Source organism: Selenomonas bovis DSM 23594 (assembly GCF_000381005.1).
Classification (GTDB): Bacteria; Bacillota; Negativicutes; order Selenomonadales; family Selenomonadaceae; genus Selenomonas_C; species Selenomonas_C bovis.
Genome location: NZ_KB908394.1, coordinates 1 through 56,666, shown reverse-complemented (window position 1 = coordinate 56,666; position 56,666 = coordinate 1). Strand labels below are relative to the sequence as shown.

Here is a 56,666-nt window from a genome sequence, read left to right as displayed (position 1 = left end):
AGCAGAAAATCGCGGCGCATCATCTCGAGATGAAGCTCGTCGATGTGGAGTATACGTTCGATGTGAATAAAATTGTCTTTTACTTCACGGCAGACGGGCGCGTGGACTTCCGCGAGCTCGTCAAGGACCTCGCGTCTGTGTTCCGCACGCGCATCGAGCTGCGGCAGATCGGCGTGCGTGACGAGGCGAAGCTCATGGGCGGCATCGGCTGCTGCGGCCGACCGCTCTGCTGCGCGACGTTCCTCGGAGACTTCGAGCCGGTGTCCATCCGCATGGCGAAGGAGCAGAATCTCTCGCTGAATCCGACGAAGATCTCGGGAATCTGCGGCAGGCTCATGTGCTGCCTCAAGTACGAGAGCAACTGCTACTGCGGCGGTCACTGCCCCAAGAAGGCAGTGGTGCAGGAGCCGCAGCAGGGGAGCATCGTAGCGACCATCGAGGGCGATGGCAAGGTCATCTCGACGAACGGACAGCGACGCTCGGCAACGATCCTCTTGCTGAATGGCCGTACGATCGTGGCGGCCTGGGAGGATGTCGTGGAGAAAGATCCGGAGGAGGCGGCCGCTGCGGCAGCGGCGCAGCCTGCGCACGGGGAGAAGGAAGACGGCCAGCCGACGGAGAAGCGCGGGCCACGCCGCCCGCGCCATTCGCGCGAGCACACGGGCGCGCAGGAGCATGCGCGCGGCGAGGGTGAGTCCGGTGAGCGCAAGAGCGGCCGCAGGCGGCGCAGCCGCCGTCCGCACGAGACGCGGGACGGTCAGCCGCGCAGCGCGAGACCCCGGGAGGGCCAGCCGCGCGGCGAACGCGGCGAGAGTGAGCACCGCAGCCGTCGCCGCCGTCCGCGCGACCGCCAGCCGCATGCCGCGCAGGACGGGGAGGAAAAGAAGGAATGAGGACGCCCAGCCTGAAGGAACACGAGCGGCTGGACGATTTGATGAGGAGCGGGCGGCACATCATCCAGAATACGCAGGAGTTCTGCTTTTCCCTGGATGCTGTGCTGCTCGCTCATTTTCCTGCGTTTTCGCCGCGCGCGCGCGTGCTCGAGCTCGGCACGGGCACGGGCGTGATTCCGCTACTCATCGCGGATGCGGTGCGCAGCGTTGACGCCGTGGAGCTCTCGCCCGTCATGGCGGACATCGCCGCGCGCAACGTCTGGATGAATGAGCTTGAGGAGAAGATCCGCGTACGGCAGGGGGACTACCGCGCAATCCGCTCGCTCTACGCCGCGGAGTCGTTCGACTGGGTGCTCGCGAATCCTCCCTACCGCCCTGTGTGCCAGGGGGAGATCAGCCGCCTCCAGGGCATCGCGCGCGCGCGTCATGAAATCACGGCGACGCTTGCGGATGTCGTCGCTGCCGCGCGGTACGCGCTGCGCTACGGCGGCCATTTCGCCCTCGTGCATCTGCCGGAGCGCCTCGGCGAGATCCTCGTCGCGCTGCACGCGCACCAGATGGAGGCGAAGCGGCTGCGCTTCGTACAGCCGAAGGCGGCGAAGGCGCCGAACATGGTGCTCATCGAGGCCGTCGTAGGCGCCGCGCCCGGCGGGCTGCGCGTCGCGCCGCCGCTTATCGTCCATGCGGCAGACGGCAGCTACACAGAGGAGATCCTGGATATCTACGGCAGGGAGGGACAGGCAGAATGACGGCAGCAACAGACATTGCAGCGAAAACGGAGGGGCAGCAGGGGACGCTCTACCTCTGCGCGACGCCCATCGGCAATCTCGAGGACATGACGTTGCGCGCGCTGCGCGTGCTCCGCGAGGCGGAGCTCATCGCGGCGGAGGATACGCGCCACACGCGCCAGCTCCTCACGCATTTCGATATCCATACGCGGCTCACGAGCTACCACGAGCACAACAAGGAGACGAAGGGGCCGGAGCTCATCGCCTGGCTCGCCGCGGGGCATGACCTCGTCTGCGTGAGCGACGCGGGGTTGCCGGGCATCTGTGATCCCGGCAGCCATCTCGCGCAGCTCGCGATTGCGGCGGGCATCCGCGTCTCGCCGCTCCCAGGCGCGAACGCGGGCCTTTCGGCGCTCATCTGCTCTGGGCTCGATACGACGCGCTTCACGTTCGTCGGCTTCCTGCCGAAGACGGCGAAGAGGCAGCGCGAGGTGCTCGAGGAGGTGCGGTCGCGGCGCGATACGCTGATCTTCTACGAGGCGCCGCACCATCTGCGCGCGACGCTCGCCGCGCTCGCGGCGGTGCTCGGAGAGGAGCGGCAGGCGGCGCTCGGGCGCGAGCTCACGAAGCGCTTCGAGGAGTTCGTGCGCGGCAGCCTCGGGCAGCTTTGCGCGCGCTACGCGGCGGAACAGCCGCGCGGCGAGTACGTCATCGTCGTCGCGGGCGCGGCGGAGGAGGCGGGCGAGACGGCAGCGGCGCAGCAGATGGCGCCCACAGAGCTCTACGCGCACTATCTCGCGCAGGGGTTGCCGAAGAAGGAGGCCATGCGCCAGACGGCGAAGGATCTCGGCATCAGCAGGCGGGAGGTCTATCAGCGCGTGCTCGCCGAGGAGCGGTGAGCAGGATGTGCCGGATTGGTGCGGAATATGGAGCGCTTTCCGCAGCGGAAATAGGAAGCAGGGAGCAGACGCCAAGTGCGCTGCTCCTTTTTTTCATGCGACAAATGGTATATAATAAAGACCATATATGCGCCCGTTTCATTTGCGGACGCCAAGGGAGGAACATATATGCACGAGAAGAAACCATTCTATATCACGACGCCGATCTATTATCCGAGCGCGAAGCTCCACATCGGCCACGCCTACTGCACGACGATTGCCGATGCCATCGCGCGGTTCCACCGCCTCGAGGGGGACGATGTCTTCTTCCTCACGGGCTCTGATGAGCACGGGCTCAAGATCCAGCAGAAGGCCGAGGAGGCGGGCGTGACGCCCATCGAGTACACGGACAAGATCGTCGCGGGCTTCCAGAACCTCTGGAAACGCCTCTCCATCAGCAACGATGATTTCATCCGCACGACGCAGAAGCGCCACGAGCGCGTCGTTCAGGAGATTTTCCGCCGCATCTACGCGAAGGGCGACATCTATAAGGGCGAGTACAAGGGACTCTACTGCACGCCCTGCGAGAGCTACTGGACGGAACACCAGCTCGACGAGAATGGCTGCTGCCCGGACTGCCATCGCCCGGTGCAGGAGGTCGCGGAGGAAGCGTATTTCTTCAAGATGAGCAAATACCAGGATCGCGTGCTCCAGTACATCGAGGAGCATCCTGATTTCATCCAGCCTGTGTCGCGCCGCAACGAGATGATCAATTTCATCAAGCAGGGGCTCGACGACCTCTGCATCAGCCGCACGTCGTTCAACTGGGGCATCCCCGTGCCCATCGACCCGAAGCACGTCATCTACGTCTGGTTCGACGCGCTCACGAACTATCTCACGCCGATCGGCTACCTCGACAACCCGGAGATGTTCCAGAAATACTGGCCGGCAGACCTCCACCTCGTCGGCAAGGAGATCGTGCGCTTCCATACGATCATCTGGCCGTGCATCCTCATGGCGCTCGATCTGCCGCTGCCGAAGAAGGTCTACGGCCACGGCTGGCTCATCGTCGACGGTGACAAGATGAGCAAGTCGAAGGGCAACGTCGTCGATCCCATCGGCCTCATCGACGAGTTCGGCGCCGATGCCATCCGCTATTTCCTGCTGCGCGAGATCAACCTCGGGCAGGACGGCAACTTCTCGCGCGACGCGCTCATCGGACGCATCAACAGCGACCTCGCGAACGATCTCGGCAATCTGCTGCACCGCACGCTCTCGATGACGCTGAAATTCCAGGGCGGCGTAGTCAAGGCACCTGCGGGCGAGAGCGATGTCGACCGCTCGCTCAAGGAAGACGCGCGCGAGACGGTGGCGTTCTTCGAGAAGAACATGGAGGACATGCAGCTCTCGCTGACCATCAAGAAGGTCTGGGCGTTCATCAGCCGCGCGAACAAGTACATCGACGAGACGGCGCCGTGGGCGCTCGCGAAGGATCCCGCGAAGGAGCAGGAGCTCGCGAACGTGCTCTACAATCTCACAGAGGCGCTGCGCGTCATCAGCGTGCTCATCTCGCCGTTCATGCCGACGACGGCCGTGCGCATCTGGCAGCAGCTCGGTCTCGCGCAGGACTTCGCGAGCGTCCGCACGGAGGACATCGAGCAGTGGGGCGGCGTGCCCGCGGGGCTCCATGTCGGCACGCCGGAGCAGCTCTTCCCGCGCATCGAGGTGGAAAAGGAAGAAGCTGCGCCGCAGTCCGCAGCCGCAAAGCAGGAGAAGAAAGAGAAAAAGGACAAGAAAGACAAGCAGGCGCAGGAGGCGCTGCCTGAGGGCATCATCTCCATCGACACGTTCGGCAAGGTGCAGCTGCGCGTCGCGGAGGTCAAGGCGGCCGAGCCCGTGCCAAAGGCGGACAAGCTGCTGAAGCTCACGCTCTCCCTCGGCGAGGGCGTGCCGGAGCGTCAGGTCGTCTCGGGCATCGCGCCCTGGTACGCGCCCGCGGACCTCGTCGGCAAGCACGTCGTGCTCGTCGCGAATCTCAAGCCCGCAAAGCTGCGCGGCGTGCGCTCGGAGGGCATGATCCTCGCGGCCGGCGACGGCAAGGATCTCAAGATTCTCGAGGTCGATATGCCGGCCGGCACGGAGGTCCGCTGATGGCGGAGGAGGCGGCCATCGCGCTCGTCGACACGCACACGCACCTCAACGACGAGAAGTTCGCTGCGGACGTCGAGGAGACCATCGCGCGCGCCCGCGCGGCAGGCGTCACGCGCCTCATCAACATGGGCGATACGCTGGAGAGCTCTGAGCGCGCCGTGACGCTCGCGGCCTCCCACGCGGGGCTTTACGCGGGCGTCGGCATCCATCCGGAGGAAGCCTACGAGATGACGGCGGCGGACGACGCGCGGCTCGCGGCGTGGGCCGCGCGCCCCGAGGTCGTCTGCATCGGCGAGATCGGCCTCGACTACTACTGGGTGAAGGACGAGGCGCAGCGCGCGTTGCAGCGGCGCATCTTCATCCGGCAGCTCGACCTCGCGCGCCAGCTGCACCTGCCCGTCTGCATCCACGACCGCGAGGCGCACGGTGACACGCTCGCCATCCTGAAACGCGAGGGGCGCGGCATCCCCGCTGTCCTTCACTGCTACTCGGGCAGCCGCGAGATGGCGTGCGAGTTCCTGCGTCTGGGGCTCTACCTCGGCGTCGACGGGCCGCTCACATTCAAGAACGCGGCGAAGCTCCCTGAGATCGTGCGCGCGATGCCGCTCGATCGCCTGCTCGTCGAGACGGACGCGCCCTACATGGCGCCCGTCCCCATGCGCGGCAAGCGCAACGAGCCGGCCTTCGTGCGCTACGTCGCGGAAAAGGTCGCGGCGCTGCGCGGCCTGACGCTCGCGGAGGTAGCGGCAGCCACGACGCGGAACGCGGAGACGCTCTACGGATTGGGAAAAACTCACTGATATATGGGGCATTTGCCCACCAATGATTTGCCCAGAGCGGGCACGGCAGCAGATGATTGCCGTGCCCGCTATTTTTTTGCGTTCGTGTGTTACGTCACTTAGGGAAGCACTGATCAAATGAGGTGCTCCGGATTTGCGTGGATGCGCTGTATCTCACTAGGAGATAAACCGAAAGCGTAGCGGGTTATGCCGAGGATTTGTCGACAATGGGAGGAGAGTGCAGATGCGTGAAGACGGAGTGCTGAATTAATCAATGGTTCCTTAAATGCAGGAAGGAAAAACATGAGTAATTTATATCAATTTGGTTGTCGAGCATTGAAAAAAAGAAAGGAAAGCTTTACAATGATACATATTATAATAAAAATATAATTAATATGTGGAGATGATACTTATTTTATAATGGGAGGATTTGCTGTCACGCTATGTGAAAGCATCCTTTCGCACGACAACTCTGGCAACCGTGGCAGGCAACATTGGGCAGACCATGCAGAGACTTTCTTCACTTGCAATTCTGTGGTTTGGCGCACACCTGGTCATGGATGGAGAGATAAGGAAAGGGGGCTGGATCAACATGATGCCAAAAAGATGAAGGAGGAAACGGTGAAAATCCGGGCACTCCTGGTAGCACTCCTGGTGGCCATGGTTGGCCGCTGGGCTCCGGTTGGATCGATTGGCTGCCTGATTCCTGGTGGACGATTGATCCCTTGGTGATTGAATTTTCCAAGGGGACGAAGTCTGGAACGAATAGCCATACTCATTTTGATTTCGATGGAGATGGCTTTGCAGAATATACGGAGTGGATCAGCGACACGCAGGGATTGCTTGTCTGGGATAGAAATCAAAATGGGGTCATGCTGATGAATGCAAAGATTCTCCACTTACGAGGTCTTTTTCCGGAACGCTTCACTCGTTATTAATCAACGCTTCTTTAGGGAAGCGCTGGTTAATTCAGCACTCTGCCTTTTTACTAACGTGTCCCCTGAGGAGAAGGTATGTTCTCATCTACCCAAAAGTAAGTGGTAAAATCCTCCAATTAATCAGTGATTTTTTAAAGTGGTTGCATATTATCAAAACAAGTGGAGTATCTATTCCCGTTTCCCATTTTTTAGCTTATTTTTACCTATTGAGTGGGAGCTAAAGGCTAGACGCATTGACAGAGAGGTGATTTCCTGCTATACTTGACTCGTTCTTCAAGCTGCGGAAGGGGGAATTGAATGAGTAGAAAAGAACATCTCGTCATCAAAAAGAAGACCCAGAAAATCGTTCTGTGCTTCCTGCTCGTAGCCACGATGGTATTGAGCACGGGTTTCACGCAGAACAACATCCATACCGTGACCATCTCGGTGGATGGCAAGATCATGGAAACCCGCACGACGCATACGTCACCGGACGTCATCCTCGCCCGTGCCGGCGTCAAGTTAGACAGCAAGGATGAATACACACTCAAAAAGACCGATAATCATACGCAAATCATCGTACATCGGGCTGTCCCCGTCAGCATCACCTATGAGGGACAGCAGAAAACCATCATGACCAGCAAGCCCACAGTGGGGGACATGCTCCTGGAGGAAGGATATCATCTCGAGGATATCGTCGCGAATCCGGGAATGGACACGAAAATTCAGGAAAATCTTCATATCAACGTAGACAAGACTGCGGCGAAGAAAGCAGAAGAGGCCGCGTTGCAGCAAGGAGAACAGGAAGCCAGTTTCGAGGCGATGTCGCGCGGAGCGCACAGGTACGCAAACGCGATCACGATGGAGGCGACCGCCTACCTGCCGTCGGACGGCGATGGCAGCGGCATCACGGCCTCCGGCCTCATGGCGGGCTACGGGATCGCAGCCGTCGATCCGAATGTCATTCCGCTCGGCACGCGGCTCTACATCCCCGGCTACGGGGAGGCCATCGCCGCTGATACGGGCGGCGCCATCTACGGCGACCGCATCGACCTCTGCATGGAGTCGTACAGCGAGGCCATGGCGTTCGGTCGGCGCGACGTGACCGTCTATGTACTGAACTGAGAACGAAATCCTACCGGAGGAGAAAAGTCTTTTCTGGTAGGATTATTCTTTTACATGCGCTCCTCGCGATGGGAGAGGCGCAGAACAAACGTCCTTTGGGAGGAGCGCTGAAAAGAAGGCTCGCAGGGAGAAGCGGCAGGCGCGGTGTGCCTGCCGCTTTTCGTGTATTGTTTTTTCCTGATACACTGCTATAATGAAATGAAGTGTATCAATAAAAACGAGGAGGATTTGGGATGAAACGGATGGAGCGGATTTTTGCCTATGTGGAGGCGGAGTCGGCGAAATTTACGAAGGAAACGTTGCATGAGCGCGGCGGACTCGATGCGCAGGAGATCGCGGACGTGCTCGGCATCCTGCGCAACAATGTCTCGAAGGAGCTCAACGCGCTGTTCCGTGAGGATCGCATCGTGAAGTTCGGCGGGCGGCCCGTGCGCTACTTTGAGCGGGCGGCACTCGAGAAGCTGCTCGGCGCGCCTCTGCCTGCGGGGCCGCTCGCCTATGAGAGCGTCGCGGCATGCGAGAAGGAACTCACGGCGCAGCAGCAGCCGGAGAATCCCTTTGACGCGCTCATCGGCGCGCACCGCAGTCTCAAGCGGCAGGTCGAGCAGGCAAAGGCCGCGATCCTCTACCCGCCGGACGGACTGCATACGCTCATCGTCGGACAGACGGGCGTCGGCAAGACGCTCTTCGCGCACCTCATGTTCGCCTACGGCAAGGCGATGGAGCGCTTCGCGCCGGACGCGCCGTTCGTGACGTTCAACTGCGCCGATTACTACAACAACCCGCAGCTCCTGCTCTCCCATGTCTTCGGCCATATCAAGGGAGCTTTCACGGGCGCTGACCAGGCGAAGGCGGGACTCGTCGAGCAGGCGGACGGCGGCGTCCTCTTCCTCGACGAGATTCACCGCCTGCCGCCTGAGGGGCAGGAGATGATCTTCTACTTCATGGACACGGGGACGTTCAGCCGCCTCGGCGAGACGACGCGCGACCGCCATGCCAAAGTGCTCATCATCGGCGCGACGACGGAGGACCCGAACTCAGCGCTCACGAAGACCTTTGTGCGGCGCATCCCGAACATCATCACGATCCCCTCGCTCGCATCGCGAACGCTCGGTGAGAAGCTCGACATCGTCAAGCTCCTCTTCACCGATGAGGCGCAGCGCGTGAAAAAGCCCATCCGCATCAGTGTAGAGGCCGTCAAGAGCCTGCTCGGCAGCATCGGCGCGGGCAATGTCGGTCAGATCAAGAGCAACATCAAGCTGCTCTGCGCGCAGGCGTTCCTCAACGGCATCGACAACCCGGACTACATCGAGGTCGATTTCAAGATGCTGCCGCAGACCATCAAGAACGGCCTGCTGACGCTCTCGGCGAACCGCCAGGCGCTCGCGGAGCTCACGCAGTACCTCGCCGAGCCGCTCGTTGTCGAGCCGCCGGGCAGGCGGCGCGCGCGTGCGGAGGAGGAAGAGTCCGACAAGAAGTCTTTTAACCTCTACCGCGTCGTCGAGGACAAGGTCGAACTCCTGAAGGGCGAAGGCATCAGCGATGACCTCATCAAGCAGATCGTCGCGACGGACGTCAACGTCTATATCAAGTCGCTCTACGACAAGCGCGCGAGCATCAACCTCTCGACGCGCGAGCGCCTGCTCAAGATCGTCGATGAGCCGCTCGTCGACTTCTCCGAGCAGATCGCGCTCTACGTGAGCAAGCGCCTCAACCGCAGCTACCGCGACCGCTTCCTCTACGCGTTCAGCCTGCATCTCTCTGCCTTCCTCAAGCGGCTCAAGGACAAGGAGCCTGTGCCCTACTCCGAAATCGCGGGCGCGATCGAGCGCGACTCCCTGCACTACCAGGTCGCGCTCGAGATCAAAGCGCGCATCGAAAAGCATTACCGCGTGACCGTGCCGCCGACGGAGGTCGAGTACATCGCGCTCCTGCTCGAGTCCGCGGAGGATGAGGATCTCGAGGAGAAAATCACGATCCTCGTCGCCATGCACGGCGCTACGACGGCGAGCTCGATGGTCGAGGTCGCGCAAAAGCTCTTCAACACACAGGACACGAATCTCATCCCCATCGACATGCCGCTCGAGAAGAACCCGCAGGAGCTCGCGCAGAAGGTCATCACGATGCTGCGCGGCATGAACTGCCGCACGGGCGTGCTGATCCTCGCCGATATGGGCTCGCTCGTGAGCCTCGGCGCGCAGATCTCTGAGACACTCGGCATCCCCGTGCGCACCATCGATATGGTATCGACGCCGCTCATCCTCGAGGCCATGCGCAAGGCGGATATCGTCGGCATGGATCTCGACAGCATCTACGAGTCGCTCAGAAGCTTCCGCGGCTATGAGGCCGTGGACTTTGCGGAGCACCGCGCGGCGGACGGGCGGCAGGAGGCCATCGTGACCATCTGCTCGACAGGCAAGGGCGCGGCGCTCAAGCTCAAATCGCTCGTCGAGGAGGTGCTGAAGAGTGCGGGAAAACCACTGGCCGTCCTGCCCGTCGGTCTCACGCATCTCGAGGAGCATCTGCAGGAGCTCCAGGGAGAGTACGCCATCCGCGCCGCCATCGGCATGAAGAAGCCGGCGCTGCCCATCCCGTTCATTCCGCTCGAGGAGTTCATCGACGGTGCGGGCGAGCAGCGGCTGCTCAGCCTCGTGCGCGTGCAGGAACCACGCGAGGAGAGGGGCAGCGCGGACGAGCGCGAGCAGAAGAGCGTCGTCGTGCGTCGTCTCTGCGAGGAGTCCCTCGAGAAATTCCTCACCTACCTCAATCCCGCGAAGGTCATGGACAGCCTTATGGAGTTCGACCGCGTCCTCGAGGCGGAGCTCGGGAAGCACTTCTCCAACCCCGTGCGCATCCGCATCATCGTCCACTGCGGCTGCGCGCTCGAGCGCATCGTCACACGCAGCCCGTTGCACTTCGATAAGAACAAGCAAGAGATTGATACACAAAAGCTTTCTGCGATACAAAAAGCCGTCAAGATATTCGAGAAAACGCTGAAACTCAGGTTTGACGCGGATGAGCTCTGTTTTATGGCGGAAATGATTTGAAATAATTCCTAAAAGGAAAGATGAGAAAATACACTAAGGCGCAGAGTAAACGCTTTAGTGTATTTTTCGTTGCGGGGTCGCGTGCAAATGAGAAAAATCAGTATTAATTTTCCACCACAGTGTATCAATTTCAAAAGAAAGAGTATTGAAAATCTGAAAACTTGCAGGAAACATGGTGATATTTTGGGAGCGTTCGCCTTTTTTGTGGATGATACACAAAGTTGGCACGTCGTATGCAATATAAACGGGTGTATTTATGAATTCTGGAATCCCAAGGGAGGGAACCACATGTTTGGTATTATCGTTGGTACGCATGGGCGTTTCGCGGAGGAGCTTGTGAAGTCCTGCGAGATGATCTGCGGCGAACAGAAGAACGTCCGGGCGGTTACGCTCGTTCCGGGCGAGGGCCCTGATGATGTCGTGAAGAAGTACGAGGCAGCGATCGCCGAGCTCAACTGCGAGGGCGGCGTCCTGTTCCTCAACGACCTCTTCGGCGGCAGCCCGTACAACGCTGCCTGCCGTCTCGTCATGACGAACGAGGACTACGGCATCGTGACGGGTGTCAATCTGCCAATGCTCATCGAGATGGCGAGCGCGCAGCTCGTCGATGACGGATCGGACATCCAGGCGCTCATGGAGAAGGCTGTGGCCGCTGGCAAGAACGGAACGCAGACGTTCCATTCCAGCCAGATCGCAGAAGACGAGGAGGATGATTTATAATGAAAATCGTATTAGCACGTATCGACGACCGTCTCATCCATGGACAGGTCGTCACGGTCTGGTCCAAGGTCACGAACTGCCAGCGCATCATCGTCTGCGATGATGAGGTCGCAAACGACACGATCCGCGCGACGCTCCTCAAGCAGGTCGCGCCCGCGGGCATGAAGAGCCATGTCGTCACGCTCGACAAGGCCATCCGCGTCTACAACAACCCGAAGTACGAAAATGACCGTTGCCTGCTGCTCTTCACGAACCCGTCGAGCGTGCTCTATCTCGTTGAGCACGGCGTCGACATCAAGAGCGTCAACATCGGCGGCATGAGCTTCCACGAGGGCAAGACGCAGGTCACGAGCGCCGTCTCCGTTGACGACAAGGACATCGATGCGTTCAAGAAGCTCGATGAGAAGGGCATTGAGCTTGAGATTCGCAAGGTGGACACGGATAAGAAGCTTATGATGATGGATGTGCTGAGCAAGCTCTGATTCATTTCATCATACATGGGGCCGCTCTGTTTTGCGAACGGCTTCACAGGGGGATTTATCCAAATTTTTCAAAATGGAGGGACACATTATGGAACTCAGTACAATTCAAGTGTTGCTCATCTTTATCTTCGGCACTATCGCCGGTATGGGCTCGTGCCTCGATGAGCTGCAGACGCACCGTCCGCTCATTGCCTGCACTGTGACCGGACTGATTCTCGGAGATATGACGACTGGTATCATCATCGGCGGCACTTTGGAACTCATGGCTCTCGGCTGGATGAACATCGGCGCGGCCATCGCGCCGGATGCGGCACTCGCCTCCGTCGTTTCGACGATTCTTGTCATCGCGGGCCATCAGGACGTGGCAACCGGTATCGGCATCGCGATGCCGCTCGCAGCCGCAGGTCAGGTTCTCGCTATCTTCTGCAAAACGATTTCCGTCGTCTTCCAGCATCGCGCTGACCACTATGCAGAGAAGGGCAGCCTCCGCGGCATCGACTTCTGCCACTATGGCGCTCTGATTCTGCAGGGCCTCCGCGTCGGCATTCCGGCCGTGATTGTCGCTGCTTCCGTCGGTACGGGCGCTGTGCAGGCCATGCTCGATGCCATTCCGCCGGTCATCACGGGTGGCCTCCAGGTCGCCGGCGGCTTCATCGTCGTCGTTGGTTATGCGATGGTCATCAACATGATGGGCGCGAAGTACCTCATGCCGTTCTTCTTCCTCGGCTTCGTCGTCGCGGCGTTCACGACGTTCAACCTCGTTGCGCTCGGCGTCATCGGCCTCGTTCTCGCGATTGTCTATCTGCAGCTCAATCCGAAGTATGCGCAGGTGGCTGCCGCTCCGGCTGCTGCTGCCGCTCCCTCGGATGCCGATGACGATCTCGACGACGAACTCGACTGATTGGTGAGGAGGAGTACAATCATGGAAAAGAAGATTACCAGCAATGATTTTTTCTGGACGTTCATCCGTTCCAATTTCCTTCAGGCATCGTGGAACATGGAGCGCATGCAGGCACTCGGCTATTGCTTCGGCATGGTGCCGATCCTGCGCCGCCTCTATACGGGCGAGGAACTCAAACAGGCCATCAAGCGTCATCTCGAGTTCTATAACACGCAGCCGTTCGTCACGGCGCCGATCATCGGCATCACGGCGGCCCTCGAGGAGAAGAAGGCCAACGGCGCGGATATCCCTGACGGCGTCATCAACGGCATCAAAGTCGGCATGATGGGTCCGCTCGCCGGCGTCGGCGACCCGATCTTCTGGGGCACGCTGCGTCCGATCACGGCGGCGCTCGGCGCTTCCTTCGCGCTCTCCGGCTCCATCCTCGGCCCGATTCTCTTCTTCGTCCTCTTCAATGCCGTTCGCCTCTGGGTGCGCTGGTACGGTATCAAGTACGGCTACTCCAAGGGCACGGACATCGTGCAGGATGTCGCCGGCAACAAGCTCCAGAAGCTCACGGAGGGCGCTTCCATCCTAGGCCTCTTCGTCATGGGCGCGCTCGTCAACAAATGGACGAGCGTCAACATCCCGGTCGTCGTCTCGAGTATCACGAACGCTAAGGGCGAAGTCGTCGTCACGACGGTGCAGTCGATCCTCGATCAGCTCATGCCGGGCCTCGTGCCGCTGCTCATGACGTTCGCGTGCATGGCGCTGCTCAAGCGGAAAGTCAACGCGATCTGGATCATCTTCGGTCTCTTCGCCCTCGGCATCATCTGCTTTGCCCTCGGCATCATGAATGTGAAGTAATCCTACCATTTGAACCATACGCTGAAACCTCGGGGAAGAGGGGCTGCGATTCCGGCAGCCCCTTTTCTCTGCGTCGATAAAATGGCGGAAACAGCTTTACATTTTACCTTCGATTCACTAAAATAGAGAAGGTAATAAGCACGCAGAGATAGAAGATAGTTCCGCAGTACAGGAGAGATGTAGAAATGATCAAAAAAGCGATTGCCATCATGACGTCCGGCGGCGACAGCCCGGGCATGAACGCGGCGGCGCGTGCCGTCGTGCGCACGGCGCTCTATGAGGGCGTGCAGGTCTACGGTATCAAGGACGGCTATGACGGCATGCTCAAGGACGATATCGTCGAGCTCACGAGCCGCAGCGTCAGCGACATCATCCAGCGCGGCGGCACGTTCCTCGGGACGGCGCGCTGCCCGGAGTTCAAGACGCCGGAGGGGCGCCGCAAAGGCTATGAGAACCTCAAGAAGCGCGGCGTCGAAGGCCTCGTGATCATCGGCGGCGACGGCAGCCTCACGGGCGGCTCGTTGCTCTCGAAGGAGACGGGTATCCCCATCGTCGGCCTGCCCGGCACGATCGACAACGATGTCTGGGGCACGGACTATACGATCGGCTGCGACACGGCGGCGAACACGATCGTCGATGCGCTCAACAAGCTGCGCGATACGGCATCGGCGCACCGCCGCATCATGATCGTTGAGGTCATGGGTCATAAGTCCGGCTGGCTCGCCATGGAGTCCGGCATCGCGGGCGGCGCGGAGTACGTGCTCGTGCCGGAGGTCAAGTACGACCTCGATCAGATGTGCGAGGATATCAAGGCACAGTACGCGGCCGGCAAGCGCTACAGCATCATCGTGATCGCTGAGGGCGCGGGCGACGGCATGGGCCTCGGCAAGATCGTCGAGGAGAAGACAGGCATCGACACGCGCGTCTCCGTGCTCGGCCATATCCAGCGCGGCGGCTCGCCGACGGTCGAGGATCGCATGAAGGCCTCGATGCTCGGCGAGAAGGCGGCGCTCGCGCTGATCTCCGGCGCGTCGGACGTCGTGTTCGGCTTCGAGCAGGGCAAGGTCGTCTCGATCAATCTCTTTGACTCCGTCAATAACAAGAAAACACTCGATCCCGAGCTCGTGCGCCTCGCGCGCGTGCTCGCGTAAGATCTCCACGTACAAGGCTGTATGGAACGCGCTTGCTTCCATGCAGCCTTTTTTTATGTAAATCCCCAAGAACGCAAGCCGCAGGCGCAGCGCGATTGGCTGGAAATCCTCTATCCCTCTTTTCGTGCGGCATGGTTGTGGCAAATAGCGGTTTAACAAAAAGGCAAGAAGGATTTTCCCTATCTTTTACTTGACAGTGAAGGCATGATATAGGATAATACGCCTAGTATTTCTCAGTAAGTAGGAGCTTCATATGAGCAAGACGAGTGAATTCCGCAAATATATAGATCGGTCAGCGCATCTTTGGCTGAGTGTGGCGGCCTTTTTCGTGTGTATGTTATCCTATGTGCCGCTGGCCGCAGCCCAGGGGGCGCATGTCGCGGCGATGGGACAGCAGACGATGGAGCGCTTTCTCTGCGATCTGCCGTATGTGGTTTCTCTGCCGGTGACGCTGCTGCTGGCGGCCATTCTGGCGGTCTGTGCAGTGCGCGGCAAAGGGCAGCGTCCGCTCGTTTACTATGTGGTCGTTTTCCTCCTGGTGTTCATGCTCTGGATGGTGAGCAGCTCGCAGCTGCTTGCGGCAAAGCTGGCCGGGACTGTTGCGCTGTACCGCGTGGCGAATTTCTTCCTCTACCTGGTGCCCGCGGCGGCCAATCTCGTCGTGCTCGGAGCGCTTGAGGAGAAATATCGAACCGGGCAGCGCGTGGTCGTTTTTGCCTATGTCGTTTTCGCTGTGCTGGCGACCGGCGCGGATCTCTTTGGCGTTTCTGGCGTATCGCTGCGCCAGCAGATGTATTACGCGCTGCTGCTGGTTCTTGAGGCCTATGTCGCGTATCTGATCTATCGCTCCGCGCGTATGGGCAATCGCTACAGCCGCGCGATGGTGCTGCCGCTCATCGCGATGGTGACGCTGGGCGCGTTTGACGGCGTCAATGCCCATCTGCACCTGACGCCGCTGCCGACGTACATCATGCCGCTGAGTGTATATAGCTTCCTGTATTTCATCCTGCAGATGATCCGCGATCAGCTCGTGCGGTCGCAGTTCTTGGAGAGCCGCACGCTGGAGCTCGGCTACCATGCGGCGCTACTGCAGGAGCGGGCGGAGCGGGATCCGCTCACGCAGTGCCGCAATCGCGGGAGCTTCGAGCGGGATCTGCCGTCTGTGATCTGGACGGCGCGGAGCGCGGGGACGCCGCTTTCCCTGTTGCTCTTCGATATCGATCATTTCAAACAATTCAATGATACGTTCGGCCACGCGGCTGGGGATATGATCCTGCGCGGATTTGCGCGTACGGTGCGCGCTGAACTCGACAAGCAGAAGTCGTTTTATCGCTGGGGCGGTGAGGAGTTCGTCGTCCTGCTGCCGGGCTGCGATCTCGATGCGGCTGCCGTGATCGGCAATCGCCTGCGGCGCACGGTGGCCGCGTTCCTCCAGTATGAGAAGCATCCTGTGACGGTGAGCGTGGGCGTGAGTGTCTGCCATGGCGGCGATGATACGGCACAGGCGCTGTTTGAGCGTGCGGACAGCGCGCTCTACGCCGCCAAGGCGGCGGGGCGCAACTGCCTCCGGGTGGAGTCGCCGCAGGCGGCAATCGGTGAGGAGGCGCTCGGATGATGTGCTGGAAAAAGATTTTGTGCCTGTCGCTCTGGCTGCAGATTTGCTTCCTTCTCTTTGCACTGACGGCGTCGGCGGCGCATCTCTCAGGAGAATGGCAGTACCGCGAGGCGCGGCGGGACACGTCAGAGCTGCAGATGGTGCAGTCTGCGGCGCAGGGCGCGCGTGATTGGAAGTCCTTTGCGTTTCCTGCGTCGCCGCCGTTCGCGGAGGGGACGCGGAAGCTCTACGAAACGACGCAGGTTCTGCCGGGCGGCGATGAGGACACGCTGCTCTTTTTCACAACGGGTGAGAAGGTGCGCGTGTTCCTCGATGAGAAGCTCGTCTATACATACGATGAGACAGCGCTGACCTCTGCCGGCGGTGGGCGAATGTGGCATCTCGTGCATCTGCCGCAGGTTGCGCATCCCTATGCGCTTACGCTGGCACTCTCGAGCGGGGATCCGCATACACTCGGTGTCTATTGGTCGTTTTCTCTGGGGACGGAACAGCGGGAGACGGAGCGGATCTTCCTCTCCGACATGACGCTGATTCTCACGCTGCCCGTGGCAGTCTGCATGCTGTGTATCACGGCTCTGTTCTATTGGCGGGAGCATAGGGACAGGCGCCTCTACCGCATGCTGCTCACGTTCCTTGGGAATTTCATCCTCTGGGGCATTGCGGCGCTCAATACGAAGTATTTCCTCACCGATGCCGTCCTGTTCTGGTGGTATGTGCTGACGATCGCGGCGTATTTCCTGCCGATCACGGCGTATGCCATCGTCTATGAGGTCCTGAAAGGCCGGGAACGGCGTGTGGTCGGCTGGTTCATCCGTGCCTTCTTCCTCCTGTTCACGGCTGCGCTGCTGCTGGAGCTTTCCGGCATGCACGGGCTCACGCGACTCTTCCTGTTCGAGTTTGTCCTCATGGCGCTTTTCGGGCCGTTCATTTTCTGGTGGTGCGCGAGGGCTGCGCGGCAGGGGGATGATTACTGCCGTTCCCTGCTCGTGCCCATCATACTGTTCACGCTGCTCGGCATCCTCGATGGTGTCAATACATATCTGCATTTCCTGCCGGGGGATATGTTTCTCTGCCCATTCGGCATCTACGGCATCGCAGTGTTCCTGCTCGCCGTCCTGAAACGGATGACCCGCAGGGAGGAGGCGCTCGGCGAGCGGGCATCGCGGCTGCGCTCCGCCATCGTGACAGCGCGCGACCGCGAGACGCATGATCCGCTCACACACGCCTTGAGCCGCGCGGCCTTCAGGCCGTTGCTCGAGCGCTATCTCGTACGCGCCGAGCAGAAGCAGCAGGCGTTCTCCCTCATCATGTTCGATGTCGATCATTTCAAGCAGGTCAATGATACGTATGGGCACGAGGCGGGCGACTCTGTGCTCGTCAGGCTCACGCAGGCCGTGCGGGCGAATCTCGCGTCGCGGTATCCGCTCCTGCGCTGGGGCGGTGAGGAGTTCTTCGTGTTCTGCCCTGAGATGACGCTTGCGGAGGCGGCGGCGCTCGCGGAGATCCTGCGCAGTGCCGCGCGGTCGGTGCGCGTCAAGGAGCAGGTGGTCACGGCGAGCTTCGGCGTCGCCAGCTATCACGGCGCGTCCGATACGGCCGATGCGCTCTGCGCGCGCGTCGATGCCGCGCTCTACGCGGCGAAGCAGGGCGGCCGCGACCGCGTGGTATGCGAGGCGCAGGACGCGTGAGATGTGCGCGGCGCGTGAGGCTCGGTGGCAGAGCCGCGGCGTGCGTTGCTGCGTTCTCATGCGCCTGCGGCTGCGGGCCGTCGATTCGCAGCGGTATTTGGCATAGCGCCCTTGATCCGCACAGTCGTTGCTATTGCACTGTTGGCCGCCGCGATCGGACGGCAGTTCCAGCGGCAGAGAAAAGCCGCCTTCCCGTGTGGGAGGGCGGCTTTTCCTATGGGGTGGCTTTGCGGTGCGGCTCCGTTATTTCAGCTTCACGAGCTCATAGGCACGCGTGCCCATGCCGATTTTCTCGGCGTGCTCGAGGGTCTCTTTCCAATGCACGTTGGGGTTGGAGTCGAGGAAGTGGTCGTGGTGGCACTCCCAGTCCTGCTTCGCGAGGTTGTCGGCGAGCTGGCTGTTCGGCAACGGCGTCGCCTGGAGGCAGGCGTCGGCGCAGGCCTGGTCGAGCGCGACGGGGTCGAACGAGGCGAACATGCCGATGTCCGGCAGGATGGCGGCGTCGTTCTCGCCGTGGCAGTCGCAGTTCGGCGAGATATCGCGCGCGATGTTGATGTGGAAGCAGGGACGGTCCTGGCAGACTGCCTGCGCGTATTCCGCCATCTTGCGGTCGAGGAGGTCGCCGGCATCCCACTGCTCGTTGCGGATCGCGTCGAAGCCGCAGGCGCCGATGCAGCGGCCGCAGCCCTTGCAGAGGTCCTTGTGGATGTGCGCCTTGTTGTTTTCATAGGTGATGGCATCGGAGCCGCATTCCTTCGCGCACTTGCGGCAGCCGCGGCAGAGCTCCTCATCGACGATGCACTTGCCCGAGGAGTGCTGCTCCATCTTGCCCGCGCGGCTGCCGCAGCCCATGCCGATGTTCTTGAGCGCGCCGCCGAAGCCTGTCGCCTCATGCCCCTTGAAATGGGCGAGGCTGATGAAGACGTCGGCGTCCATGACGGCGCGGCCGATTTTCGCTTCCTTGATGTACTCGCCGTTCTTCACAGGGACCGCGACGTCATCCGTGCCCTTGAGCCCGTCGCCGATGATGATCTGGCAGCCCGTTGTGATCGTGTTGAAGCCGTTGAGGTTCGCGCAGTCCATGTGCTCGAGCGCGTGCTTGCGGCTGCCGGGGTAGAGCGTGTTGCAGTCCGTGAGGAACGGGCGGCCCCCCTGCGCCTTCACGAGATCGGCGACGGTCTTCGCGTACTGCGGGCGCAGGTAGGCGAGGTTGCCGAGCTCGCCGAAATGCATCTTGATGGCGACGAATTTGTTCTCCATGTCGATGTCCTTGATGCCCGCGGCCAGGCAGAGGCGTTTCAGCTTCTCCTGGATGCTCGTGCCGACGGGGCAGCGGAAATCCGTGAAGTAGACTTTCGATTTGCTCATTTGTTTCTCCTCCTGAGTTGATGATAGCCGTTTCCTTCATTATATCAATTCTCGCTGGAAAACGGGAGGAAATATTTCGCCGGGGGAATCGCTGGCGCGGCGGCTGCTGGCCGTGCGTGTCGCTGAAGTAAGGACAATATAATGAACAGTCTTTTACAGAAAGACAATTTATCTGAAAATCCTTGGATTTGCCAGGAATGGAAGATACCGTCCTCTTCATACGCACAAAAGATTGAAAAATACTTGAAAAAACAGATACCGTATTGTATACTAAGGCGTGTTATGTTTACGGAATGTTTCGGAAGGAGTTGTTTCCTTTGCTGAAGGGAATCATCAAGAAGTATCAGGAGACGGCGCTCATCCAGCTTATCATCGTGGGGCTGGTGCTCGGCATCCTCGTCGCGGTTTTTGCGCCGCAGGCGGTGCCGGCGGTCGCCATCCTCGGCGATCTCTTTGTGCGCGCGCTCAAGGGCGTGGCGCCGCTGCTCGTCTTCATCCTCGTCATGAATGCGATGGCGCAGAAGACGGAGGACGCGGGCGCGCAGATGAAGCCAATCGTGAAGCTCTATGTGTTCGCGACGTTCTTCGCCTCGGTCGTTGCGGTCGGCTACTCGTTCGCGTTCCCGACGGAGCTCACGCTCCAGGTGGCGGACGCGAAGGTCGCGCCGCCGTCTGGCATCCTCGAGGTCCTGCACAATCTCGTGCTGAGCGTCGTCGATAACCCGGTCAACGCGCTCGTGAAGGCGAACTACATCGGCATCCTTGCCTGGGCGGCGCTCGCAGGCGTCGCACTCCAGCGCGCGGGCGAGACGACGAAGACGGCGCTCGCGGATCTCGCGCGCATGATCACGCAGATCGTGCAGTGGGTCATCCGGTTCGCGCCGTTCGGCATCTTCGGCCTCGTCGCGAACGCCATCGGCACGAACGGGCTCGGTGCGCTGCTCGGCTACGCGCAGCTGCTCGCTGTGCTGCTCGCGTCGTTCTTCTCCGTCGCGCTCATCATGAACCCGCTCATCGTCTATTTCCATATCCGCAGGAATCCCTATCCGCTCGTCTGGACGACGCTCAAGGAGAGCGGCATCTACGCCTTTTTCACGCGTAGCTCGGCGGCGAACATCCCGGTCAATATGTCGCTGTGCAAGCGGCTCGGGCTCAATGAGGATGTCTATTCCATCTCCATCCCGCTCGGCGCGACGATCAACATGAGCGGCGCGGCCATCACGATCGCCGTGCTCTCGCTCGCGGCGGCGCATACGCTCGGCGTCGCGGTCGACCTGCCGACGGCGCTGCTCCTCTGCATCGTCTCGACGCTCGGCGCCTGCGGTGCGTCCGGCGTCGCGGGCGGCTCGCTGCTCCTGATCCCCGTGGCGTGCTCCTCGTTCGGCATCAGCAACGACATCGCGATGCAGGTCGTCGGCGTGGGCTTCATCATCGGCGTGCTCCAGGATGCCTGCGAGACGGCACTCAACAGCTCGACGGACGTGCTTTTCACCGCGACGGCGGAGTTCGCCCAGCGCGCGAAGGAAGGAACGCTCACGGCAGACGATCTCGTACCTTCCGCTCGAGAGCAGTAAACAATCTTTCCCACTCTATAGTAGAAAATCTAAAAGAATTCTTTCTTGAAAACTCTTCTCTTGGTGCTACAATAGCAGGGGAAGAGTTTTCTTTTATCGAAATGCCATATGGCGAGTGGACTAACTGCAAGGGGCGATGCGCGATGTCCGCAAAGTAGACGTTTGCGCATGTAGTTTACGACGAAAGTCTCATCTGTGGGCATTGCGCGATCTGGATCTCATATGGGGAGAGACGAGACGGCGTTGCCATGGCAGGAAATGTGTGATGGGATTGGCACGCTGCGAATGCATGCGTGCGCTTTTTGAGGGGGCACTGATTTGGGAGAGGAAAGGGAGCAAGCGGAGGAGCTGCGCGCCGCCTATCGCGAGGGGAGAACCTCTGATTTTTATATCGGCTGCGAGCGTCTGGTTAATCGCGCCATCAGCACGGCGTTCATGAAAGAGGAGCCGGAGGATTCCATCCGCAGCATCCTCGAATTTATCGGTGAGACGCTGGTGTGTGATCGTGCGTATATCTTTGAGTTTACACGCTCGAACCAGCTCAACAATACGTATGAGTGGTGCGCACCGGGTGTCCGGCCTGTCATCGGCATGCTGCAGGATGTCAGCCTCGAGGTCTATGCGCCGTACTGGTTGCCGCGGTTCCTGCGCCATGAGTATATCATGATCCCTGATCGGGATATTCCCGATATGGAGGCCTATGCCGCTGTGGATCCGCCGATGTACCGGCTGCTCCGGGCGCAGAATATCCATACGTTGCTCGCGGCGCCTGTCTATCTTGAGAAGAAGTTCATAGGCTTTGTCGGCGTGGACAATCCGCCGCCGGAGGCCGTAATGCCCGTGGTGACGCTCTTTCAGATGCTCACCTCGATCATCGGCGTCCTGCTGCGCCATCGCAACAACCAGCAGCGGCTTCAGAAGCTGGCCTACTGCGACCAGCTGACAGGCGTGGGCAACCGCAGTGCCTGGACGCGCTATCTGGCGCATCTCGACCGGCAGAAGCCCGTCGGACTGATCTTCGGCGATCTCAACGGGCTCAAGCAGATGAACGACACGTTCGGCCACGAGGGCGGCGACCTGATGATTTGTCAGGCGGCGCAGGCCATGCAGGACTTTGTCGGGGAGCGCGGCAAAGTCTTCCGTATGGGCGGCGACGAGTTTCTCATCATCTACGCAGATATCGGGCGTGAGGCCTTCCAGCAAGAGGCAGCGCGCCTCAAGGCGAGCCTCCGGGCGCAGGATGTCAACATTTCTCTTGGAATCGTCTGGCATGAGAATGCTCTGCAAAATTTCGACGTGCTCGTCACGGAGGCGGACTTCGCGATGTACCGGAAGAAAGAGGCGTACCATCAGCGCCAGCGCTGCCGCATCTGCTCCATCGTGGAAGATCAGAAAAAATCAGAGAACTTCTGAAAAAGTGCTTGACTTCATTGCCTTAGATGCGTATAATATATTTTGTCAGTCAGCGCGGGGGCTTCCCCCGATGCGGTGGATGCGGAAATAGCTCAGTGGTAGAGCACCACCTTGCCAAGGTGGGGGTCGCGAGTTCGAGTCTCGTTTTCCGCTCCAGATGCGGAAATAGCTCAGTGGTAGAGCACCACCTTGCCAAGGTGGGGGTCGCGAGTTCGAGTCTCGTTTTCCGCTCCATACAGCTTGCAGGTTTCTATGGAGTTTGGGCCTATAGCTCAGTTGGTTAGAGCAACCGGCTCATAACCGGTCGGTCCTTGGTTCGAGTCCAAGTGGGCCCACCAATTTATAGAAGCTTACATATATAATATGACTCAGTAGCTCAGCTGGATTAGAGTATTTGACTACGAATCAAAGGGTCGGGGGTTCGAATCCCTCCTGGGTCACCATTTGTGGGTAGGTGCCCGAGTGGTTAAAGGGAACAGACTGTAAATCTGTCATCTTCGGATTACGATGGTTCGAATCCATCCCTGCCCACCACGAATGTCAAGCGTCGCAGTTTGCGGCGCTTTTTTAGTGCGCGAAACGCGGCCCGTGACGCAGCGGACGGTGCGTCTGGCGGCAAGTTGGAGAGCAGCGCGGCTGGCGGACGGAGCGGGCGACATTGCCCTGGGGCAGCGTGATGAGCGCTGGCCGCTCAACGTGCACGGGAGCAGCAGACGGCAGGACGAAGGAAAGAGCCTCGAGGCGGCGCGGGCGGCGCATGTCTCGAGGCTCTTTGCAGTTCTTCCTAAGGAACCACTGATTTACAGAGAAGCCGCGCATTCATTTAACCTTCCACTCAAGAGTAAGTGGTAAAATCCTTGCATTCATCAGTGGTTCCCTAAGTATGGTGCTGGTGTCAATCCTTGACGCGGCAGGAGAAGGTCTCGCCGTTGGCGCTGCGCCCCGCGGCGTGCTTGCCCTCGAAGAGGGCTTCGCTCATCTTCCGCATGAGCTCGTCCTGTTCCTTGGCGGCGGAGAAGATGACGGCGCTGCCACCCTCTGGCGTCTCGCCGTCTACAGGCGTGATGGCGAGCTGGAGACGGTGGTCCTTATCGCGGCGGAAGGAGTGGCGCAGTTTCGTGTGCAGCCATTCCGCGATGAGCTCGATGCCCTGGAACGAGGCTTTCTTGTTGTATGCGCCGTAGGCTTTCGCGGCGATTTCCGCGGCGCGCGCCTTGTCGTCGGTGACGCCGAGGAGGGAGAATTCGGAGCTGTCGTTTTCCGTGACGAGCTGCGTGACGATGTAATGCATGGTGAGGTTCCTTTCTGTGATCTGTGGATTGTGATTTGAGGGATGGAGGCCGCTGCGCTGTGTGCCGTGTGCCGTAGGCCGTATGGCGGTATCTTCTCAGCCAGCGCAGCGCGGCGCCGCATTTGCATGAAATATGCCAGTTGTGCGCCGCCTCGCGTCAACTGGCATAGGATTTGTTACCGAACTGGGCCTTTTTCCCGCCGCGTCTTCGCTGTAGAATAGCGGAAAAGGAGTGATGAACTATGGTAAATTCTGATATCGTGACCAGGCGGCAGGCATTCTCCGCGCGGGAGCTCTGTGTGACGGCCGTGATGACGGCGCTCGTTTTCCTCGCGACGTTTGTGCCGCGCATCCCGATCCCCCTCGGCTACGCGCATCTCGGGGATGCGGTGATCTTCCTCCTCGCGCTCTTGCTTGGGCGGCGCGAGGCGCTCATCGCGGCCTGCCTCGGCTCCGCGCTCTCCGATGTGATGGGCGGCTTCTTCCCCTGGGTCGTGCCGACGCTCTTCATCAAGTTCTGGATGGCGGAGATCGTCTGGCATCTGGCGGGACGCACCCACGCGGGGCTCGCGCGGACGGCGGCAGCGTTCCTGCTGTCCTCGCTCTGGATGGCGGCGGCTTACACGGCGTTCGGCGCGCTGCTCTACGCGAGCGTCGCGGCGGGACTCGCCTCAGCACCGGGCCTGCTCATGGAGGGACTCGTCAACACGGCGGCCGCGCTGCTCGTGCTGCCAGCTCTGCGGCGTCTGCGCCGTGACTGAGGCGCACCGCACACACACGCTCCTCGGGCCATGGCGCGGGGAGCGTCATTTCTTTTCCTTTTGTTCCTTCGACCGTCCCTTGGCGGCCTTTTCTTTTGCCTTGGCTTTGTCGTCGCGCTTCTTCTGCTGCTCGTAGCGCGCGTAGTCGACGCCCATGCTGAGGAATTTGTGCTTGATGCTCATGATGGGGTGCTTGAGGTACATGCGGCCGCGGTTGCTGTTCATGATGGTGAGGAACTCGCGCGCCTGGCGCTCGCCGAAGCACTGCGCCGTGAACTCGCAGCGGTCGCAGATGGGCTTCGTGATGCCGTAGCGGCAGCGGTTCATGCGCGTCATGACGGTTGCGAGCAGCGCCGTGCACTTCGGGCAGAGCTTGTCGCCCGTGGTGCCGTGATGGGCATGGCAGTAGACGGCGAAGGTCTTCTTGATGGAATTCTTTTCCTTTGGAATGTTGTTCTTTATCTCGACGGGTTTTTTCTTCGGCAGAAATTTCGATAAGAAGCTCATAAGAATCATCCTTTGCATAGTATCGGCGGCGCTCGGTGAGAGCGGCGCCTTTTCACTTCGCGAAAAATACGCTACAATATATTCTAAGTGTTTTAGTATAGAAAAGCAAGCGACGCGCGGACAATCGCCGGCGCGCCTGGAAAGGAGGCGGAGACATGCGGGGGATTTCGACGCTTCTCGTGCTGGCGCTCGTCATTTTCGCGGCGTACGCGAAGACGCAGGAACAGGGCGGGACGCCGTTCTTCCAGTCGGGAGACGGCAAGCTCATCCTCATCGCGCTCGCGGCGTTCGTCGTGCTCATCGGTGTGGCGAACTGGCTGCGGCTGCGGCAGCAGAGGAAATGAATCAAAGCTGTGGATAACTCGCTGAAAAAAGCGGAGGTTATCCACTTTTTCTTTGTGTTAGTCTGTGGATATGGGGATAGTTTTGTGGATAAGGAGAGATGTCTTCCTGGGAGTGCCGTTGCTGGAAACGCAGACTGCGGAGATCGATTCCTGAGACAGCGGTGCGCATATTGGCGGGGCTGCGGCTCGTTTCCGCGGGGAGACGCATGGCTGTGTGATGGCTTTTCCTGCGCCTTCTGGCTGTGACATACCTGTGGATAACTTTTCTTTTGCGCGGCGGTGCGGATGATTGCACCGCGGGCGCTTTTAGGGTAGAATAGGAAAAGATACTCGGGGGAAGCAGGGAGGCCGGACATGGCAGTAAATGAGCAACTAGAGGCATTGTCGGAGTCGTCGCTCGGGGAGGGCGCGCTGAAGAAGATCCTGAGCAATACGATTGAGACGATCGAGGATAATAAGACGCAGATTTTCGGCATCTATGAGACGGCGAAGGACGAGGTCGCGCAGAGTCGCAAGGTGCTCGAGGATCTGAAGTTCCAGGCGCGGCAGACGATCGAGCGCGTGGATGCCCTCGCGGTGCAGGAGCAGCAGGCGAAGCAGGAGCTCGTCACGGTGAGCTCGAATTTCAGTGATTACTCGGAGGAGCGCATCAAGGAGCGATATGACGCGGTCAAGGAGGTGCAGGTCGCGCTCGCGGTCGAGCGGGACAAGGAGAAGAGCCTGCGCGAGCAGCGGGATAAGCTCGAGCTGCGTCTGCGCCGCCTCATGGTGATGCTGCAGCAGGCAGAGCATCTGGCACTCGCGATCGGTTCGGTGCTCAGCTATCTCTCGACGCAGGTGTCGGGCGTGCTTTGGAAGATGGAGGCGGTGCAGAAGGACAAGCTCGTGGGCGCACGCATCATCAAGGCGGTCGAGGAGGAGCGCTACCGCATGTCGCGGGAGCTCCACGATGGGCCGGCGCAGGATCTCGCGAATCTCATCTTCCAGACGAGCATCTGCGAGAAGCTCGTGGACTATGATCCGGAGGAAGCGAAGAAGAATCTCCAGGTCATGCGCCAGGAGGTGCGGGATTGCCTGTCCGCGGTGCGCCAGGTGATTTTCGATATGCGGCCGATGGCGCTCGATGACATCGGCCTGGCGGCGGCGCTCCAGCAGCTCGTGAGCAAGCTCGAGGCGCGCGGCGTGGTCGCGGCGGATTTCCAGCTCGATGGCAAGCCGGTGCAGCTCTCGAAGTATGTGGAGATTGCGGCGTTCCGCATCGTGCAGGAGGCGCTCGCGAACGTCGCGCACCACGCGGGCACGAAGATGGCGCGCGTGCGCGTGCTCTACACGAAGACGGCGCTCTCCATCCTCGTGGAGGACAACGGCAAGGGGTTCGATCCCGAGGCGCCGGTTCCCGCTGAGGAACCGATCGGGCGCGAGGACGGCGCGACGGAGGCCGCAGCCGAGGGAGAGGCGCCGCAGCTGCTGCCGGAGACGTCGCATTTCGGCCTCGTGAACATGCAGGAGCGTGCGAAGATCATCGGGGCGGAGTTCAGCGTGACCTCGAAGCCCGGCAAGGGAACGCGCGTGCATCTGCGCATCCCGTATCAGAAGGAGGATGTCGCTGTGCGGCAGAAAAAGGCGACGGGAAAGGCGGGCGAGAAAAAACGCAGATGAGCGGGAAGATCGCAGAGGCGGCTGGCGACCTCGAGAAACGCCAGCGCAGGGCGCCGATACCCGAGGCCATGCGGGCCTATGCGGGAGACGGCGCTCTCGCTTTTCATACGCCGGGACACAAGCAGGGGCTCGGCGCGCACCCGCTGCTCCGGGCGCTCATCACGCCCGAGGGGCTGCGCGAGGAAGTCTCGCTCATGGAGGAGCTCGACGACCTCCACGAGCCGACGATGTGCATCAAGGAGGCGGAGATGCTCGCGGCGGAGCTCTACGGCGCGGATCATGCCTATCTCATGGTGAACGGCACGACGGGCGCGATTCACGCGATGCTGCTCGGCACGCTCTCGCCCGGAGATGTCGTGCTCGTGCCGCGCAACGCGCACCGCTCACTCATCGGCGGGCTCGTGCTCGCGGGCGCGCAGCCCGTCTACCTCCAGCCGGAGTTCGACGCGGTCTACGGCATCCCGATGGGCGTCGCGCCGGAGACGGTGCGGCGGGCGCTCGCGGCGCATCCCGAGGCGCGCGCCGTCGCGCTCGTCTATCCGACGTACTACGGCGTGACGACGGATCTCGCGGCCATCGCGGCGATGGCGCACGCACGCGGCGCGCTGCTGCTCGTCGACGAGGCGCACGGGGCGCATCTGCGCTTTTCTGACGCACTGCCGCCGCAGGCCATCGACTGCGGCGCGGACGCTGCGGCGCAGAGCACGCACAAGCTGCTCGGCGCGATGACGCAGGGCTCGCTGCTCCTCACGCGCGGGCCGCGCATCGACGCGGAGCGCCTGCGGGAGGCGGCGAGCCTGCTCCAGACGACGAGTCCGAACCAGCTGCTCATGGCGTCTATCGACATCGCGCGCCTGCAGATGGCCGAGCAGGGCCGCGCGCTCGTCGGCCGCGCCGTGCGCCTCGCGGGGGATCTGCGCCGCGCGGTGCGCGAGATCCCGGGGCTCGAGACATTCGACGCGGCGGCGATGACGCGGCCGGGCGCGAGCGGCCTCGATGTCACGAAGGTGACGGTCAGCGTGCGCGGCCTCGGCCTCACGGGCGTGGAGGCCGAGCAGCTCCTGCGCCATACTTACAAGGTGCAGTGCGAGCTCTCCGACGCGGAGAACCTGCTCTTCATCATCTCCTACGCGGATACGGAGCGCGAGGTCGCGCGCCTCGCGGAGGCGCTCCGCGCGCTCGCGCGGGAGCACGCGCGGACGCCTGGGCAGCGCGAGATGCCCGCGCTGCCGCCTGTGCCGGAGACGGCCTGCGCGCCGCGCGCGGCCTTTTTCGCGGCGAAGGAGCGCGTGCCATTCGACAAGGCTGCGGGCCGCATCGCGGCGGAGCAGGTGATGTTCTACCCGCCGGGCGTGCCGCTCCTCGCGCCGGGCGACCGCGTGCGCCAGGCGGCCATCGACTACATCCGCGCGATGCAGCGCGCCGGACGCAAGGTCGTCGGCCCGGAGGATCCGCAGCTGCGGACATTGAAGGTATTGAGAGAGGAACGAGAACGGATATGACGAAAGGAAAGCTCATCATCATCGAGGCCGGCGACGGCAGCGGCAAGGCGACGCAGACGCGGGAGCTCTGCGCGCATCTCGAGCGCGAGGGGCGGCGCGTGCACCGCGTCTCGTTCCCCGACTACGCGTCGGAGTCCTCGGCGCTCGTGCGCATGTATCTATCCGGCGCGTTCGGCGGCCACGCGGACGACGTCAATCCCTACGCCGCCTCGGCGTTTTTCGCCGTCGACCGCTACGCCTCGTACCGCACGACATGGAAGAAATGGCACGACGCGGGGGACATCATCCTCGCGGATCGCTACACGACGTCGAACATGGTGCACCAGGCAGTGAAGATCCGCAGCGCGCGGGAGCGCGAGGCGTTCCTCGACTGGCTCTACGACTTCGAGTTCCGGAAGATGGGCCTGCCCGTGCCGGACGCTGTCGTCTTCCTCGACATGGCGCCGGAGGTCGCCGACCGGCTCATCGCCGCGCGCGCCGCCAAGACGGGCGCGCAGGAGGACATCCACGAGCGGGACAAGGAGTACCTCGCTCGCTGCCACGCGGCGTATCTCGCGCTCGCGGAGAAATATGGCTGGGTGCGCATCCCGTGCAGCGAGGGCAGCGCGCCCCGTCCCGTCGCGGCCATCCACGAGGACGTCTGGCGCGCGCTCGCGCCCGTTCTCGGCAATCAGGAGGAAACGAAATGATCAAAGAAGTTCTCGTCGTCGAGGGCAAGATGGACGTCGTCGCCATCGGCAAGGCCGTGGAGGCGGACTGCATCATCACGGGCGGCTTCAGCCTGAAGCCGAAGACGCTCGACGACATCGAAAAGGCATACAAGCGGCGCGGCATCATCATCCTCACGGATCCCGACTCCGCGGGGGAGCGCATCCGCAAATTCCTCGCGAAGCGGTTCCCGGACGCGAAGCACGCGTTCATCCCCGTCGAGGAGGCGACGGCGCATGACGACATCGGCGTCGAGCAGGCGCAGCCGCCCGCCATCCGCGCGGCGCTCGCGCGCGTGCATACGCTCTCGTTCGAGCCGACGGAGGAGTTTGCCGGTGCCGACCTCATCGCGGCGGGGCTCACGGGCACGCCGGACGCCGCCGCGCGCCGCGCGCGCCTCGGCGCCGCGCTCGGGCTCGGCTTTGCGAACGCGAAGACGTTCCTCAAGCGGCTCAACCACTACGGCGTCACGCGCGCGGAGTTCCAGGAGGCGCTCGCCGCGCTCGAGAAGGGAGAAAACGCATGAACGAAGAAGACGAGAAGCTGCTCCATCCGACCATCGCGAGCCGCGCGGTCACGCAGCATATATTGAAGGCCTTCGGCCTGCACGCGAGCAAGAAGCTCGGACAGAACTTCCTCATCGACGCGGGCATCGTGCGCGGCATCGTCGAGGCGGCCGAGGTGCAGCCGGGCGACCGTGTGCTCGAGATCGGCCCGGGCATCGGCACGCTCACGCAGGGACTTGCGGAGGCCGGCGCTGACGTGCGTGCCGTCGAGCTCGACAAGAAGCTCCCCGCCGTGCTCGCCGAGACGCTCAAGGGCTACGACAACGTCCGCATCATCCCCGGCGATATCTTAAAGACCGACATCCGCGCCGTCATGGGCGAGGGGCCGTTCAAGGTCGCGGCGAACCTGCCCTACTACATCACGACGCCCATCCTGCTCTCGCTGCTCGAGCAGCACCTGCCCATCACGCACCTCGTGACGATGGTGCAGAAAGAGGTCGCGGAGCGCATGATCGCAAAGCCCGGCTCGAAGGCGTACGGCGCGCTCTCCGTCGCCGTGCAGTATTACACGGAGCCTGCCATCGTGCTCGACGTGCCGCCGCGCTCCTTCATCCCCGCGCCGGAGGTCGACAGCTGCGTCATCGCCTGCCGCGTGCGCGAGACGCCGGCCGTCGCGGTGCGCGAGGAGAAGCTCTTCTTCCGCGTCGTGCGCGCCGCGTTCGGACAGCGGCGCAAGACGCTCGCGAACGCGCTCAAGGGAGGCGGCTTCCCCAAGGAGCAGGTGCGCGACGCGATGGAGCGCGCCGGCATCGATCCCCTGCGGCGCGGCGAGACGCTCTCGCTCGCGGAGTTCGCGGCGCTCGCAGACGCGTTCGCAGACCTTGGCGCGCGCTGAGGACGCAGCGGAGAAAACGCTTCCTTGAGTATACATGCGGAAAGCATTGCCTGTATAACAATTTTGTTATACAATAACAACTGATTTTGATTTCCAAAAGGAATCACGGCTGCGGCCGTGGTTTTCTGATTTCCGAAAGAAAGCAGGCATCATCTATGGCACAAACAGCATGGTCCATCCTGCCGCCGGTCATCACGATCGCCCTCGCCCTCTGGACGAAGGAGGTCTACATGTCGCTCATCATCGGCATCTTCTCGGGGGCGCTGCTCTTCACGGGCGGCAATGTCCTCGAGGCGATCCTCACGATGTTCGCGGTCATGGAGGACAAGGTCGGCGGCAACGTCAACATCCTCGTGTTCCTCGTCATCCTCGGCATCCTCGTCGCGGCAATCACGCGCTCGGGCGCGACGCGCGCCTACGGGGAGTGGGCGGTGCGCACGATCCGCGGCAAGCGCAGCGCCTCGCTCGTGACGGCACTGCTCGGCATCGTCATCTTCATCGACGACTATTTCAACTGCCTGACGGTCGGCACGGTCATGCGCCCCGTCACGGACAAGTTCAAGATCGCGCGCACGAAGCTCGCCTACATCATCGACGCGACGGCGGCGCCGGTCTGCATCATCGCGCCGGTGTCGAGCTGGGCGGCGGCCGTCGGCTCCTCGCTGCCGGAGGACAGCACGATCGACGGGTTCAGCCTGTTCCTCCAGACGATCCCGTTCAATCTCTACGCGTGGCTCACGCTCCTCTTCATGCTCTTCATCATCTGGACGGGGCGTGACTACGCGGCGATGGGGCGCTCGGTGCGCGAGAACGCGGCGCATTTCTTCATCCCGCCGGAGTACCAGGACGCGGATGATGACGAGGATACCGCGGGCCAGACGCCGGGCAAGGGGAGGATCTACGACCTCCTGCTGCCGCTCATCGTGCTCATCTCGGCCTGCGTGTTCGGCATGCTCTACACGGGCGGCATCTACGACGGCAAGGGCGTGCAGGAGGCGTTCGCGAACTGCGACTCCGCGAAATCGCTCGTGCTCGGCTCGTTCATCGCGTTCGTCTTCACGGGGCTTCTTTACCTGCCGCGCCGCGTCGTGACGTTCAACCAGTTCTGCGCCTGCTTTGGCAAGGGATTCAAGGCGATGGTGCCCGCCATCTTCATCCTCTGCCTTGCCTGGACGCTCTCTGGCATCTGCTCGGATAAATACCTGAACCTCGGCGGCTACGTCGGCGCGCTCGTCAGTGCCCATGCCTCCGTCATCACGTTCCTGCCGCCGATCTTTTTCCTCGTCGCGCTCGGCCTCGCTTTTGCGACGGGCACGAGCTGGGGCACGTTCGGCATCCTCATCCCGATCGCGATGGCCGTCGTCGGCACGGAGAACGCGAACCTGCTCGTGCTCTGCGTGACGGCGGTGCTCTCAGGCGCCGTGGGCGGCGACCATGCCTCGCCGATCTCCGATACGACGATCCTCGCGTCCGCGGGCGCGCAGTGCCACCATCTCGACCACGTGAGCACGCAGCTGCCGTACGTCATCACGGTCGGCTCGTGCTGCCTCGCCGGCTACATCGTCGACGGTCTCACGCAGAACGGCTGGCTCGGCCTCGCGACAGCGCTCGTCTGCCTCGCGGCGGTGATGCTCACGATCCGCGCGAAGGTTCCCGTGGTGGATGACTGATGCTCGCGAAGGAAAAGGCCGCTGCGGCGCTCGCGGCCATCGAAGCCTGCTGCGGTCACTGCACCTACTGCTCGCCGGACTGCCCCGTCGCCATCGCCCGCCGCGCCATGCGCGGCCTCTATGACGACCTCGTCGCGGCGGAGGAGCAGCAGGAGAGGCCGGAGGAGCGCTGAGGCGGACGCTTCCAGAGCCACTTTCGCAGCCGCAAGCGCGCAAAACCATGAATACAGCAACGAGCGGGCGTACCACCTGATTGGTACGCCCGCTCGTTTATTCATTTAGGGAGCTCTGGGGAAATGAGGCGTTTCCTCAGAGCTTGCCAAACTTCGGCACGGTGAGAGACTCGTGGTCGGCCTTGGCCTTCTGGATCATGATCTTGAGGCGTTCGATGTTCTTTTTGTGGCGGTCGATGGCGAAGCCGATGCGGATGTGCTCCTCCTCGGTGAAATCGCCGCTGTCGTAGGCCTGCTGAATGCGGCCGAGGCGTTCCTCGACCTCCTTGAGCTCGTCGGTGAGCAGGATCTCCTCCTGCAGCGCGAAGCCGTAGACGGCGCGCAGCTGATCCTTGACGTAGGCGGCGTAGCCCGGCTCGCCGGATGCCTTCTCGAGGCGCTGCGCGACGCGGTAGATGATGTCGTAGGGGCTTTCGCCGCTGTGGATCATGTTGAGGATCTCCATCTTCATCTGCTGCTCGCGGCCGTGCGGCTGCGTGATGAGCGGGTTGAGCCCCTCGGTTCCCTGCGGGGCTTGGTTCGTTTCCGGTTCTTCGTTCATGGGATGCTCCTTTCAGAGAGAGGTCTTTTCGTGATGGGCAGGCGCGGTCTGTACCGTGGGGCACGCCTGCCGCGCGCAGTCGCTCCGTTGCGACAGAGGGGCGGCGCGGGCTATGCGGGCGGACGGTGCTCCTCCGCCGCGAGGCTTGCCTCGAAGCGCTCGACGGCGAAGGCGAGCAGGTAGGCGAAGCGCTCCGCCGCGTCCGTGAGCTCGGCGTGCGTGAGCTCCTTCACCTTGCGGATGCGGTAGCCTGCGGTGTTGCGGTGCGTGTAGGTGCGCGCGGCGGTCTGGGCGAGGCTGCCGCCCGTGAGGAGGTAGTGGCGGAGCGTCTCGGCGAGGCGCGCATGGTGCGCGGCGTCGTAGCGGTGCAGCGCGCCGAGGTGCTCCTCGGCGTAGGCGCGCTGCAGCGCGCGGTCGGGATGCGTGAAGAGCAGGCGGTAGACGCCGAGCGCGCGGAAGGGCAGCAGCGCCGGCATAGTCGGCTCTGGCGGCGGCGCCTGTGCCGCGCCCGCTGTGCAGAGTCCCGTGCGCGCGGCGATGAGGGCGGCGCGCGCCTCACGATAGGCGGCGGGCAGGGCCGCGAGGTCGGTGTGCGGATCGCTCTCGCCGCCCAGGAGCGCAGGGTGCGGCGCTGCGGCAGCGAGCGCGGCGAGCGGCAGATCCTCCGTTTCCTGCGTCTCTGGCAGCTCGCGCAGGAGCAGCGGTGCCCCGTGGAAGAAGAAGAGCTGCAGCGGCAGCCCTGCCAGCGCGCGCCGCCAGCGGCGGCTGAGATCCGCGTCCTCCGGCGGCGCGAGGGGCGCGCCGAGATCGAAGACCGTGAGGGCGAAGCGCCGCGGGTGGAAGCCGCGCTCCGTGAGCTCCCGGAGCGCGGCGAGCTGGCGTCCCGTGAGCAGCACGGGCCGGCCGCTCGCGCCGGGGTAGAGCGGCAGCACCGTCTCGCCCGCGGGCGGCTCGGGCGCGGCGGCGTCGTCGAGCAGCGCACAGAGCAGCTGTTCCGTGCGGCGCTCCTTCTGCGCCTGCTCCATGAGCAGCGCACAGACCTCCTGCATGAGGTCTGCGATATGCGTCTGCCACGGCATGAGGAGCAGGGGGAACGAGTGCTCCTCGCAGAACGCGCGCACCTCGTCCGTGATGTCGCTCTCGCGCAGATATTTCCCCGTGTTGAGGATGAGCGCCGCCGCCTGACGGCCCTCGAGCGCGCGCACGAAATCGCGCAGCCAGTGCTCCTGCAGGGCCGCGAGCCCCGTGGTGATGACGAGCTCGCCGCCGCGCAGGAAACCGGCGTTGCCGATGTCCTCGAGCAGGCACGCCCAGGTGAACTCGTGCGCAATGCCGCCGCGCCCCGCGAGCAGGCGCAGGCCGTAGCGCGCACGCGCCGCCTGGAGAAAGGTCTGCAGCTGGATGGCCATGATGATCCCTCCTTGCGTCGATTATACAATATCTGTGCCAGCAGCACAAATGCATACAGGAAAATCAGGCTCTCAGCCCGTGGCAGCTGCCGTTTTTTCGTGCTAAGATAAAAGCATCCCAAGGGAAGTACGAAAAAACCGTACTCCCGCAAGAAGGTATATGCAAAAGGTGATACGGCAAAGGCGCCGCGTGGAGCGGCCCGCCGTATCACCTTTTTTATGCTGCGCGGCGTACAGCCGATGGAGATTCCCGGAGCAGGTTCTCTGGGAGAGATGAAGGAGGAATCATCATGCTCAGAGATGCATTGCCGGAAATCCATACGAAGCTCCCTGGACCGAAGTCCGCTGCCGTGATTGCCCGCCGCGAGGCCGTCGTGCCGAGCGCGATCCACTGCGGCTACCCCGTCGTGATGAAGCGCGCGGAGGGCGCGATCATCGAGGATCTCGACGGCAATCATTTCCTCGACTGGATCGGCGGCGTCGGCGTCCTCAACATCGGGCACTGCCATCCCGAGGTCGTCGCGGCCGTCAAGGAGCAGGCGGATAAATATTTCCACGGCATGTTCAACGTCGTGACGCACGAGGGCTATGTGAGCCTCGCGGAGAAGCTCTGCGAGATCGCACCCGTGCGCGGCGCGAAGAAGCGCGCGTATTTCACGAACAGCGGCGCCGAGGCGGATGAGAACGCGGTCAAGATCGCCAAGGCGTTCACGAAGCGCCCGAACATCATCGTATTCTCCGGCGCGTTCCACGGCCGCACGCTGCTCACGATGTCCATGACGTCGAAGAAAGCCTACGCCGTCGGCATGGGCCCGTTCCCTGACGGCGTCTACCGCGCGGAGTTCCCCTATCTCTACCGCCGTCCGACGGGCATGCCGGAGGAGGCCGCCATCGACTACTACGTCGAGAAATTTCAGGAGGTCTTCGAGAACGCGAGCCCCGCGGCGTACGTCGCGGCCGTCGTCGTTGAGCCGCTGCAGGGCGAGGGCGGCTTCATCCCCGCGCCGCTTCCCTGGATCAAGGCCATCCGCAAGATCTGCGATGAGCACGGCATCCTGCTCATCGCGGACGAGGTGCAGTCCGGCTTCTGCCGCACGGGCCGCATGTTCGCCTCCGAGTATTGGAAGGAAGCGGGCGTCGAGCCGGACATCATTGCGACGGCGAAATCCATTGCGGCCGGCGTGCCGCTCTCGGCCATCGTCGCGCGCGACGAGATCATGGAGTCCGTGCCGGGCGGCGTCATCGGCGGCACGTTCGGCGGCAACGCGCTCGCCTGCGCGGCCTCGCTCAAGACCATCGAGATCATGGAGCGTGATCACCTCGCCGACCGCTCCCTTGCCATCGGCGAGAAGGTCATGGCGCGCTACAAGGAATGGCTCGCGAAATACGACTGCGTCGGCGATGTGCGCGGCCTCGGCGGCATGATCGGCATCGAGTTCGTCGAGGACAAGGCGTCGAAGAAACCGGCCAAGGCCCTCACGGGCGCCATCATAGCGGAGTGCGCCGCGAACGGCCTGCTCGTCGAGGGCGCCGGCATCTACGGCAACGTCATCCGCTTCCTCGCGCCGCTCGTCATCACCGACGAGCAGCTCGAGGCGGGCCTCAACATCTTCGAGCGCGCCATCAAGACGTGCGCGAAGGTCTGACGGTGGGAAAGGGGCAGCCTATGAAAACCTTCCAGATTGCGCCGGAGATCTGTCTGCTGCATACGGTGGACGAATTTCTCGCGGCGTTCACGCCGGGCGAGGGCGACCTCGTGTTTGCGAGCAGCGGCACGCAGAAGCGCGCCTTCGCCGGGAAGCTCGCGGGCGCGACGGTCATCGACTACCGCGCCTACGGCAGCGGCGAGCCGACCGACCTCATGGTCGAGGGCATCGTCGCCTCCCTCGCGGGCAAGGAATACCGCCGCGTCTTCGCCATCGGCGGCGGCACGATCCTCGACGTCGCGAAGCTCTTCGCGCTCGAGCGCGTCGCGCCCGTCACCGACCTCTTCCAGAAGAAATTCCCCGCCGTGAAGAAGCACCCGCTCATCCTCGTACCGACGACCTGCGGCACGGGCAGCGAGGTCACGAACATCTCCATCCTCGAGCTCACGAAGCTCCACACGAAGATGGGCCTCGCGGACGCGGCGCTCTACGCGGATCAGGCGGTGCTCGTGCCGCCGCTCCTTTCGGGGCTGCCGGATCGCGTCTTCGGCGCGAGCGCCATCGACGCGCTCATCCACTCCGTCGAGTCCTACACCTCGCCGAAGGCGACCGCGTTCTCCCGCCTCTTCTCGTTCAAGGCGATGGACATCCTCATCGAGGGCTTCCTCGCCATCGCGCGCGAGGGCAGCGCCGCGCGCGAGGAACGCCTCGAGGGCTTCCTGCGCGCGAGTACCTACGCGGGCATCGCGTTCGGCAATGCGGGCTGCGCCGCCGTCCACGCGCTGAGCTATCCGCTCGGCGCCGCGCGCCACGTCCCGCACGGCGAGGCGAACGCCGTCATGTTCGCCGCCGTCTACGATGCCTACCGCGCGAAGCGCTACGACGGCCGCCTCCAGAAGCTCACCTGGCACATCGCGAACCTGCTCGGCTGCCAGGAGCAGGAGGCCTTCCCGCGCCTCATGGCGCTCCTCGACAAAATCCTGCCGAGAAAGCCGCTTGCTGCCTACGGCGTCAAGGAAAGCGACCTCGCCGCCTACACCGACATCGTGATGACGCAGCAGGGCCGCCTCATGGCGAACAACTACGTCCCGCTCACGCGCGACGAAGTCCTCGCCATCTACGAAAAGCTGTATCGCGGGGCATAAGCCAGTCCGCTGGCGTACCCCCGATCACATATCTTTCCTCACAATTTCTGTGTTCCATACGCGAAAGGCCGCAGCCCCATCAAGGGCTGCGGCCTTTCGTCACTCCGTATTCACTGTCCTCTCTGGGAGACAGCCATCCGTGCCAATCTACTGGAAACGTCACGGGCAAGGAGGTTCAGAGCTGCGCCGCGAGCGCATCGCAGAGCGGCAGCAGATCCTCCAGCCGGGCGACCATGCGGTGCTGCTCGGCGAGAGGGGGGAGGGGGATTAAAAAGTCTAAAATATATTCTTTTTTCATGTTATTAATATTTGTTCCTTGAACCGATTTTCGAATATGGTTTCGATAGTATTCTCTTGAAAATATTAATGTTATATATGGAAATATTTTCGTGTAAAACAATCGACAGATACGCAAAAAAGTTCCAATAGAAATATTATCATATTCCTTATACACAAATGCTGGTTTACCGATAACTTTTTTACTTCCTGTAGAAGCTACAATTAATATATCACCTTTTCTAATCAGTTTTTCTGCATCAGAAAAACTCAAAGGAAGAAATACATCATCATCATATAAAGATATATCTGGTGTATTAATATTTCCTCCACGTAAAATACGAAGCCCGTTCGTAGTAATTTGATTTTTTTTATAAGAAGTACCACCTATAACATCTAATAAACTCCCTGGCGCGCTGGAGGATGCTGTTTTTGAGGTCTTGTGCGCGAGCGGCAGCTCGCGCTCGCTGCCTGTTTTGAAATCGTATTCTGCGAAGGCGTCGCCGTTGGAGCTGTAGGCAAAGCTGATGTCGAGCATCTCGGCGTAGGTTTTCGCTTGCTGCATGCCGTAGGAGACGGCGCGCCGGTTCGCCTTGGCATCGACGATGGCCAGCGGTTGGCCCGCGGGCTGTAGAGCACGTAGTCGGCGAATTTCGCCGGTTCGCGCGTCTCCATGTTTCCCTTGATGTTGACGCGTCCTGCCGTGAGAGGCACTTCCATGCGGATGTCCTCCGCCGGCCAGACGCGCTCGATTGCCGGCGTGATGTAACGGTGCTTGATGTCTTCCTCTGAGAGTGAGGATTTCCTTGTCGCCATGTCGTCACCACCCAACTTTTGTATTTGCTTTCATTATAATATTTTTCTCAGCCGGCCGTCAGCCGGTCTGAGAAAATGGGAGCGCTGCGCATCTCGCCGCTGCGCGGAAAAGGAGACAGAAAGCCCGCTGCCGGATGGAACGGATCTTCCATCCGGCAGCGGGCTTTCTGGGCTGCGGCGGGCAGCGGATTCCCCGGCAGCCGCCGGCTGTTGTTTCCGATGGACTGTGGAGTTTATTGCATGACGATATGCTTGCCGCCGAGGAAACGCGGCTGCCAGTAGGCGTTGGAGAGGGCGTCGATGCGGACGCCCTTGCTGGAACTCGCGTGGATGAACTGGCCGCCGCCGAGGTAGATGCCGCAGTGGGAGGGGCCAGGCTCATAGGTCGTGAAGAATACGAGGTCGCCGGGCTCGAGCTGGTTCGTGCTCATCGTGCGGAGACCGAGCTTGTACTGGTCGTCAGCGAGGCGCGGGATGGAGATGCCGTTCTGGGCGAAGACGTACTGGAGGTAGCCGGAGCAGTCGAAGGCTTTCGGTGTCGTGCCGCCGAACTGATAGGGCGTGCCGATGTAGTTCTTGGCGGTCTTGATGACGGCGCTGACTTTGCTGCGTGGCAGGATGGGGACATTGTTCGGCGCGAGCGGCGCTTTGATCGCAGGCATCTTTTGCGCGGGCGGCTGGACGTTCGCGCCCCAGGGGCGTTTCTTCGCCGTCTTGAGCGCGCGCCAGGTGGCGGCGTTGACGATGCCGGTGATGCGGATCTTCTGGTCGCGCTGGAATTCGGCGACGGCGCGCTCGGTGCCGCTGCCGAAGATGCCGTCCGCGCTGCCGCGCAGGTAGCCGATCTCGCTGAGCTTCTGCTGGAGCAGCACGACGTCATGGCCGTGCGAGCCGCTGCGCAGGATGGGCGAGGCTGAGGCGGCCGGGGCGCTGAGCAGCAGCGCGAGGCTGAGGGCGAGGGCTGCTTTCTTGATGTGGCGATGCATGGGAGACTCCTTTCTTTGCGGGGTGCGGCCGGGCGTGTCTGGCGGCGGTGGCTGCCGTTCAGCCGTGCAGGACATGGTCGAGGCCTTGCTGCATGAGGGTGACGACGTGGTCGTCGTCGAGGGAGTAGAAGGCCTCCTTGCCGACTTTGTGGAATTTCACGAGGCGCGCGTTGCGCAGCACGCGGAGCTGATGCGAGATGGCGGACTGGCCCATGCCGAGCGCCTCGGCGATGTCGCAGACACAGAGTTCCTCCTTGTGCGCGAGCAGGGAGAGGAGCTTGATGCGCGTGCGGTCGCCGAGCACCTTGAAAATGTCGGCGAGGCGCAGGCTCGTCTCGTCGTCGGCCTCGTGCAGGCGCGCCATCTCGAGGGCCTCCGGGTGTGTCTTATGGATTTCGCAGAGATCCGCTGGTTCTGTTTTCTTCATCGTGTCTCGTATCCTTTCGCTTCTATCTTTTCTATTATATCATTCTTCCGGCTGAAACTGGAAGTAGAAAATATCTAGGAAAATCGGCGGACACATTTCGTTTCCTGGCATCTCCTGGGATGTTGACGAAATGAGGATGGCAGTGCGTATCTGCACTGTCCTTTCGTTGTCGACAAATCCTCAGCGTAGCTTTGCTACGCCTCCAGTTTGTCTCCTAGAGAGATACAGCGCATCTACGAAAATTCAGGGCACCTCATTTAATCAGCGCTTCCTTAACACTTTTGTTCAGAATTTACACTTGTCAAGACACTGGTATTTTGATATTCTCTTTCTAAAGATATTGTTATGTATGCTCAAGAGAAGCCGATCCTTACGGCCAACCGCGAAACGCTGGCGAGAAAGGACGCTGAGTCCGCAGAAGGGAAGGTGCTGTGCCGGGAGAGTAGGCTGTGTTTGCTACGCCGGAAAAGAGACGGACAGGACGGTATCTATCCCGGTACGAGGAACTCATCGCGAAGAATCGTCTGTTCCTGAAAATCATGGATTTAAGCCGTGCGTCGTATGTGCGGAATCCAAAATCCCACAAGGTTTTGCATTGAGCCTTTTTTTTGCGCTCCGCACAGTTGTTCACACTTGACAAATTGAGGCCGGAAATCCGGCGGCAGAGCGGGTTTGTCTGTTATTGAAAGATAATGATGCGTGAAAAGAAATCATATACTGCTTTGTTCCGTATATGATACAATATGATTCGAAAATTGTATTTGCCGAATAGATGGAATTCTGGTATTCTTTTCTAAAGAAATTGTTATATATGAGCGAGGATGAATAGGACGATTTAGTAAGATAAAAATTTTGGGGGGCTTAATGGGGAGAGTGGGGGAGGAAGATGAAACAGCAAGTACACCGTGATCGGCTGCCGCCCAGTGGATGTCTCGCTCTGGGAGCTCGTGGAGGAGCGGGGCGCGCCGCAGGCAAGTTTCTGTCATTTGATTGAGCGGGCTGTGATGTCCGGCAGGGTCGAGACGACGCTCTTTTTTACAGGGGCCGCATGATGCGGCTTTGGGGGAAGTGTATTTCGCGCGACGCGGCGGGCGATATCCGCAGCGTCGCCATTGTTCTGACGAATGAAAAGGAGGGGAACTGAGATGGAGTGGCTGCGCAGTTTTTTCGGCGTGGAGCGCATGGGGAGTACGCTCGAGCGGGAGTTCATCGCCGGGGCTGCGACGTTTTTCTCGATGTCGTATATCATCGTCATCAATCCGATGCTGCTCGCGCAGGCTGGGATTCCCTACGGCGCGGTGTTTTTCGCGACGATTATTTCCTCGGTGGCCTGTACGCTTTTCATGGGGCTGTTCGCCAATGTGCCATATGTGCTCGCGCCGGGCATGAGCCTCAATTCGTTCGTGGCGCTGACGGTGGTGCTGCTCCTGGGATTCCGCTGGCAGGAGGCGCTGGCGATGGTGTTCCTCTGCGGTCTCGTCAATGTGTTCGTCACGGTGACGCGGCTGCGCCATGCCATCATCGAGGCGATTCCGCTCTATCTGCAAAACGCCATCAGTATGGGCATCGGCGGGTTCATCGCCGTGGCGGGCGTCAGGAATATCAATGTTGCCGTGGACGATGCGAATCGGTTTTTCCTCTTCGCGGGGACGGTCGCGCTGCTCTGCGTGTTCTATGTGCTGCGGCTCAGGGGGCGGATCCTGCTCGGCATGATGGTCATGACCTCTGTCTGCATGATGCTCGGCATCACCTCGCAGGGGGAGCTGGAGCGCGGGTATCTGGCGGGCTATGCGGGGGATTTCCTCGGTGTCGTGGGCGCGGCGCTTTACGATGGGCTGCCGGCGCTCATCGCCTCTGACCGGTGGTTCGTCGCGTTTGCGACGGTGCTCGCGCTGAGCCTTTCGGATGTGTTCGATACGCTGGGGACGTTCGTCGGCACGGGGCGCTCGACGGGAATCTTCACGCGGGACGAGGAGCATACGCTGCGCGCGTCGCGGGGGCTTTCGACGCCGCTTGACCGGGCGCTCTTCGCCGATTCGCTCGCTACGCCCATCGGCGCGTTGCTCGGGACGTCGAATGTCACGACGTATATCGAGTCTTCTGCCGGTATCAGCGCGGGCGGCAGGACGGGGCTCACGGCCGTGGTCGCGGCGCTCTTCATGCTGCTCGCGATTTTCGCCGCGCCGATCGCTACGGCGGTTCCCATCGAGGTGAACGCGGGCGTGCTGCTGGTCATCGGCGTCTCCATGTTGAAGAATTACAGCGAGATCGCTTGGCAGCGGCTCGGGGAGGCGGTGCCGGCCGTGGGGACGATCCTCGGCATGACGCTGCTCTTTTCCATCGCGTACGGGCTGGCCGTGGGGCTGTTCCTGCACTGCCTGCTGGAGATTGTCCGGTATGTGCGCGACCCCGCGTCCGTGCAGGTGAATTACGTGCTGCTCGGCTGCACGTTGATCTTTGTGCTGAACTTTCTCGTGATGCATATCTTGTAAGGGGGGGATGGGAATGAAACGTCGATCGCATCCCCAGCAGATGAAGGAGGCGCTGCTCTACTGCGGACTGGGGCGCGAGGAGTATGCGCAGGTGCAGGGGCTCGTGCTGCGCAGGAATCATGAGATGCTCCGACTGATTTCACTGACGGCCGCGGTGCTCGGTTATCTCATGTATCTGCTGTCGTTTGCCTCGGACACGCTGGCCGCTGCGCGCTATATTTATTTCATCGAGGGGACATTCGCCTGGCTCGTGTACGATCTGGCGGTGCGCTTCGTGCGCCCGCGCTGGGCGACGCTGCTCCTCGGCTACCTCTGCATGGAGATCACGTTCCTGCTCGTGTTCGCGATGTCGTTCACCTCATGGCATAGATGGGTGCCCGTGACGAGCGTCGTGGTATTGCTCTCCGTCCTGCCGCTGCTCTTCATCGACAGGCCGTGGCGCATGCAGAGTTTTGTCGTTCTCAATGCCGCGGGGTTCCTGCTCTATGATATACAGATGATGACGAAACCGCAGAAGTTCATCGAGCTCGATGTCATCAACGTGGTGTTTTACTGCGTCGTGGAGTTCATCTGCTATTATCTGCTCGCGAACATCATGATGCGCGGCTTTTCGGAGCGGTGCAAGAACGATGCCGTGCGGCAGGGCATGATCGAGAACCTCGCGTACATCATCGAGAACCGCGACGAAAATACCGGCGGTCACGTCCAGCGCACGAGCCGGTTCATCGAGGGCTTCGTGCAGCAGGTGGTGCAGGACGCGCGGTATCACGACCTCCTGGGGCGGCAGCAGCAGGAGATGCTGGTGCATGCCGCGCCGCTGCATGATATCGGCAAGATCAAGATCTCCGATCTCGTGCTCAACAAGCCGGGGCGTCTGACGGAGGAGGAGTTCGCACAGATGAAGCTCCATACGGTCTACGGCGCGCGCATGATCCGCGATACGATCCGGCGGGATATGGATGAGAGTTTCTACGAGATGGCGTATCACATCGCGCTGAGCCATCATGAGCGCTATGACGGCAAGGGGTATCCGCAGGGCCTGCGCGGGGAGGAGATCCCGCTGGAGGCGCGGATCATGGCGCTCGTGGATGTCTATGACGCGCTCGTGAGCGAGCGCGTGTACAAGCCGGCCATGCCGCGGGAGAAGGCGCTCGCCATCATCCGGGAGGGGCGCGGGACGCAGTTCGATCCGAATCTGACGGATATCTTCCTCGCGTATATGGAAAAGGGGAAGCGCTGAGCGGTCTTACAAACAAACGGCGCACGATGTCTGCGTGGCAGATGTCGTGCGCCGTTTGTTTTTTGTTTTTCGAGAGATTATGCCGGGAAAAAGAGGGAGAACCTGCGGCCGGGGGAGATGTAGTCGATGAGGAAGCGATCGCTCTCCTTGACCTGGGCGGCGACGTTGACGCGCGAGTCGGCGGGCTGGCCGTTCTTGATGATCTCGAGCTCGCCCATGTAGCGGCCGTAGTCGCTGTTGTCGATGGTGACGGCGCCGCAGGGGCGCTCTGCCGTATGTTCGGGGGCGATGTTGCCCTGGAGGAGGCGGCGGCTCTCCTGGGCGCGGACGGCGTCGCGGGCCTCGTCGATGCGGGCGGTGAAGGTCTGTGTGAGGAGGTGTTTTTGCGCGGTGTCGCGCGTGAGGAGGTCGGCGGCGAGGACGACCTGGTTGTCCTCGAGGCTGGCGAGGCAGCGGAGCTCCTCGTCTGTCGGCAGGGCGTCGGCGAGGAATACGGAGTCGATGCCGAGCGCGACGAGGTGGCGGGCGGCGAGGCTCGTCGGCATGGCGCGGTGGTCCTCGAGCGTCGGCAGGCCGTCTCTGAGCGGCGAGCGGCGGCGGCCTGCCAGCGAGGGCAGGAAAGCGCCGACGCGGATGCCGGTCTTATGGAGCATGGCGGTCTTGCGCGCGAGGGTTTCCTCGCTGAGGCCGGTGCCGGTGCGCGGGTAGAAGTTGTGGAGGGCGTCGATGTTGGAGAAGTCGGTCTTGGCGTCTACGAGTTTCTGCAGCAGGCGGCCGGTCATGGTGGAGGCGTTGAGCTGGAGGCGGATGTGCTGGCTGTTGTGGCTGAGGCGGGCGATGTTCTCACAGGTGAAGCCGTCGTCGAGGCGCAGCGTGGTGATGCCGAGCATGCGGAAGGCGGAGAGGTTGAATTCCTTGAGGCCGAGCAGGGTGAGGGTGGCGGGGCTGACGTCGGAGATGATCTCCATGTGGTGGGCGCGCGCGGCCTTGAGCAGGACGCCGAGCTCGCGCTTGAGGGCGCCGGGGTCGGTCTCGGGGATGTGGAGGGAGGTGAAGAGGCGCGGGAGACCGAGGGCGGCGGCTGTCTCGATGAGGGCGAGGTTTTCTGACAGCGTGTTGTCGAGGCCGGGGTAGATGGAAATGCCGTTTTGCATGAAATCAACTCCTTTTGTTGGTAGTATGGGGGGCGAGGCTGAGGCGGGTGCCGGGCGACTCGCTCCGCGCTTCGCTCTCGTCGATGCATTGCGCCCCCAAGAACCAAGCCCGTAGGGCGCAGGTGATTGGCATGGGAGCAAGTACGCCTAGTTGCGCTCGGCGCGACCGGCGCGGTGTAGGCTCAATGGTTCGTCGTGTCTCCGAATAGGCTCCGCGCTGCGCTCGCTGCCCGGCGCCCGCCGCCCGCGCCTCGCGGGGGTGACGGGAGGGGATTACGCGGGAGGGGTTCGAGGCGGTTTGCTCCGCTTCGCGATTGCTGTTCGGTGGCTGGTGTCGGGTGGAGCATGGTTCGCAGCTCATTCCTCGGGGTCGGCAAAGCCGAGGATCAGGGTGGCGAGGAAGCCGCCGAGGTAGGCGGCGAGGAGGCCGAGGAGGTAGATGGGGATGTTGTCGGTGGCGGCGGCGAGGGGGAGGCCGCTGATGCCGATGGTGGCGGCGCCGACCTGGAAGGCGGCCTGGACGGCGCCGCCGCAGGCGCCGCCGATGCAGGCGCCGAGGAACGGCTTGCCGAGCGGGAGGGTGACGCCGTAGATGAGGGGCTCGCCGACGCCCATGATGCCGACGGGGAGGGCGGAGGCGATGATTTTTTTGAGTTTCTTGTTTTGCGTGCGCAGGTAGACGGCGAAGCTCGCGCCGACCTGGCCGGCGCCTGCCATGGCGAGGACGGGCAGGAGGATGGTGAAGCCGTAGCGGGCGAGGAGCTCGGCGTGGATGGGGGTGAGGGTTTGGTGCAGACCGAGCATGACCATGGGGAGAAAGGTGCCGCCGAGGATGAGGCCGGTGAGGGCGCCGCCGCTGCCGATGGCCGTGGTGGCGGCGCTGCCGATGGCGTCGGAGATGAGGCCGCCGAGGGGCTGGAGGATGCAGATGGCGGCGGTTCCCGCGAGGAGGAAGGTGAGGAGCGGGACGAGGAAGAGGCTGAGCGTCTCGGGGATGAGGCGGCGCAGCCGCTTCTCGATGAGGGTGGCGAGGGCGGCGACGAGGAGGACGGAGATGATGCCGCCGCGGCCCGGGACGAGCGGCGCGCCGAAGAGGGTGATGTGAGCGAGATCCGGGTGGGCGAGCAGGGCGCCGAGAATGCCGCCGAGGATGGGAGTGCCGCCGAATTCCTCAGCGGTGTTGCGGCCGACGAGGATGTTCATGCCCCAGAAAACGGTGGAGCTCGCGACGGCGAGGAGCTGGAAGAGGGGCGAGGCGGTGAGAGCGCTGTCGTATTTGCCGACGACGTTGAGGCAGCCGCTGATGAGACCGCAGGCGATGAAGCCGGGGATGAGCGGGATGAAGATGCTCGCGATGCGCTTGAAGAAGAGCTTGACGGGCGTCGCGTTCCGCGCGCGGATCCGGGCGTGGAGGGCTTTGCCGTCGCCGATCTGCGGATGGGAGCTGCGCGCTTCCGGGCAGGTCGTTTCTGCGTGCGGACCGGCCGCGGCGGGGGCCGCCTGGAGGAGCGTTTGCAGGGCCGCATCGACGGCGGCGGCTTTGCCGGGGCCGAGGATGAGCTGCAGCTCGCTGCCGCTGACGTTGGTGCCGAGGACGCCGGAGATGGCGGCGAGCTGGGCCTTGAGGTCTTCTGTGATACCGCCGGCGAGCTCTAGGCGCAGGCGCGTCATGCAGTGGTAGGCCTTCGTGATATTTTCCCTGCCGCCTGCGCGCTCCAGGACGGCGCGGGCGATGCGTTCCTGTTCGGCTTCGTTCATGCGAAGGGCTCCTTTCGTGCGGCGCGGAGGGTTTCTTTCAGCCGTCCCTGCCTCTTGGCGAGCATTTCCTCGCAGGCGGCGATGGGCGCGCCCGTGAGGACGTGGAGGACGGCGAGCTTGGCGCTGCCGTCCGCCGCGGCGAGTGCGGCCGCCGCTTCCTCGCGGCTGCAGGCGGCGATGGTCATGACGATGACGAGGGCGCGCTCTTTGAGTTTGGCGTTCGAGGCTTTGACGTCGACCATGAGGTTGCCGTAGGTCTTGCCGAGGCGGATCATGGCGCCCGTCGAGAGCATGTTGAGCACGAGCTTCTGCGCCGTGCCCGCCTTCATGCGCGTCGAGCCCGTGATGGCTTCGGGGCCGGTGATGGGGAGCAGGGCGATGTCGGCGAGGCTGGCGATGGCCGCGTGCTCGCTGCAGGCGAGGGCGATGGTGGCGCCGCCACAGGCGCGCGCGCGGCGCAGCGCGCCGATGACGTAGGGTGTGCGGCCGGAGGCGGCGATGCCGCAGGCGATGTCGCCCGCGCGGAAGCCTCGCGCCGCGAGGTCGTGCGCGCCGAGCTCCTCGCTGTCCTCTGCGCCCTCCTGCGCGCGGAAGATGGCGGGCGTGCCGCCGGCGATGATGCCCTGGATGCGCTCGGGATCGGTGCGGTAGGTCGGCGGGCATTCGACGGCGTCGAGGATGCCGAGACGTCCCGAGGTGCCCGCGCCGATGTAGAAGAGTCTGCCGCCCGCCGCGAGGCGCGCAGCAATGAGGTCGACGGCGCGCGCGATGTCGGGCAGGATGGCGGCGACGGCCTGTGGTACGCGCTGGTCTTCCTCGTTGATGAGGCGCACGAGCTCGAGCGTCGGTACTTCGTCGATATGGAGCGTGCGCGGATTGCGCTGCTCCGTCGTGAGTTGGCTGAGATTCATAGGTAGGTTCCTCGCTATGCTTTTCGTCATGCCCCGGGGACAGCGCATCGCTGCGCGCGGGGCTGGTGATTTTGGGAGCGGTTGCTCCCGTTGCGGTTTTCTTTCGTATGTGAATAGTATAGCACATTTTTCTTTTGTGCGCGGGCAGTGAGCCGCCAGAGGCGCACACGGAGGCATAAAAACGCAGCGCCAGGGACGGATCCCTGGCGCTGCGCGTTGTTTCGCTGTGTCATTCGAGGTATGCGAAGCCGAAGTACACGATGGCTCCCATGATGATGATGAACGGAACGTAGATCTTGACGGCGAAGCTCAGGAGCTTGCTGTCGCAGCCCTTGACGCCGATGGCGCCGACGGCGATGGCGATGCTCTGCGGCGAGATCATCTTGCCTGCGCAGGCGCCTGTCGCGTTGGCGGCGGCGAGCCATGCCTGTCCGGCCTCGCTCGCGCCGATGGCGACGGCAGAGTCTGTCTGCAGCTTGCCGAAGAGGACGCACGAGGAGGTCGCGGAACCTGTGATGAACGTGCCGATGGAGCCGATGAAGGCCGCGACGGTCGGATAGAGCGTGCCCGTGGCGGCGACGGCGGTCGTCGCGATGTCGAACGTCATGCCCGCGTAGCCCATGACCTTTGCCGTAGCGATGACGGCGATGATGGTGATGATGGTGAAGCGGAGGTTGATGATGGTCGTCTTGAGGACGGAGAGCATCTCTCCCATGCCGGCGCCCTGCATATGGCCGCCGAGGAAGGCGGCGAGGAAGATGAGCACGCCAGGCGTCGCGACCCAGGTGAAGGTGTAGGGCGCACCGCCCGCGCCGTCATAGATGAGGACGGAGGTCTTGATGAGGTTCAGCGGATCGTGCAGCACCGGGACGAGCTTGCTCGTCACGAGCAGGAAGACGAAGATGAGGATGAACGGCAGCCAGGCGAGCAGTCCCTTGCGGGCATCGACGGCGGGCGCGTCTCCGAGCGCGTCCATGGCGTAGGCGGGATCGTGCTGCGGGAAAGCTTTCGCGCAGAGGACGATGGCGCCCATCGTGCCGATTGAGCCGGCGATGACGGCGAGCTCAGGGCCGAGGAAAGCGGCGACGACGAGCTCCGGCAGCAGGAAGCCGAGTCCTGCCGCGAGGCAGTAGGAAATCATGCCATTGAGCGCCTTGAGCGACTTGCCCGTCACGATGGTCATGATGAAAGGGCAGAGCAGCGAGAGCGGCGCGAGCTGCAGCGCCGTGTAGAGCGCGAGCTGACTGCTGGGGACGCCCGTCACGCTGCCGAGCGTGACGAGCGGGATGCCGATGGAGCCGTAGGCCGTCGGCACGGAATTCGCGATGAGGCAGACGCTCGCTGCGAGCAGCGGCGAGATGCCGAGGCCCGCGAGCATGCCGGCGGGGATGGCGACAGCGGTGCCGAAGCCCGCCATACCCTCGAGGAAGCTGCCGAAGCCCCAGCCGATGAGCAGGATGAGCACGCGCTTATCCGAGCTTACAGAGGTGAGCATCTGCTTGATGGTGTCCATGCTCTTCGTATGGAGGCTGAGATTATAAGTGAAGATGGCGGCGATGATGACGAGCAGGATCGGCCAGCAGGCGAGTGCCGCGCCCTCGAGCGTAGCCTCTGCCGCGTGGATCAGCGTCATGCCGTAAACGCCGAGACTGGCTGCCCAGGCAACGAGGAGAGCGATAGAACACGCCTTCCAGGCTGACATGTGCATGACGGTGAGCGCCACGATGAGCCAGAGGATTGGCGATAAGGCAATGAAGATCATAGAAAATCCCCCTTCTACTATGTATGTTTTTAGACCCCTCTGCAATTTATTCTATAATATAATGTGAAATAAAGCAAGAAAAAAGAATACAACTAATATGAAATTCGATGTTATTAATAAAAAAGAATAATAACAAGCCGAGACTGCCTAGAAAATGGCATACTTCACCAGCCAATGGTCCGCGGATATCTGCAGAAGCGATGCTCCTTTGAAAGGCATGAAAAAGGAGCCTGTACATCATGCGGTATGTCAGGCTCCTGATGAGCTGTTGGAAACAGGTGGGCGCTTGTGCTCGGCATCCTTTCTCAGTAGACGCGCTCCGGCTCGTAGCCATGCGCTCTGAGCGCGGTGATGATGCGCTGGACGTGTTCCTCGTTGTGTGTCTCGCAGGTGACTTCGAGCACGACTTTCTTGAAGCTGTCCGTCACCTTGGCCTGGTTGTGGTTGAGCTCGATGACGTTCGCGTTCTGTTCGGCGAGGATGCGCGAGATGTTGAGGAGCTGGCCTGGCTTGTCTGGCAGCTGGACGCCGAAGCAGAAGACGCGGCTGCGCGCGATGAGCGCTTTGTCGATGAGCGCGGAGATCGTCGAGATGTCGATGTTGCCGCCCGAGACGATGGCGGCGACCTTCTTGTCTTTGAATGGCAGTTTCGAGAGCGCCGCGAGAGAGAGGACGCCCGCGCCTTCGGCGATGAGCTTGTGCTTCTCGATGAGGGAGAGCAGCGCGCCCATGATCTCCATCTCGGAGACGGTGAAGATGTCATCGAGATATTTCTTGCAGAACGCGTAGGTGAGCGTGCCTGCCGTCTTGACCGCGCAGCCGTCGGCGACGGTGTCGGCGCTCGCGAGCGAGACGATGCCGCCCTTGGTGAGCGCGGCTTTCATGCAGGCAGCGTTTTCTGGCTCGACGCCGTAGACCTTGACGTTCGGGTTCACGAGCTTCGTCGCGAGCGCGACGCCCGAGGCGAAGCCGCCGCCGCCGATCGGTACGAGGATGGCGTCGACGTCCTTGAGCGCGTCGATGATCTCGAGCGCCGTCGTACCCTGGCCGAGCAGGACCTGGAGGTCGTTGAACGGATGGATGTAGACGTAGCCGTGCTGCTTCTGCAGCTCGAGGCTGTAGGCATAGGCATCGTCGAAGCCGTCGCCATGCAGTACGACTTCAGCGCCGAGCGCCTTCGTCGCCTCGACCTTGAGGAGCGGCGTCGTGGCCGGCATGCAGATGACGGCCTTGACGCCGAGTTTTTTCGCGGCGTAGGCGACGCCCTGCGCGTGGTTGCCCGCCGAGGCTGTGATGACGCCTTTTTTCTTTTCTTCCTCGGTGAGCTGGCTGATCTTGTTGTAGGCGCCGCGCAGCTTGAATGCGCCTGTATGCTGCAGGTTCTCCGGCTTCAGGTAGACGTCGTTGCCGGAGATCTCGGAGAAATAATCGCTGTGGATGAGACGCGTCTTGCGCGCGACGCCCTCGAGCTGCTTGGAAGCGCGGTAGACATCGGCGATGGTCGTGCGCGCGACGATGGCCTCGTTCTCTGCCGCCTCATCTTGCGCGGGGCGGTCTTTTTTATCTTCTGGCATATAGCTAGCCTCCTATTTTAGTATCGTTACAAGTTTACATGAGGAGTGGACGTTTGTCAATCGTGAGACGGAATGCAGGAAAATTTTTGACAAAAATACGAGGAAAGTTTTCTGATGATGGAGGATTTTGCCAAGAAAACGCGAATAAAGAAGATAGTAAATAGAAACGAGATTCGGAGGAGGGAATGCCTATGGAGCAGTTTTCTCGGATTCTCGTGCCGGTGGATGGTTCCCACAGCTCGCTCAAGGCGCTCGACGCAGCCGCCCTGCTCGCGAAAGCGGGCGGAGCGATGCTCGACATTCTCACCGTCGCGTATTTTGCGAGCGAGACGGATACGGAGCATCTCGTGAGCTGGCTGCCGGAGAGCGTGACACGGCCCATCGGACCTGTCGTGCACGATGCGCTCAGCCGCGCGGAGGAGCGCGTGCGCGGGCTTGTTCCCTACGAGCTGCACGAGCGAACGGGCATCCCGGCGGAGGAGATTCTGCGCTTCGCAGCGGAGCACGCACAGGAGCCGATCGTCGTCGGCGGACGCGGGCTCGGCCGCGTCGAGGGATTCTTCCTCGGCAGCGTGAGCCAGGAGGTCATGGAACGGGCGCCAGGCACCGTCATCGTTGTGAAATGAATGGAGGTTATCGTTATGACAATCAAGAATATTCTCGTACCAGTCGATGGTTCTGAAGGTTCGGATCGTGCGGTGACGCAGGCGATTACGCTCGCTGAGGCATGCGGTGCGAAGCTCAATTTCCTCTATGTGGCGAACATCAATCAGCTCGCGATCAACGCCTGCCTCTCCGATGCAATCCTTGATGCCGTGACGAAGGCGGGCAATGTCATCCTCGACCGGGCGATGGAGATGGTGCCGAGCGGTATCGACAAGGAGGCGTTCTCCGAGACGGGATCGCCGGCCGTCGTCATCCTCGATTTCGCAACGGATAAGGATATGGATATGATCGTCATGGGCAGCCGTGGCCTCGGTGTTGTCAAGGGCGTGCTGCTCGGCAGCGTGAGCCAGTACATCGTGGAGCAGTCCAAGTGCCCTGTGCTCGTCGTGAAATGAAGCAGGATATGGCAGAAGTACAGGAAGCGACGGAAAGCAGGGAAGGTCGGAGAACCAGAAGTATGGCAGAGCAGACAGATGAGAGGACAGCGTTCGTGGTTCCGTCTGAAACGTTTTCGCAGATTGTTGTCAGCGGCCTCGGTACGCCGCTCGATGCTGAGCTCTCGCGGCCGGCGGGCATGCGCATCTGGCAGGAGCGCTTAGGCGCCATCGATATGATGCTCGAGAGGAGCGGTGCGGCGCTGTTCACCTTTGATTTAGAGGAGGATACGTTTTATTTCCTCAAAGTGAAGCAGGACGGGCAGCAGGTGGAGCGGAGAATCCGCAATTTCAGTGCTATCCTCGATATGGCTGTGCATGGCAGCGATCCCGAGGGCGTACGCTTCGCGGAGGCCATCCGGGAGGCCATCCGCCGACCGATGGACGGCGTCGTGGAGTTCTACGGCAGTGTGTTCTCTGAGGATCCGCATTGGAACAGGCTCACCTACAAGAGCGTGCCCGCGGCGGATGGCATCGTGTCAAGCATCATCGGCTATAGCTTTGCGACCGATGATGTGAGCGAGTGGTGCGTCCAGGGGGCGGCTGGCGGACGGTGCGGCGGCAGATCCATCGAGGCCATTGCCTCAGGTGCCAAGCTGGAGGCGGAGGTCAACCGTCAGATTCATCAACTGCCGCAGGGGGACAAGGGAACGCTGTTCCTCATCGAGCTCACGAACCTCGAGGAGCATATCACGGCGCACCCGGAGATCAATGTAGCGGGCTACGCGCACGCGCTCTCGGATATGATCCTCTCGGATTTCCGTGGCAGCGACCTCCTGGGGCAGGTGCGGGAGGACAGGTTCGTCCTCTTCATCTGCGGGCATACGCCGCTCGACATCATCGAGCGCCGCGCACAGCGCGTCATCGAGCTCGTGCACAAGGTCTCCATGAAGGGCTTTGAGGACATCAGCGTGAGCGTCGGCGTGGCCGCAACAGGTGCGCCGAAGCTCCACTACCAGATGCTTCTCACGCAGGCGGAGAGTGCGCTCAGGAACGCCAAAGCGCACGGAAAGAACAACTACCGCGTTTATTTTGAAGAAGAAAAGTTATAAATTGTTTTCAGGATGAGGCTGCCGGCGGGCAGCCTTTTTTCTGATTGCCCGTGTGTCCCTATGGGCAGCGCGTGACGCGCGGCGTCTCGCGGCGTTCCCTTGTCAGGGGGATGGGGATTGTATATAATGAAGTAAGTCATTTTTTCATCAGTCTGCGGCTGCGCGGCGGGTGCGCTGCGGGCGGACGATAGCTTCGGGGAGGAAAAGCGATGCGACGGTATACGACGCTTCTTTTGACGGCGTTTCTGCTCTTCGTGCTCGTCGTGGCGGGGTCGGCGTATCTCGGCGGCACGGGCCATGTCGAGAAGGATGCGGCGATGCGGGAGCTCACCGTCTATACGACGTTGCCGGCGGAGCACGCCGACCAGCTGGGCAAGGCGTACGCGCAGGAGCGGCATGTGCGGCTGAATTTCGTGCCGCTCACACGCGACGAGCTCGTGCGGCGCGCGCCTGGCGACAGCGAGGCCGTGCTCGTGCTGGCGGATGAGGAGACGCTCCTGCGCCTCTCAGAGGCGGGCGCGTTCACGCCCTATGTCTCAGAGACATCTGACGCGGTGCCTGCAGAGTTCAAGCAGTCGGAGGGCGCATGGACGGGCGTCTGGTACGATCCCGTCGTCTTCGCGGTGAACAAGGACTACCTTCGGACGCTCCGTGAGGTGCCGGACACCTGGACGGCGCTCGCGGCGGCGCCTGGCGTGCGCATCGGCATGACGGACTTTGTCGCGGCGGACGCCTCGGCGCAGCTGCTCTTTTCCCTGATCGCGGAGTTCGGCGATGCGGCGGCCTACGACATCCTCCGCGGCATCCATCCGAAGGTCGTGCAGTATACGAAATATCTCTCGAACCCTGTGCGCCAGGTCGGCATGGGGGAGGCGGATATCTCTGTGGCCGTGGCGAGCGAGGCGTTTCGCTATGTAAGCGACGGCTATCCCATCCGCGTGGTCTATCCGGCGGACGGGACGGCCTACCTGCTCACGGGCGCGGGCATCCTTGCGCAGTGCAGCGAGGCGGACAGGCAGGCGGCGGGGCGGCTCATCGACTGGCTGCTCTCCGATGAGGCACAGCTCGCGCTCGCGTCGCAGGGGTTCTATTTCCTCACGACGAATCCCGCGACGCTCGCCTATCAGTCCTTTCCGGGAAAGAACATCGTGCTCTTCCGGCAGTTCCCGCGCTTCACGGAGGCGGAGAAACATGCTTTCCTGGATCGCTGGGTGAAGTACATCAGGTTCAGCAGCCCCTGAGCGGGCTGGCAAGTGACAGAAACGCGGCACGCTTGTGCGCGTAGAAATATGGAGGAAAGATTGTGAAAGCAGGTTTTGTCAGTCTTGGCTGTTCCAAGAATCTCGTCGATACGGAAATGATGCTCGGCATCCTCAGGGAGCACGGCATCGAGCTCACGCCGGAGCCGGCGGAGGCGGATATCCTCATCGTCAATACATGCGCGTTCATCGAGTCCGCCAAGGAGGAGTCGATCACGACCATCCTCAACATGGCGGAATACAAGGAGTCCGGCCGCTGCCGCAGCCTCATCGTCGCAGGCTGCCTCGGCCAGCGCTACGGGCAGGAGCTCCTCGATGATATGCCGGAGGCGGATGCCATCATCGGCACAGGCGCGTGGAACCGCATCATGGAGGCTGTCGAGGAGTCGCTCAAGGGACACCGCGTCGTCATCGCGGGCGAGGACAAGCTGCTCTATGACGAGCACACGCCGCGCATCACGACGACGCCCGCCTACACCGCCTATGTGAAGATCGCCGAGGGCTGCAACAACCGCTGCGCCTTCTGCGCCATCCCCTACATCCGCGGCGCCTACCGCAGCCGCCCCATCGAGGATATCCGCGATGAGGTGGTGAACCTCGCCGCGCGCGGCGTGAAGGAGATCATCCTCATCGCGCAGGACACGACGGAGTACGGGCGCGACCTCTACGGCGAGCCGCAGCTCGCGAAGCTCCTGCGCACGCTCTGCACGGTCGAGGGCGTGCACTGGATCCGCACGCTCTACAGCTATCCGACGTATTTCAGCGACGAGCTCATCGAGACGATCGCGAGCGAGCCGAAGCTCGTGAAATACGTCGACCTGCCCATGCAGCACGCGCACGATGAGGTGCTGCGCCGCATGCACCGCCCCGACACGCAGGCCTCCATGCGCGCGCTCATCGAGAAGCTGCGCACGCGCATCCCCGGCGTCACGATCCGCTCGACGTTCATCGTCGGCTTCCCCGGCGAGACGGACGCGCAGTACCAGACGCTGCGGAACTTCCTCGAGGAGATGCGTCTCGACAAAGTCGGCGTTTTCACCTACTCGCGCGAGGAGGGCACGCCTGCCTACGACATGCCGAACCAGGTGCCGGAGGATGTCATGCAGGAGCGCTATCATGACCTCATGAGCCTCCAGTGCAAGATCTCCGAGGAGCTCAACCACGAGCTCGAGGGCAGGGAACTCGAAGTCCTCGTCGAGGGACGCGACGAGGAGCAGGCGAACATCGCCGTCGGCCGCTCCTACCGCGAGGCGCCGGACGTCGACGGCCAGGTCTACATCGAGGGCGACACGGACAGCCAGATCGGCGACCTCGTGCGCGTGCGCGTGCTGCAGGGATTCACCTATGACGTCGTCGGCGAAAGGGTGGAAGAAGCATGAAGGCACAAGAGGAAGACCAGCTCGCCGCGCGTCTCGGCGCGGCGCTTCGCGCGGCCGGCAAGACCATCGCCTGCGCGGAGTCCTGTACGGGGGGGCTCGTCACGAGCCGCCTCACGGACATCCCCGGCAGCTCCGGCTACGTCATGGGCTCCATCGTCTCCTATACGAACGAGATCAAGGAGCGCCTCGTCGGCGTGCGCCACGCGACGCTCGCCGCGCACGGCGCCGTCTCCCCTGAGACCGCGCGGGAAATGGCCGAGGGCATCCGCCGCGTCATCCGCACAGATCTCGGCCTCGGCATCACGGGCATCGCCGGGCCGGGCGGCGGCACGGCGGCGAAGCCCGTCGGCCTCGTCTACATCGCCGTGAGCGGCGCGCGCGGCACCCGCGTCACGGAGAACCATTTCCACGGCACGCGCGCCGAGGTCAAGCGGCAGACGAGCGACCGTGCGCTCACGCTTGCGCTCGACTACCTCACGGAGGTGCAGGCATGACGAAAGAGAGGGAGGCAGACACGGCAATCGGCATGAAAACAAGCAAAAAAACAGGCATGGAGACGCGTGCGGCAGGCCGGGCGACAACCATCATCGGCATCGCGGGCGGCACCGGCTCGGGAAAATCGACCTTCACCAACCGACTCAAGCGCGCGTTCGGTGATGCCATCACCGTCATCTACCACGACAACTACTACAAGCCGCACGACGACCTCACGCTCGAGGAGCGGCGCACCATCAACTACGACCATCCGGACGCGCTCGACACCGACCTCCTCGTCCGCCATCTAGAGGAATTACGCGCCGGACGGGCTGTCGACTGTCCCACCTACGACTTCACGCAGCACACGCGCGCCAAGAAGACCGTCGCCATCCAGCCGAGCCGCGTCATCATCGTCGAGGGCATCCTGATTTTCCAGGACGCACGCCTCAGAGATCTCTTCGACATCAAGATCTACGTCGAAGCCGACGCCGACGAGCGCATCCTGCGCCGCGTCGCGCGCGACATCCGCGAGCGCGGCAGGAGCCTAGAAAGCGTCATCAACCAATACCTCACCACCGTCAAACCCATGCACTATCTCTACGTCGAGCCGACGAAGACCTTCGCCGACCTCATCCTCAACAGCGGCCGCAATGATGTCGCGTTCGATGTGATGAAGACGAAGATCGAGGCGCTGCTGGGAGAAGGATAGTAAACTCAACGCACAAACGTCCACTTTGTGGACATTGCGCGCCCGTCCTTGCAGTAAATCCAGCTATGGCCTGCCCCCCCCCGACGATTAGACTCTTTAAACGAAAGGAAGCTCTTTAAATCTTAAAATTGCTTGGTTTTACATACCTTTCCGGATCCTTATGGGTTGCAACTGTAGCGACTAGATAACGGCTAATCTCCT

52 protein-coding genes and 5 tRNA genes (1 of these 57 running past the window's edge) are annotated in these 56,666 nt (G+C 62.0%); 43 read left to right on the top strand and 14 right to left on the bottom strand.

What is annotated here, in order from left to right; genetic code table 11:
* The 15 genes from F599_RS13980 to F599_RS0108410 all read left to right on the top strand — a co-directional run.
* Positions 1-893 carry the 3' portion of a PSP1 domain-containing protein gene (locus F599_RS13980; RefSeq protein WP_081626363.1) on the top strand. The gene continues 268 nt to the left of window position 1, outside the view, so the window shows 893 of its 1,161 coding nt (coding positions 269-1,161); its start codon lies beyond the left edge, outside the window; the stop codon is at positions 891-893.
* On the top strand, positions 890-1,642 hold the full coding sequence (locus F599_RS0108475) for a tRNA1(Val) (adenine(37)-N6)-methyltransferase (RefSeq protein WP_019543096.1): 753 nt from the start codon (positions 890-892) through the stop codon (positions 1,640-1,642). Before F599_RS13980 ends, F599_RS0108475 begins: the two co-directional genes overlap by 4 nt.
* Positions 1,639-2,520 (top strand): 16S rRNA (cytidine(1402)-2'-O)-methyltransferase, encoded by an 882-nt coding sequence (gene rsmI, locus F599_RS0108470; RefSeq protein ID WP_019543095.1) that lies wholly within the window; start codon positions 1,639-1,641, stop codon positions 2,518-2,520. Before F599_RS0108475 ends, rsmI begins: the two co-directional genes overlap by 4 nt.
* A 168-nt stretch (positions 2,521-2,688) precedes the next feature.
* The gene (metG, locus tag F599_RS0108465; RefSeq protein WP_019543094.1) at positions 2,689-4,650 is read left to right on the top strand and encodes a methionine--tRNA ligase; all 1,962 of its coding nucleotides are present in this window, start codon (positions 2,689-2,691) and stop codon (positions 4,648-4,650) included.
* The gene (locus F599_RS0108460) at positions 4,650-5,450 is read left to right on the top strand and encodes a TatD family hydrolase (protein ID WP_019543093.1); all 801 of its coding nucleotides are present in this window, start codon (positions 4,650-4,652) and stop codon (positions 5,448-5,450) included. The genes metG and F599_RS0108460 overlap by 1 nt, the downstream gene beginning before the upstream one ends.
* A gap of 704 nt (positions 5,451-6,154) precedes the next feature.
* The gene (locus F599_RS15560; protein ID WP_156021978.1) at positions 6,155-6,367 is read left to right on the top strand and encodes a hypothetical protein; all 213 of its coding nucleotides are present in this window, start codon (positions 6,155-6,157) and stop codon (positions 6,365-6,367) included.
* Positions 6,368-6,664: 297 nt separating this feature from the next.
* Positions 6,665-7,471 carry a G5 and 3D domain-containing protein gene (locus F599_RS0108450; RefSeq protein WP_019543092.1) on the top strand — a complete coding sequence of 269 codons (807 nt, stop codon included), beginning with the start codon at positions 6,665-6,667 and terminating at the stop codon, positions 7,469-7,471.
* Positions 7,472-7,704: 233 nt separating this feature from the next.
* On the top strand, positions 7,705-10,518 hold the full coding sequence (locus tag F599_RS0108445; protein WP_019543091.1) for a sigma-54-dependent transcriptional regulator: 2,814 nt from the start codon (positions 7,705-7,707) through the stop codon (positions 10,516-10,518).
* Between the two features lie 288 nt (positions 10,519-10,806).
* Complete coding sequence (locus F599_RS0108440) at positions 10,807-11,238, top strand: PTS sugar transporter subunit IIA (RefSeq protein WP_019543090.1); 432 nt, start codon at positions 10,807-10,809, stop codon at positions 11,236-11,238.
* A complete protein-coding gene (locus F599_RS0108435) occupies positions 11,238-11,720 on the top strand; it encodes a mannose/fructose/sorbose PTS transporter subunit IIB (protein WP_019543089.1) in 483 nt (160 codons plus the stop codon). Before F599_RS0108440 ends, F599_RS0108435 begins: the two co-directional genes overlap by 1 nt.
* Positions 11,721-11,808: 88 nt before the next feature.
* Entirely contained in the window at positions 11,809-12,621 is an 813-nt protein-coding gene (locus tag F599_RS0108430) for a PTS mannose/fructose/sorbose transporter subunit IIC (protein ID WP_026327909.1), read from the top strand.
* A gap of 21 nt (positions 12,622-12,642) precedes the next feature.
* Positions 12,643-13,467, top strand: coding sequence for a PTS mannose transporter subunit IID (gene manZ, locus F599_RS0108425; protein WP_019543087.1), 825 nt, complete (start codon positions 12,643-12,645; stop codon positions 13,465-13,467).
* A 185-nt stretch (positions 13,468-13,652) separates the two neighbouring features.
* Positions 13,653-14,618, top strand: coding sequence for a 6-phosphofructokinase (pfkA, locus tag F599_RS0108420; protein WP_019543086.1), 966 nt, complete (start codon positions 13,653-13,655; stop codon positions 14,616-14,618).
* Between the two features lie 334 nt (positions 14,619-14,952).
* On the top strand, positions 14,953-16,233 hold the full coding sequence (locus F599_RS0108415; protein WP_169337820.1) for a GGDEF domain-containing protein: 1,281 nt from the start codon (positions 14,953-14,955) through the stop codon (positions 16,231-16,233).
* On the top strand, positions 16,230-17,921 hold the full coding sequence (locus tag F599_RS0108410; RefSeq protein ID WP_019543084.1) for a GGDEF domain-containing protein: 1,692 nt from the start codon (positions 16,230-16,232) through the stop codon (positions 17,919-17,921). Before F599_RS0108415 ends, F599_RS0108410 begins: the two co-directional genes overlap by 4 nt.
* Positions 17,922-18,164: 243 nt before the next feature.
* Here the strand turns inward: F599_RS0108410 and F599_RS0108405 are convergent, their stop codons facing one another.
* Positions 18,165-19,289: a DUF362 domain-containing protein gene (locus F599_RS0108405; RefSeq protein ID WP_019543083.1), complete on the bottom strand. Its 1,125-nt coding sequence runs from the start codon at positions 19,287-19,289 to the stop codon at positions 18,165-18,167.
* A 317-nt stretch (positions 19,290-19,606) separates the two neighbouring features.
* Between F599_RS0108405 and sstT the strand changes: the two genes are divergently transcribed.
* The 7 genes from sstT (at position 19,607) to F599_RS0108370 (ending at position 22,810) form a co-directional block, all read left to right on the top strand.
* Positions 19,607-20,863 carry a serine/threonine transporter SstT gene (gene sstT / locus F599_RS0108400; RefSeq protein ID WP_019543082.1) on the top strand — a complete coding sequence of 419 codons (1,257 nt, stop codon included), beginning with the start codon at positions 19,607-19,609 and terminating at the stop codon, positions 20,861-20,863.
* A 318-nt stretch (positions 20,864-21,181) separates the two neighbouring features.
* Positions 21,182-22,276, top strand: coding sequence for a sensor domain-containing diguanylate cyclase (locus tag F599_RS0108395; protein WP_019543081.1), 1,095 nt, complete (start codon positions 21,182-21,184; stop codon positions 22,274-22,276).
* 81 nt (positions 22,277-22,357) lie between these two features.
* A tRNA-Gly gene (locus tag F599_RS0108390) sits at positions 22,358-22,432 on the top strand.
* 3 nt (positions 22,433-22,435) lie between these two features.
* Positions 22,436-22,510 (top strand) — tRNA-Gly (locus F599_RS0108385).
* A 27-nt stretch (positions 22,511-22,537) separates the two neighbouring features.
* Positions 22,538-22,614, top strand: a tRNA-Ile gene (locus tag F599_RS0108380).
* Positions 22,615-22,641: 27 nt separating this feature from the next.
* A tRNA-Arg gene (locus F599_RS0108375) sits at positions 22,642-22,719 on the top strand.
* Between the two features lie 5 nt (positions 22,720-22,724).
* Positions 22,725-22,810 (top strand) — tRNA-Tyr (locus tag F599_RS0108370).
* 33 nt (positions 22,811-22,843) lie between these two features.
* Here F599_RS0108370 and F599_RS15175 read toward each other — a convergent pair.
* Positions 22,844-23,035, bottom strand: coding sequence for a hypothetical protein (locus tag F599_RS15175; RefSeq protein WP_020700548.1), 192 nt, complete (start codon positions 23,033-23,035; stop codon positions 22,844-22,846).
* 136 nt (positions 23,036-23,171) lie between these two features.
* Positions 23,172-23,567 (bottom strand): hypothetical protein, encoded by a 396-nt coding sequence (locus F599_RS0108360; protein ID WP_019543079.1) that lies wholly within the window; start codon positions 23,565-23,567, stop codon positions 23,172-23,174.
* A gap of 242 nt (positions 23,568-23,809) precedes the next feature.
* Here F599_RS0108360 and F599_RS0108355 point away from each other — a divergent pair, with 242 nt between their 5' ends.
* A complete protein-coding gene (locus F599_RS0108355; protein WP_019543078.1) occupies positions 23,810-24,328 on the top strand; it encodes an ECF transporter S component in 519 nt (172 codons plus the stop codon).
* A gap of 45 nt (positions 24,329-24,373) precedes the next feature.
* Here F599_RS0108355 and F599_RS0108350 read toward each other — a convergent pair whose 3' ends face one another.
* Positions 24,374-24,835: a nitrous oxide-stimulated promoter family protein gene (locus F599_RS0108350; RefSeq protein WP_019543077.1), complete on the bottom strand. Its 462-nt coding sequence runs from the start codon at positions 24,833-24,835 to the stop codon at positions 24,374-24,376.
* Between the two features lie 155 nt (positions 24,836-24,990).
* On the opposite strand from F599_RS0108350, the gene F599_RS0108345 reads away from it, so the two are divergent.
* From F599_RS0108345 to F599_RS15755, 8 genes are all read left to right on the top strand, one after another.
* Positions 24,991-25,179 carry a hypothetical protein gene (locus tag F599_RS0108345; protein ID WP_019543076.1) on the top strand — a complete coding sequence of 63 codons (189 nt, stop codon included), beginning with the start codon at positions 24,991-24,993 and terminating at the stop codon, positions 25,177-25,179.
* Positions 25,180-25,533: 354 nt separating this feature from the next.
* Entirely contained in the window at positions 25,534-26,838 is a 1,305-nt protein-coding gene (locus tag F599_RS0108340; RefSeq protein ID WP_051081681.1) for a sensor histidine kinase, read from the top strand.
* Positions 26,835-28,340: an aminotransferase class I/II-fold pyridoxal phosphate-dependent enzyme gene (locus tag F599_RS0108335; protein ID WP_019543074.1), complete on the top strand. Its 1,506-nt coding sequence runs from the start codon at positions 26,835-26,837 to the stop codon at positions 28,338-28,340. Before F599_RS0108340 ends, F599_RS0108335 begins: the two co-directional genes overlap by 4 nt.
* Entirely contained in the window at positions 28,337-29,029 is a 693-nt protein-coding gene (locus F599_RS0108330) for a dTMP kinase (protein WP_019543073.1), read from the top strand. Before F599_RS0108335 ends, F599_RS0108330 begins: the two co-directional genes overlap by 4 nt.
* Positions 29,026-29,574, top strand: a complete 549-nt coding sequence (gene rnmV, locus F599_RS0108325) for a ribonuclease M5 (RefSeq protein WP_019543072.1) — start codon at positions 29,026-29,028, stop codon at positions 29,572-29,574. The genes F599_RS0108330 and rnmV overlap by 4 nt, the downstream gene beginning before the upstream one ends.
* Entirely contained in the window at positions 29,571-30,449 is an 879-nt protein-coding gene (rsmA, locus tag F599_RS0108320) for a 16S rRNA (adenine(1518)-N(6)/adenine(1519)-N(6))-dimethyltransferase RsmA (RefSeq protein ID WP_019543071.1), read from the top strand. Before rnmV ends, rsmA begins: the two co-directional genes overlap by 4 nt.
* A 155-nt stretch (positions 30,450-30,604) precedes the next feature.
* Entirely contained in the window at positions 30,605-32,119 is a 1,515-nt protein-coding gene (locus F599_RS0108315; protein WP_019543070.1) for a Na+/H+ antiporter NhaC family protein, read from the top strand.
* Entirely contained in the window at positions 32,119-32,292 is a 174-nt protein-coding gene (locus F599_RS15755; RefSeq protein ID WP_019543069.1) for a hypothetical protein, read from the top strand. Before F599_RS0108315 ends, F599_RS15755 begins: the two co-directional genes overlap by 1 nt.
* A gap of 136 nt (positions 32,293-32,428) precedes the next feature.
* On the opposite strand, the gene F599_RS0108305 is transcribed toward F599_RS15755, so the two are convergent.
* Together F599_RS0108305 and F599_RS0108300 are read right to left on the bottom strand one after the other, a co-directional pair.
* Complete coding sequence (locus F599_RS0108305; RefSeq protein WP_019543068.1) at positions 32,429-32,893, bottom strand: hypothetical protein; 465 nt, start codon at positions 32,891-32,893, stop codon at positions 32,429-32,431.
* Positions 32,894-33,003: 110 nt separating this feature from the next.
* Entirely contained in the window at positions 33,004-34,302 is a 1,299-nt protein-coding gene (locus tag F599_RS0108300) for a PucR family transcriptional regulator (RefSeq protein ID WP_019543067.1), read from the bottom strand.
* A 290-nt stretch (positions 34,303-34,592) separates the two neighbouring features.
* Here F599_RS0108300 and F599_RS0108295 point away from each other — a divergent pair, with 290 nt between their 5' ends.
* A complete protein-coding gene (locus tag F599_RS0108295; RefSeq protein WP_019543066.1) occupies positions 34,593-35,948 on the top strand; it encodes an aspartate aminotransferase family protein in 1,356 nt (451 codons plus the stop codon).
* Between the two features lie 20 nt (positions 35,949-35,968).
* Entirely contained in the window at positions 35,969-37,093 is a 1,125-nt protein-coding gene (locus F599_RS0108290) for a 4-hydroxybutyrate dehydrogenase (protein ID WP_019543065.1), read from the top strand.
* Positions 37,094-37,268: 175 nt separating this feature from the next.
* Here F599_RS0108290 and F599_RS15170 read toward each other — a convergent pair whose 3' ends face one another.
* The 3 genes from F599_RS15170 to F599_RS0108270 all read right to left on the bottom strand — a co-directional run bounded on the left by F599_RS15170 (position 37,269) and on the right by F599_RS0108270 (position 39,598).
* Entirely contained in the window at positions 37,269-37,934 is a 666-nt protein-coding gene (locus tag F599_RS15170; protein ID WP_071592860.1) for a restriction endonuclease subunit S, read from the bottom strand.
* A gap of 484 nt (positions 37,935-38,418) precedes the next feature.
* Entirely contained in the window at positions 38,419-39,171 is a 753-nt protein-coding gene (locus tag F599_RS0108275) for a C40 family peptidase (RefSeq protein WP_019543061.1), read from the bottom strand.
* Between the two features lie 58 nt (positions 39,172-39,229).
* Positions 39,230-39,598, bottom strand: coding sequence for an ArsR/SmtB family transcription factor (locus F599_RS0108270; protein WP_019543060.1), 369 nt, complete (start codon positions 39,596-39,598; stop codon positions 39,230-39,232).
* A 905-nt stretch (positions 39,599-40,503) separates the two neighbouring features.
* On the opposite strand from F599_RS0108270, the gene F599_RS15555 reads away from it, so the two are divergent.
* The 3 genes from F599_RS15555 (at position 40,504) to F599_RS14875 (ending at position 43,330) form a co-directional block, all read left to right on the top strand.
* Positions 40,504-40,650, top strand: coding sequence for a hypothetical protein (locus F599_RS15555; RefSeq protein WP_019543059.1), 147 nt, complete (start codon positions 40,504-40,506; stop codon positions 40,648-40,650).
* A 93-nt stretch (positions 40,651-40,743) separates the two neighbouring features.
* Complete coding sequence (locus F599_RS0108255; RefSeq protein WP_019543057.1) at positions 40,744-42,090, top strand: NCS2 family permease; 1,347 nt, start codon at positions 40,744-40,746, stop codon at positions 42,088-42,090.
* A 13-nt stretch (positions 42,091-42,103) separates the two neighbouring features.
* Positions 42,104-43,330 (top strand): HD-GYP domain-containing protein, encoded by a 1,227-nt coding sequence (locus F599_RS14875; RefSeq protein ID WP_019543056.1) that lies wholly within the window; start codon positions 42,104-42,106, stop codon positions 43,328-43,330.
* 77 nt (positions 43,331-43,407) lie between these two features.
* Here F599_RS14875 and F599_RS0108245 read toward each other — a convergent pair whose 3' ends face one another.
* From F599_RS0108245 to ilvA, 5 genes are all read right to left on the bottom strand, one after another.
* On the bottom strand, positions 43,408-44,484 hold the full coding sequence (locus F599_RS0108245; RefSeq protein WP_019543055.1) for a DUF871 domain-containing protein: 1,077 nt from the start codon (positions 44,482-44,484) through the stop codon (positions 43,408-43,410).
* A gap of 357 nt (positions 44,485-44,841) precedes the next feature.
* Positions 44,842-46,242 carry a PTS transporter subunit EIIC gene (locus F599_RS0108240; RefSeq protein ID WP_019543054.1) on the bottom strand — a complete coding sequence of 467 codons (1,401 nt, stop codon included), beginning with the start codon at positions 46,240-46,242 and terminating at the stop codon, positions 44,842-44,844.
* Entirely contained in the window at positions 46,239-47,153 is a 915-nt protein-coding gene (murQ, locus tag F599_RS0108235) for an N-acetylmuramic acid 6-phosphate etherase (protein WP_019543053.1), read from the bottom strand. Before murQ ends, F599_RS0108240 begins: the two co-directional genes overlap by 4 nt.
* 229 nt (positions 47,154-47,382) lie before the next feature.
* On the bottom strand, positions 47,383-48,915 hold the full coding sequence (locus F599_RS0108230) for an L-lactate permease (protein ID WP_019543052.1): 1,533 nt from the start codon (positions 48,913-48,915) through the stop codon (positions 47,383-47,385).
* A gap of 305 nt (positions 48,916-49,220) precedes the next feature.
* Positions 49,221-50,489 (bottom strand): threonine ammonia-lyase, encoded by a 1,269-nt coding sequence (gene ilvA / locus F599_RS0108225; RefSeq protein WP_019543051.1) that lies wholly within the window; start codon positions 50,487-50,489, stop codon positions 49,221-49,223.
* A 191-nt stretch (positions 50,490-50,680) separates the two neighbouring features.
* Here ilvA and F599_RS0108220 point away from each other — a divergent pair, with 191 nt between their 5' ends.
* The 7 genes from F599_RS0108220 to udk all read left to right on the top strand — a co-directional run bounded on the left by F599_RS0108220 (position 50,681) and on the right by udk (position 56,465).
* On the top strand, positions 50,681-51,115 hold the full coding sequence (locus F599_RS0108220; protein WP_019543050.1) for a universal stress protein: 435 nt from the start codon (positions 50,681-50,683) through the stop codon (positions 51,113-51,115).
* Positions 51,116-51,130: 15 nt separating this feature from the next.
* A complete protein-coding gene (locus F599_RS0108215; protein ID WP_019543049.1) occupies positions 51,131-51,550 on the top strand; it encodes a universal stress protein in 420 nt (139 codons plus the stop codon).
* A gap of 62 nt (positions 51,551-51,612) precedes the next feature.
* On the top strand, positions 51,613-52,641 hold the full coding sequence (locus tag F599_RS0108210) for a diguanylate cyclase domain-containing protein (protein ID WP_019543048.1): 1,029 nt from the start codon (positions 51,613-51,615) through the stop codon (positions 52,639-52,641).
* 209 nt (positions 52,642-52,850) lie between these two features.
* Positions 52,851-53,882 (top strand): ABC transporter substrate-binding protein, encoded by a 1,032-nt coding sequence (locus tag F599_RS0108205; RefSeq protein WP_019543047.1) that lies wholly within the window; start codon positions 52,851-52,853, stop codon positions 53,880-53,882.
* Positions 53,883-53,944: 62 nt separating this feature from the next.
* The gene (gene rimO, locus F599_RS0108200) at positions 53,945-55,279 is read left to right on the top strand and encodes a 30S ribosomal protein S12 methylthiotransferase RimO (RefSeq protein ID WP_019543046.1); all 1,335 of its coding nucleotides are present in this window, start codon (positions 53,945-53,947) and stop codon (positions 55,277-55,279) included.
* The gene (locus F599_RS0108195; RefSeq protein ID WP_019543045.1) at positions 55,276-55,773 is read left to right on the top strand and encodes a CinA family protein; all 498 of its coding nucleotides are present in this window, start codon (positions 55,276-55,278) and stop codon (positions 55,771-55,773) included. Before rimO ends, F599_RS0108195 begins: the two co-directional genes overlap by 4 nt.
* Positions 55,770-56,465, top strand: a complete 696-nt coding sequence (gene udk / locus F599_RS0108190) for a uridine kinase (RefSeq protein ID WP_019543044.1) — start codon at positions 55,770-55,772, stop codon at positions 56,463-56,465. The genes F599_RS0108195 and udk overlap by 4 nt, the downstream gene beginning before the upstream one ends.
* Positions 56,466-56,666 lie beyond the last annotated feature (201 nt).

What these genes read in the sequence shown, in the direction of transcription:
- F599_RS0108450 (WP_019543092.1), top strand. Translation starts at nt 6,665, where the DNA reads ATGAGTAGAAAAGAACATCTCGTCATCAAAAAGAAGACCCAGAAAATC.
- F599_RS15170 (WP_071592860.1), bottom strand. Translation starts at nt 37,934, where the DNA reads ATGCAGCAAGCGAAAACCTACGCCGAGATGCTCGACATCAGCTTTGCC.
- pfkA (WP_019543086.1), top strand. Translation starts at nt 13,653, where the DNA reads ATGATCAAAAAAGCGATTGCCATCATGACGTCCGGCGGCGACAGCCCG.
- F599_RS0108330 (WP_019543073.1), top strand. Translation starts at nt 28,337, where the DNA reads ATGACGAAAGGAAAGCTCATCATCATCGAGGCCGGCGACGGCAGCGGC.
- F599_RS0108440 (WP_019543090.1), top strand. Translation starts at nt 10,807, where the DNA reads ATGTTTGGTATTATCGTTGGTACGCATGGGCGTTTCGCGGAGGAGCTT.
- rnmV (WP_019543072.1), top strand. Translation starts at nt 29,026, where the DNA reads ATGATCAAAGAAGTTCTCGTCGTCGAGGGCAAGATGGACGTCGTCGCC.
- F599_RS0108340 (WP_051081681.1), top strand. Translation starts at nt 25,534, where the DNA reads ATGGCAGTAAATGAGCAACTAGAGGCATTGTCGGAGTCGTCGCTCGGG.
- F599_RS0108415 (WP_169337820.1), top strand. Translation starts at nt 14,953, where the DNA reads ATGTTATCCTATGTGCCGCTGGCCGCAGCCCAGGGGGCGCATGTCGCG.
- F599_RS15175 (WP_020700548.1), bottom strand. Translation starts at nt 23,035, where the DNA reads ATGCGCCGCCCGCGCCGCCTCGAGGCTCTTTCCTTCGTCCTGCCGTCT.
- F599_RS0108290 (WP_019543065.1), top strand. Translation starts at nt 35,969, where the DNA reads ATGAAAACCTTCCAGATTGCGCCGGAGATCTGTCTGCTGCATACGGTG.
- udk (WP_019543044.1), top strand. Translation starts at nt 55,770, where the DNA reads ATGACGAAAGAGAGGGAGGCAGACACGGCAATCGGCATGAAAACAAGC.
- metG (WP_019543094.1), top strand. Translation starts at nt 2,689, where the DNA reads ATGCACGAGAAGAAACCATTCTATATCACGACGCCGATCTATTATCCG.
- rsmA (WP_019543071.1), top strand. Translation starts at nt 29,571, where the DNA reads ATGAACGAAGAAGACGAGAAGCTGCTCCATCCGACCATCGCGAGCCGC.
- F599_RS0108195 (WP_019543045.1), top strand. Translation starts at nt 55,276, where the DNA reads ATGAAGGCACAAGAGGAAGACCAGCTCGCCGCGCGTCTCGGCGCGGCG.
- F599_RS0108240 (WP_019543054.1), bottom strand. Translation starts at nt 46,242, where the DNA reads ATGAACGAAGCCGAACAGGAACGCATCGCCCGCGCCGTCCTGGAGCGC.
- F599_RS0108460 (WP_019543093.1), top strand. Translation starts at nt 4,650, where the DNA reads ATGGCGGAGGAGGCGGCCATCGCGCTCGTCGACACGCACACGCACCTC.
- manZ (WP_019543087.1), top strand. Translation starts at nt 12,643, where the DNA reads ATGGAAAAGAAGATTACCAGCAATGATTTTTTCTGGACGTTCATCCGT.
- F599_RS0108405 (WP_019543083.1), bottom strand. Translation starts at nt 19,289, where the DNA reads ATGAGCAAATCGAAAGTCTACTTCACGGATTTCCGCTGCCCCGTCGGC.
- F599_RS15755 (WP_019543069.1), top strand. Translation starts at nt 32,119, where the DNA reads ATGCTCGCGAAGGAAAAGGCCGCTGCGGCGCTCGCGGCCATCGAAGCC.
- F599_RS0108350 (WP_019543077.1), bottom strand. Translation starts at nt 24,835, where the DNA reads ATGAGCTTCTTATCGAAATTTCTGCCGAAGAAAAAACCCGTCGAGATA.
- F599_RS0108210 (WP_019543048.1), top strand. Translation starts at nt 51,613, where the DNA reads ATGGCAGAGCAGACAGATGAGAGGACAGCGTTCGTGGTTCCGTCTGAA.
- F599_RS0108270 (WP_019543060.1), bottom strand. Translation starts at nt 39,598, where the DNA reads ATGAAGAAAACAGAACCAGCGGATCTCTGCGAAATCCATAAGACACAC.
- F599_RS0108215 (WP_019543049.1), top strand. Translation starts at nt 51,131, where the DNA reads ATGACAATCAAGAATATTCTCGTACCAGTCGATGGTTCTGAAGGTTCG.
- F599_RS0108230 (WP_019543052.1), bottom strand. Translation starts at nt 48,915, where the DNA reads ATGATCTTCATTGCCTTATCGCCAATCCTCTGGCTCATCGTGGCGCTC.
- F599_RS0108475 (WP_019543096.1), top strand. Translation starts at nt 890, where the DNA reads ATGAGGACGCCCAGCCTGAAGGAACACGAGCGGCTGGACGATTTGATG.
- F599_RS0108435 (WP_019543089.1), top strand. Translation starts at nt 11,238, where the DNA reads ATGAAAATCGTATTAGCACGTATCGACGACCGTCTCATCCATGGACAG.
- F599_RS0108315 (WP_019543070.1), top strand. Translation starts at nt 30,605, where the DNA reads ATGGCACAAACAGCATGGTCCATCCTGCCGCCGGTCATCACGATCGCC.
- F599_RS0108430 (WP_026327909.1), top strand. Translation starts at nt 11,809, where the DNA reads ATGGAACTCAGTACAATTCAAGTGTTGCTCATCTTTATCTTCGGCACT.
- F599_RS0108335 (WP_019543074.1), top strand. Translation starts at nt 26,835, where the DNA reads ATGAGCGGGAAGATCGCAGAGGCGGCTGGCGACCTCGAGAAACGCCAG.
- F599_RS0108410 (WP_019543084.1), top strand. Translation starts at nt 16,230, where the DNA reads ATGATGTGCTGGAAAAAGATTTTGTGCCTGTCGCTCTGGCTGCAGATT.
- F599_RS0108245 (WP_019543055.1), bottom strand. Translation starts at nt 44,484, where the DNA reads ATGCAAAACGGCATTTCCATCTACCCCGGCCTCGACAACACGCTGTCA.
- F599_RS0108345 (WP_019543076.1), top strand. Translation starts at nt 24,991, where the DNA reads ATGCGGGGGATTTCGACGCTTCTCGTGCTGGCGCTCGTCATTTTCGCG.
- ilvA (WP_019543051.1), bottom strand. Translation starts at nt 50,489, where the DNA reads ATGCCAGAAGATAAAAAAGACCGCCCCGCGCAAGATGAGGCGGCAGAG.
- F599_RS14875 (WP_019543056.1), top strand. Translation starts at nt 42,104, where the DNA reads ATGAAACGTCGATCGCATCCCCAGCAGATGAAGGAGGCGCTGCTCTAC.
- F599_RS0108445 (WP_019543091.1), top strand. Translation starts at nt 7,705, where the DNA reads ATGAAACGGATGGAGCGGATTTTTGCCTATGTGGAGGCGGAGTCGGCG.
- murQ (WP_019543053.1), bottom strand. Translation starts at nt 47,153, where the DNA reads ATGAATCTCAGCCAACTCACGACGGAGCAGCGCAATCCGCGCACGCTC.
- F599_RS0108300 (WP_019543067.1), bottom strand. Translation starts at nt 34,302, where the DNA reads ATGGCCATCCAGCTGCAGACCTTTCTCCAGGCGGCGCGTGCGCGCTAC.
- F599_RS0108255 (WP_019543057.1), top strand. Translation starts at nt 40,744, where the DNA reads ATGGAGTGGCTGCGCAGTTTTTTCGGCGTGGAGCGCATGGGGAGTACG.
- rsmI (WP_019543095.1), top strand. Translation starts at nt 1,639, where the DNA reads ATGACGGCAGCAACAGACATTGCAGCGAAAACGGAGGGGCAGCAGGGG.
- F599_RS0108360 (WP_019543079.1), bottom strand. Translation starts at nt 23,567, where the DNA reads ATGCATTACATCGTCACGCAGCTCGTCACGGAAAACGACAGCTCCGAA.
- F599_RS0108205 (WP_019543047.1), top strand. Translation starts at nt 52,851, where the DNA reads ATGCGACGGTATACGACGCTTCTTTTGACGGCGTTTCTGCTCTTCGTG.
- F599_RS0108305 (WP_019543068.1), bottom strand. Translation starts at nt 32,893, where the DNA reads ATGAACGAAGAACCGGAAACGAACCAAGCCCCGCAGGGAACCGAGGGG.
- F599_RS0108275 (WP_019543061.1), bottom strand. Translation starts at nt 39,171, where the DNA reads ATGCATCGCCACATCAAGAAAGCAGCCCTCGCCCTCAGCCTCGCGCTG.
- F599_RS0108220 (WP_019543050.1), top strand. Translation starts at nt 50,681, where the DNA reads ATGGAGCAGTTTTCTCGGATTCTCGTGCCGGTGGATGGTTCCCACAGC.
- F599_RS0108295 (WP_019543066.1), top strand. Translation starts at nt 34,593, where the DNA reads ATGCTCAGAGATGCATTGCCGGAAATCCATACGAAGCTCCCTGGACCG.
- F599_RS0108355 (WP_019543078.1), top strand. Translation starts at nt 23,810, where the DNA reads ATGGTAAATTCTGATATCGTGACCAGGCGGCAGGCATTCTCCGCGCGG.